We start from the raw sequence: 57,671 nt of genomic DNA on the forward strand, positions 1-57,671 counted from the left end.
TATACTCTGCATCGTACCGTTTAATTGTTTAGATAATAAACTAATTAATTGCGTACCAAAACCAGTACCATTAATATGGCTTTTTTGCAGCCTGCCAATACCATTATCTGATACTTTTAAAACCAGATTAGCATCTCCCTCCTTATCTAAAGCTACATTTATTTTTCCGGTTTTGTTTTCAGGAAAAGCATATTTTAAAGCATTTGTAAGCAATTCATTTACAATTAAACCTAACGGAATAGCAGTATCTACATCTAACTCTAATTTTTTCATTTTACAATAAAATTTTATCCTGTTTGATGCCCCAAAAGAGCCTAAAACATGCCTTCCTAACGACATGAAATATCCTCTCATTTCTATAGTTGATAAATTTTTTCCTTGATACAGTCGTTGATGAATTATACTCATAGATTGCACTCTATTTTGGCTCTCATTCATAACATTTACCATATCTGCATTTTGAATTTGAGCCGATTGTAAGGCTAATAAACTTGATACAATCTCTAAGTTATTTTTTACCCTATGATGAATTTCTTTTAATAAAAACTCTTTTTCTTGATTTTGCTGCTTTAACAAAAGATTTTTTTGTTTGTTATTTTGAAAGCTTTTAAACAAAATAACCAGCATAAAAAACAACAATACTGCAATTATAGTTATTAAGCTCTGTCTGGTTTTTTGTTGTTTTAATTTTACTTCTTGCTCTAAAATTGTAGATTCTTTTTGAGCAACATCAAACTCAGTTTGGAGTTTAGATATTCGCTGATCGGCTTCGGCTGTAAATATTTGATTTTTAAGCGAATCGTATTTTGCAAAAGCCTCGTAGGCTTCTTTGTAATTATGATTACCTGCATACGATTTACCGAGTGTTTGGTATGCCTGACTTAAATAAAATTCATCTCCAAAATTAACTGTTGCTATTTCTATGCACTTTGTAACGCTTTCTATTGCGCTTAAAAATTTTCCTTGTAAATATTGTAGTTTTCCAACAGATAGCCAAGAACGCATCAGCATAAACTCATTATCTAATAATTCTGCATATTTTATAGCTTCAATACCGGCTTTTTCTGCTTCTTGGTAGTTGTTTAATAATGCAAATAAATCAACTAATGAAATGTAAACATCACTTAAATTATTATAAAAACCATAACGTTCGCCAATGGCTTTAGCATGCTGATAATAGTTTAAAGCCTTTTCATAGTTATGTAATGATAAATAGTTGTTGCCTACTACGTATAAGGTAAAATCGTAATCTAAATCATTAATTCCCCTTTTCTCAAAAAGTTCTAAAGACTTTAAACCATATTCCAAGCCCTTATCAAACTTAGATTGCTTCCAAAACAAATTGCTCAAATCACTATAAGCTAGAGCTTGCGCTTTTAAATCGTTTGTTTCTTTGCCTAAACGCAAAGATTCTAAAGCATAATCTGCTGCCTTACCAAGTTCTCCTCGACGCTCAAAAACATATCCGAGTTGTGTATTTAAAAATGCTAAATCGCTATTGGTTACTTTAGTAGCTGCTTCTGTTAAAACTGAATATGCCTCTTCAGATTTTTCTTGTCTAAGTAAAATAGCCCCTTGCGTTATTTGAAATCTACCATGCCAAAGCGTATCGTTTTTCTGGGAAGATAACGCTAATCCTTCTTTTGTAAATGCTAAAGCTTTAGTAAGATTTCTGGTATGCCAGTAATAGGCTAAATCGTTTAGAATAGAAAAGGTAAGTGTATCAGAGTTTGTTTTAGTATAGGCTTCTTCAAGCTGCTTTAAATAAGATGCTCCAAAGTTATCTGTATCTACAAATACTTTTAGATATGGTTTTTCTCTATCAAAATCAATAAGCTGACCGTACGTACTACCATAAAATAAACAGAACCACGCAACAATAAGAATATTATAAACAAACGTTTTATGCATTCCTCAATTTAAATTAAACTAACAACTGAGGCACACTAAATATACAACATATTTAACCAATAACTTGCTGATAAATAAAACCTTACGTTCGGACAATTTATAAAGCTACTTATCCTAATTTGATTGCACAACTAACAGAAGCATGTTTCTTTTGCACAAAATACTTACATAAGCTATTCCCCTATATCCTATACCAGTTAATTTTTTTAAAAGATAAAATGAGGGGTATTACAATTTTTTTCTTAACTGTTTTAACTGTTTTTATATCGTGTAAAAAAGATTCGAAAACTGTTTTATCTGTTCCTATTTTACAAGCAAATCTTGATAATTATGTTGAATTATGTTGGAATAAGAAAAACGTTAAGAATGATTTGAAAACATTAGTATCTACCGACTTTAAGCGTAGTTTAAATGGTATTAACGTTGTGCAAAATGCGCAAGAAATGAAAGCTCATATAAACTTATACACAACGGCTTTCCCAGATTTAAAAGTGTCTATTATTAAATCTACTTTCCACAAACAAAAGGTTTTTGTGCTTTGGAGTTTTTCGGGCACCAATACCGGAAATTATGGTGAAATTCCTGCAACCGGAAAAAAAGTAACCGTATCTGGCTCATCTACAATCCAATTTAATGATAACGGATCTTTAAGCAGCGAGGTTACCTACTATAATGAATTAGACCTGTTACAACAATTAGGTTACGAACTCATACCCCCATCCTTAGAGTAAAATTTAAAACAATTAATAACTAAAACATGTAATTATGAAAACAATTAAAATCTCGCTTTTACTATTACTTTTTGTAATGGTATTACCACTTAATGGTATTGCACAAGAGAAAAATCGTGCCTATTTGGTGCATGAAGATCAAGTAAAACCATCTATGACCGATGAGTATGAGGCAATATCTAAAGAATTTATTGAAGCTTGCCAGAAACACGGAATTCAGAATGCAGATTGGTTTACTGCTCAAATAAATGATGGCACCTACTTAAGTATTACTCCTATTGAGAAAATGGCAGATATGGACAAAAGACCTTTTGCGCCTTTATTTGAAAAAATGGGAGAAGAAGCTGCATCAAATATCTTTAAACGCTTTAACAAATGTTACGACAAACATGGTGATTATGTGGTTATTTTAAATGCAGAGTTAACATATATGCCTGATGGTATAGATGTAAGAACAGAAGGTGAAAACTACAGAAAATGGCATTTTATGCATGTTACACCCAATAACATTCAAAACCTAAAAGGAAAACTAAAAGAGTTAAAAGCACTTTTTGAAAAGAAAGGCTCTAAAATGCACTACCGTATTTACCATAATGGTTTTGGTAATATGGGCGATTATTATTTAGCAGTGATATCGGCCAAAAATGCTGTAGACTATGCAGAGAAAGCTGCTGCCAACCAAAAATTGTTAGGAGATGAAGGTAAAAAACTCTTTGATGAGGTATTTAGCTTTGTAGACAGATATGAGGTTAAAGAAGGCGGTATGCGACCAGATTTAAGCTATACATACAACCCTAACTAGAATAAAAAAACATGAAAAAACTAATAATTATAACGCTATTAATAGTTGGGATTATTGCTTGTAAAAACGAGCAAAGATATACGCAACAATCTCCGGAAATAGAAACGATAAAAGCGCTCATTAAAGATTACAACAATAAAGACTATGAGGCTTTTGTAACCCATTATGCAGACACTGCAAAGCTGCAATTTAATACAGTTAAATTTGAAAGCCCGCAAGAAGCTGCAGATTATCATAAGAATGACGACAATGCTTTTTCTTCTCGAGGTATTTTAGACGAAAACCAAGAATATGAAATGGTAATTACAGACGATAATAAAACGTGGGTTAATTTTTGGGGAAGATGGAAAGGTGTCTTGGCAGCTAACAATAAAGAGCTTATTATTCCTGTTCATGTAACTGCACAATTTGTAGACGGTAAAATTGTTGAAGAATACGGATACTGGGACAATTCTCCTATTGTGTTAGGCTTACAAGAAATTGAAGCCCAACAAAAGGCCAAAGAAATGGAAATGGATGAGGAAGAAAAAGATACTAATTAGTTAAAAAACTAAACCACATTTTAAAATAAAGCACGGTACTATACATATCGTGCTTTTTTGTGCACTAAATTTTAAGAATAATTTATAATTTGATACCACTACAAAGTTTTTACTGAAAAAAATAAATAGTTATCTTTCAAAATATTTCAACACTTAGCACCGAGTGCATGTCTTTTGAGCATTTCACAAAAAAAATATTCATATCAGCTAAATTGCAAACAATTTACTGGTGTTGGGCGTGCACAAATGGTTACACCTCTTGGTTTTTGCAAGAAGCTCAATTTTACAGAAACAATACGGTGCTCCCTCCAGACGAATTAATTCAAGCAGGAGACACTTATTCTTGGAAGTGGCACAACTGGAACCCTAAAGAGTCTGGAACCGTTTTAGAGGCCAATGGTAAAGACAAAATTGTATTCTCTTTTGCCGGAGACTGCAAAGTAATGGTTACCCTTAAACCCAAAAACAATTCAGTTTTAGTTACATTAACCCAATTTGACATTCCGGTAGACGATAAAAGCAAATTAGAAATCTACACGGGCTGTAGCAATGGTTGGACATTTTGGCTCACCAATCTAAAAGCCTTTTTAGAACACAACATATTATTAAACGAAACTAAAATTAATTTAAGTAATGAGCCCTTAGCGGGGTTTCAATTTGTAAATATTTAATAAGTACACATCTTTTAAAAAATCATCATGAGGTTTATTTTATTTTTTACAACAGTATTTACAGCTTCTTTTTTTGTACAAGCTCAAGAAGAAAACAAAGACCCTTCTAAATGGACTCCAGAAGATATTATCTTCACAGAATCTGCACGAAGCATAAAAATTTCTTCAGACAATAATTTGTTATTATGGTCTAAACGCCACGCTATTAAAGAAAAAGACAAGTTTGTATCGCACTTATATTTAACTCGTTTAAACAATAAAGAAAATAACGAGTTTGTTACTACGCAACTCACTTATGGCAATGAAAGCAATCACAGTGCTGTATTTGCGCCTGATAATAAAAGTATTTATTTTCTATCATCTAGAGACAAAGGAAATAAACTATGGAAACTTAGTCTTTATGGAGGTGAAGCTAAAAAGGTAAAAGAATTTAAAAACGGTATTAGTAATCTTCAATTTAAAGACAAAAACACGCTTTTGTTTGTTTCTAATGATGGTAAAACTCTTTACGAGCAACAATTAGAAGATAAAAAAGATAATGTTAAAGTTATAGAAGATTCGGTACACTGGAAAGCATCTAGAGTGTATGCTTTTAACTTAAAAAACAAAACAACAACCAGAATAACAGATAACACTAAACCTATAACAACTTATGTAGTTTCTAAAGATGGTAATTGGTTATTTTACGGTATGCAACGAAGCACCAGTTATGCTTCTGATGCACAAAAAGACCCGTTTTACTACCTTAAAAATTTGGCTACCGGTAAAGAAATTCAAATCATAAAAGATTTAGAGTTTCCTGTAGGGAGCGTTCAATTTACCAATGACAATGCAGGTTTTTATTTTACCTCAGAATATGCTTCAGACCCCGAATGGAATGGTGCCGGTATTACTGAGCTGTACTACTACACAATAGCTTCTAACACTTATAAAAAAGTAAACTTACAATGGCCTCTTGGCATTGCAAGAGGCTACCATGTTGCTAACAATAATGTTGTAGTATCGTTAGCTAATAAAGCCAGATTAGCTGTTGGGTTTTATAAAAAAGATGGTAACTCTTGGCAAAAGCAATCTCTTAATTTAAACGAAAAAAAACACCATACCGTTCCATTAGCAGTATCAAATGATGGTACCAAGATTGTTTACCAATATGCAACAGCCTCTAAACTTCCAAAATTTTATGTTGCTTCTTTAAAAAATAATAAACTCACTAATGAAGAAGAGTTTATTAAACTAAACCAAAAGCTTCAAAAAAAATCAATTACCAAAAGTGAAGTTCTGGTTTGGAAAGGTTACAATGATGATGAATTAACCGGTATTTTATACTATCCGGAAAACTATGATCCTACAAAAAAGTATCCGTTAATGCTCTCTATTCATGGAGGTCCTGCCGGAGTAGATTTAGATTTTTGGAGCGAACGTTGGAGTACGTATCCTAACATTCTGGCTCAAAAAGGAATGTTTGTTCTTAAACCAAACTACCATGGCTCATCTAATCACGGACTTGCATTTGTTGAAAGCATAAAAGGGAATTATTATGAACCCGAGCTGGAAGACATAACTAAAGCTATCAATGTATTAGTTAAAGCCGGAAAAGTAGACGCTAACAAATTAGGAGTTATGGGGTGGTCTAACGGAGCCATTTTAACTACCATGTTAACTGTACGCTATCCAGATATGTTTAAAGTAGCGGCTCCCGGTGCAGGAGATGTAAATTGGACATCTGATTATGGCACCTGCAGATTTGGTGTAAGTTTTGACCAAAGTTATTTTGGTGGAGCACCTTGGGATGATGTTAACGGGAAATTTTATAACGAAAATTACATTATTAAATCACCTCTTTTTGAAATAGAAAAGATTAAAACACCAACTATAATTTTTCACGGAAGCGAAGACAGAGCTGTACCAAGAGATCAAGGATGGGAATATTATAGAGGATTACAGCAAGTTGGCAAAGCTCCGGTTAGGTTTCTTTGGTTTCCCGGACAACCACACGGGCTACAAAAAATTACACATCAGTTAAGAAAAATGAACGAAGAGATTAAATGGATTGAAACGTATTTATTAGAAAAAGACGTTACAGAAAATGTTGCTTTCAAGAAAAAAAGTCCACTTGCACAACTTTTAGAAGTAGATAAAGCAAAAAGTACGCAAGGCCTATTTGGTGTTATGGTTAACGGTAAGTTAATTCCTGAAACTGCTTTAACTAAAAAAGATTCTATTGCAATTGGAATTTTTGAGGTTACTAATGCGCAGTTTAAAGCTTTTAGCCCAAACCATACATTTATAGCAGGATTAGATAACTATCCGGTTACTGTTACTAAAGAGCAGGCTAAAAAGTATGTTAAATGGCTCAGTGATTTAACCGGAGAAACCTACAGGCTTCCAACAAAAGACGAAGCTAAAAAACTCCATAAAAAAGCACATAAAGTAGCTCCCAAAGAAATCACGCTTAATTATTGGGCAGGTTATGAAATTACTAAAGATGAAGTTACAATGCTTTTAGAAAAGGTTAAAGAGCTAAAAGCTACATTGTTTAAAAAGGTAGGCAAAAAAAATCCGGTTACAATTGGCGATGCAAAAGTTTACGATTTAGGAGGCAATGTTGCCGAATACTATTCTGATGGTATTTACGGGTATAGTGCTTATGACTTTGTAGATAAATTTAACGACACAATGATAAACAGTAAACATGTTGGTATTAGAGTAATAAAAGAGTGATTAAATAACACTACTATTCATTATACTATTCACAAAATGCTAAGCTTCTTGCTTGGCATTTTGTTTATCATACAAATTAGTAACCTCTCTTCTCTTTCCTGAAGAAAGTAAGGGTATTTCTGTTACATACTCTATTTTAATTTGAGCATCTTTACCTAAGTAACCTTTAAACTCTTTTAAAAGCGCCTCTTCTCTTTTAATGGCATTTTCGGTATTAAGTCTAATTATATATTCTTTTTTGCCGCTTTGTATTAATTGAAATTGCTTAAAATCTCCGTACTTACATAAATGATATGCCAAGTGTGACGATACAACTTGTCCTTGAGTATTATATATAGTGTCTAAAATTCTGCCTTCAATACGTTCTATGTACGGCATTCCATTTTTATCTTTATTTAACACTGCTACATCACCTATATCATACCTAATTATGGGCATGGCATAATTAAATAAATCTGTAATAACCACTCTACCCGGCTCTCCCAAAGGGGCCGGATTATCATTTGTCATATTTAAAACTTCTATGTAATAACTAGCCAGATTTATATAAAATTTATCGTCTTTCTTAAATTGTTGAGCCAACATACCATTTTCGTTATTTGAATACCTTGATACTGCCGGGCAATTAAAGTAGTATTCTAATTTTTGTTTTGTATCAGAATCTAATCGTTCAGCAATTGCTATTATTGATTTTACATTTGTTGGAATTGGGTTGCTACAATTTTTATCTAAGTACTTGCATAGAATCCTAAAAGACGACGAATATCCAATTAACCCCGATCTTCCTCTGAAGGATATTATTTGTTTTAACAATGCATTAATATCTGAATCTGATAGTTTATAAACACTATGCGGTTTTATATTTTTAAGCCATTTTGTTACTGAAAAAAGGCCATCTGTTTTGGGCCATATTTTAATGTAAAATAACCTGTCTCCTACTTTGTACCCAGCTTTTTGAGCCATGTAAAGCGTATCAGCATTATTCCTGTAAACTTTGTTTTTATCTTGATATACTTTAAACGGCGCCCCTGTTGAGCCACTTGTACTGGCTATATGTTTTTTTTTGTTGAGGTATTTATAAGAACAAAACAAACTAAAATTATCTCTAATTATGTTTTTGTTTACAATAGGAAAATCGGTTAGAGTATTTAAGCTACTATAGTCTTGGTAATAAGAGACGGTTTCTTTAGTATGGTTTATTATGGAATTTATATAACTATCTCTACGATTTATGGAAGTTGTATTGGTAAAATTATCATTAATTAAAACAATATCATTCAAATGCTTTTTAATTGGACTTCCTTTAAGCCAATCTGCTCCCCAAAAAAAAATACCCCGAAAATTAAACATATCTATAAAGTTTGTTTAGTGATAAATGGGGAACACTATTTAAAAAGCATATTAATCCATAAGCTTTACTAAATATAGAATTAATAGTATTATTTTGTGAAAAAATACTACAAAAAGGTTAAGTTAATCGACGTATAATAATCGCTATATGATTCTTAAAAGTTTTGCACCTCTTTTTTAGCTTCTTCAAACTCAGAAACAATCTCGTTTATAATTTCTGCTGCAGGTTTAATGTCATTTATAAGTCCGGCTATTTGTCCAATTTCTAATTCTCCCTCATCTAAATCACCTTCAAACATTCCTCGTTTAGCTCTTGCTCTACCTAACAATTCTTTTAACTCATCTACCGTTGGACCTTTTTTGTAAAGCTCTTGTATGTCGTAAAAAAACTTATTCTTTAACAACCTAACCGGCGCTAATTCTTTTAGTGTAAGTTGTGTATCACCTTCTTTTGCTTCAACAACTTTCTTTTTAAAATTAATATGAGATGAGGCTTCATCACTAGCTACAAATCTGCTACCTATCTGTACTCCGTCTGCTCCTAAAACCATAGCAGCCAACATTCCTCTTCCGGTTGCTATTCCTCCGGCAGCAATTAATGGTACATTAATATGCTGTTTTACCATTGGTATTAAGGTAAACGTAGTAGTTTCTTCTCTTCCGTTATGTCCTCCGGCCTCAAAGCCTTCTGCTACAATTGCATCTACACCGGCCTCTTGGGCTTTTAAAGCAAACTTAACGCTACTTACAACATGTACTACTGTAACACCACGCTCTTTTAACCAAGAGGTCCATGTTTTTGGGTTACCGGCAGAAGTAAATACAATTTTTACCCCTTCTTCTACAATAATATTCATAATCTCTTCTATATCAGGGTAAAGCATTGGCACATTTACACCAAAGGGTTTATTAGTTGCTTTTTTGCATTTTTGAATGTGTTCCCGTAATACTTCCGGGTACATAGAGCCAGCTCCTAACAAACCTAAAGCGCCGGCATTACTGGCAGCAGATGCTAAACGCCAGCCACTTGCCCAAATCATACCGGCCTGAATAATTGGGTATTTTATACCAAATAATTGTGTTATTTTATTTTCTTTCATAGTTGTCTTACGAAATTACTCCAGAACCTATTAACTCATCTTCTATATACCAAGCTACAAACTGACCTTCTGTTATAGCAGATTGTGGTTCTGCAAATGCAACATATAATTTATCTTTTATTTGATGTACTTCTGCATCTTGCAAGGGTTGTCTGTATCTAATTCTGGCTTTAACCTTTAAAGATTGTCCGTCATTTAGTTTTAAATCTGGTCTAACCCAATGTTGCTCATCTTTATTTACTAGTAAAGCACTTCTAAACAATCCAGGATGATTTTTACCTTGTCCGGCATAAATCACATTTTCTTCAACATCTGTATCTATAACAAATAAGGGTTCGGGAGTTCCTCCCACTGCCAAGCCCTTGCGTTGTCCTTTTGTAAAATAATGAGCTCCTTGATGTTTACCAACAGTTTTACCATCGGTTACTTTGTAAGTATATTTTTTTGATAAATATGCTAACTCTTCTTCTTTAGTATTAAATTCGGGTTTTTCTTGATTATACATTTCATGACTAGCAGGAATTTCTACAATAACTCCCTCTTTTGGTTGAAGCTTTTGCTGTAAAAATTCCGGAAGTCTTACCTTACCAATAAAACATAACCCTTGCGAATCTTTCTTATCGGCTGTTATTAAATTATTTACTGCCGCAATTTCCCTAACTTGAGGTTTTGTGTACTCTCCAATAGGAAACAAGGTTTTGGCAAGCTGGTCTTGTGAAAGCTGACAAAGAAAATAAGATTGGTCTTTGTTGCCATCTTTTCCGGCTAACAACCTATGCATAGTTTTACCATTCACAGTTATGGTATCTTTTCTGCAATAATGTCCTGTAGCAACAAAATCTGCACCCAAGTCTAATGCTAGTTTTAAAAAAACATCAAACTTAATTTCTCTGTTACATAATACATCCGGATTGGGCGTTCTTCCTTTTTCATACTCATTAAACATGTAATCTACAATACGTTCTTTGTATTGCTCGCTTAAATCAACCGTCTGAAAAGGAATTCCTAATTTATCAGCAACAATCATGGCATCATTACTATCTTCTAACCACGGACACTCATTAGATATGGTTACAGAATCATCATGCCAGTTTTTCATAAAAAGCCCTATCACATCATACCCTTGTTCTTTTAAAAGGTATGCTGCAACACTAGAATCTACTCCACCAGATAATCCTACTACAACTCTTTTCATAACTAAAAATATCTGCAAAAGTATAAAAAATAGTGCGGTTTAGTGTGTTCTTTGTTAGGTAGCATAAATCCTCAACCAAATCACTTTTTTGTTTATTTATTTCACATAAAAATAAAACAAAATATTATTTACAATCCATTATAGACCAATAATATATTATGTTAAATTATTATTAATATTCTATTTTTGTTTAACTTTTTTATATTTTTGTTAAACAATTTGAATAAACAAATTCTACTACTATGAAAAAATTGGTTTACACTCTAAAGTTAATCGTTTTAGTTTTTTCGATTACAGCATTTGTATCATGTTCTGATGATGACAACGATCCTAAACCCAATCAACCAACAACAATAGCTGAGTTGGCAGCAGCAAACCCAGATTTATCTGTTTTAGTTGAAGCATTACAACGTGTAAATTTAGATGTAACGTTAAGCTCTAACGCATCTACATTTACGGTTTTAGCACCAACCAATGCAGCATTTCAAGCTGCAGGTATTACAGATTTGAGTGTGTTTACCGATGAAGAGTTAACTAACATTCTTCTAAACCACGTTATCTCGGGTGAAGTTACTTCTACTGATTTGACTACCGGTTATGTAAACACTTTAGCTGTAGGCCCAAATGATAAAAATATATCCTTACGAGTTGTAGTGGATGGCACTATTACCTTTAATGGAGTTGCATCTCCTGTGCCTAATAGTTTTGACATACAGGCTTCGAACGGTGTTATACATGTTGTAGATGCCGTAATTACCCCTCCTACAGTTACTGATTTTGCTTTAACCAATAGCGATTTTAGCATTATAGTACAAGCCCTTAGCAGATTTGGGACTACCTACACCGATTTGCTATCGGGTACAGATAATGCACCTTTTACGGTTTTTGCTCCAACCAATACAGCCTTTGAAAACTTACTAAAAGGGTTAGGCTTTGATAGTTTAGACGATGTTCCGGATGCCACGTTAGAAGCAATTTTAACATACCATGTAGTGCTAGGAGCAAATGTACAATCTGGAGACTTAACCGATGCTTTAGAAGTTGCTACTGCTTCTAACAACCAAACTTTCGAAATAGATTTAGATCCTAGTACACCACAAATTATAGATGCCTCTCCGTTTCCTGCCAACATAGTAGCCACAGATGTTCAAGGAATTAATGGTGTCATCCATGTTATAGATAAAGTAATATTACCTGAAAGCATCGTAACTGCTTTGGGAGGTTTTAATATAACAGCCTATACTGTTTTTGATAGCAATTTTACCACTCTTGGTGCAGCTTTAGAAGCAGCTGGTTTATTTGAAACTGTTAGAGACACAGACAACCTAACCGTATTTGCTCCTACAAATGCAAGCTTTGAAGCATTTTTAAGCAATAATGGGTTCAACAGTTTAAACGACATCCCAAGCGATGTATTAACTCAAACACTACTCTATCATGTAATCGGAGCTAAAGCAATGGCTTCAGATTTATCTACCAATTATTACAAAACACTCGCCCAAGAACCTACTACACAAAATGAGTTAGATATGTACATTAAAGTAGACGGCAGTGTTGTAATAAATGGCGGTGCAGATAACGGTGGTGCAACAGTTTCTATTGCAGATGTAGAAGCTACAAACGGGGTTATTCATGTAGTAGATGCTGTTATAAACCTCCCAACAGTAGTTACTTTTGCAACATCAGATGCTACTTTTAGTATTCTTGTTGAAGCATTAACCAGAGAAAGCGATTTTACATATGTACAAACGTTAAGTACTCAAGCTGGAGCTTCTCCGGCTCCGTTTACCGTATTTGCTCCTACAAACGATGCTTTTGTAGACCTTCTTGCTGAATTAAGTGTCTCTAGTTTAGATGATATAGACAGTGCTACTTTAGCAAGTACTCTAGAACATCATGTAGTAGCAGGAGCAAATGTTTTATCGGCAGATTTAATGGATAATATGACCATTACAACTTTAGGCGGAGATATAACTGCTAATGTTACCGGCGGAGCAACTTTAACAGATTCTAATAACAGAGTAAGCAATATAATAGTGGTTGATGTGCAAGCCTACAACGGTGTTGTTCATGTAATAGATAAAGTAATCTTACCATAATTTACCACTAGGTAAGAGCCTATACTTTGTCCGAGTTTTAATTGGTTTTTGCACAAAGCCCCGACACGTGTCGGGGCTTTGTAATTTTACTTATATACTAAAGTTATTATCTTTTTTTCTTCTGAGCTTCTGCCTGCTCCATCATCTCTTGCATTTTTTTCTGAAACTTATTCACCTTTTTAGGTTTTTTCTTATTTTCTTGTATTTGAGCATGTATTTTATCTTCGTCTATAATATAGTTTTTAATAACTAGCATAATACCTATGGTAATTAGGTTAGAAACAAAGTAATACAAACTCAATCCACTGGCATAGTTATTAAAGAAAATAAGCATTAATAGTGGCGAGAAGTACATCATATACTTCATCATTTTACTCATATCCGGCATTCCTTCTTGAGCTGGTTGCTGTGCCGCCATTTGCTGCCCTGTAGTCATTCTCATGTAAAAGAATATCGCTACAGAAGCTAAAATCGGGAACAAGCTAACGTGATCTCCATAAAACGGAATGTTAAACGGTAGTTTGGCAATTGTATCATATGATGATAAATCTTCTGCCCATAAAAAGCTCTTCTGACGCAAATCAAAAGCCGAAGGGAAGAACATAAATAAAGCATAGAACACCGGAAGCTGTAATAGCGCCGGAATACAACCCGCCATAGGGTTTACGCCTGCTTTACCATACAACTTCATGGTTTCTTGCTGACGCTTCATTGGGTTGTCTTTAAACTTCTCGTTTATTTCGGTTATCTCAGGGCGTAATACTTTCATTTTTGCCTGAGATAAATACGATTTGTAGGTAATTGGAGAAAGAAGTAACCTAACCAAAATTGTCATGGCTATAATAGCTACTCCATATGGTAAAAAACTACTTAAAAAGCCAAACAACGGAATAAGGAAATAACGATTAATCCAACCAAAAATACCCCATCCTAACGGAACAATCTCATCAAGATTTCTGTCGTAAGCATTTAATATTTTATAATCTGAAGGTCCATGATACCAATCCATTGTATAATTAAGCTCGCCTGCAGATAATTCTAATGGTGCTACAGTTGCAAAATTCTTGGTGTAAACGGTATCAATTGTTTCGTCTTCAACTAAATTCTCTGAGACTAATTTTGTGGTTTTAAACGGTGTATTTGTTAACAATACAGACGAGAAAAAGTGCTGCTTATAAGCCACATAGGTTACGTCTTCTGCCTCTTCTTCGGATTTTGCAGATTGACCTAAATAATCGTCCTTTCCTCCATCATATTCATATACAATTTCTGTATACCTATTTTCATACTGAATACTTTTGGCTCTACGGTAAGCCTTCATATTCCAGTTTAATTGTGGTTTTACAGCGCTATTTAGTATGTTAGAAAGACCCTGAGATCTAACTGTAAAACCAATCATATAATCGTTTGGTTTTATCTCATATCGGTACTCTAAAAATTTATTATCTGAAGCCTTGAGCTTCATAGATAGAATAGTGTTTTCTCCATTTTTGGTAACACTTGGTTCAAAGTATAAATCTTGTGTATTTAATGTTCGGTTGTCTGTAGTTGTAAATGTAAGATTAAAATTGGCGTTACCGTCTTTAATTAAATATACCGGAAGCGAATCATAGGTTACAAAATTTTTCATTTTAGCTTCTACAATTTGCCCCCCTTTGTTGCTAACCTTTAAAGAGAGTAAATTATTCTCTATAGTGGTAACCTCATCTTTAGCAGAAGGCAAAGTAGCAGCATAAGCAAAAGCTCCTAATTGTTGTGCCAAACGGTTTATTTGTAATGAATCTTGCTGTACAACTTCTGGTTTTGTTACTGGTATTTGCTCTTGCTCTGTTATAGTGTCTTGAGCAACCTGCTCTGTTGTATTTGTAGTGTTGGTGTTGTCTGGCGTGGGTTGGTTTTGGTACATTACCCAAATTAAAATTAACCCAATAAGTACAAAACCAATAATAGAGTTTAAATCAAGTTTTTTATTCTCTTCCATGAATTTTAAATTTCAGTGCTAATACCTTTTGTAGTGTTTAAAATGAACGGGCAAAAATACACCCAAAAATGCAAATTACGCCAAAGTGGCATTAGATTTCTGCTTTTTATACTCATGAGCGGCCTTAACAAACGCAACAAATAGCGGATGCGGATTGGCTACAGTACTTTTATATTCCGGATGATATTGCACACCAACAAACCACGGATGTGATGGAATTTCTACAATCTCTACCAATCCGGTTTCCGGGTTAAACCCGGTTGCTATAAGCCCTGCTGCTTCTATTTGTTCTTTGTATTTGTTGTTAAATTCATAACGATGTCTATGACGCTCAAAAATTGTTGTGCTTTGGTACACATCTGCTACAATACTATCTTCTTTTAGCTTACACTCCCAAGCTCCTAAACGCATAGTTCCGCCCTTGTGCGTTATATTTTTTTGCTCTTCCATTAAATCTATCACCGGATACGGCGTGCTCTCGTTCATTTCTGTAGAGTTAGCCTCATGTAAGCCTAACACATTTCTGGCAAATTCTATAACTGCCATTTGCATTCCTAGACAAATACCTAAAAAAGGTATGTTGTTTTCTCGCACGTATTTAACGGCTTTTATTTTGCCTTCTATACCACGTTCTCCAAAACCGGGCGCCACTAAAATTCCATCCATTTTGGCAATAGTGTTATTTAAAACATCATCGGTTATATGCTCTGAATGAATGGTGGTTACCTCTACTTTAATTTCGTTTTCTGCTCCGGCATGAATAAAAGATTCTAAAATAGATTTATAAGAATCTTGTAGCTCTACATATTTTCCAACTAAGCCAATTTTAACAGTATCCTTAGGATTTTTATGTCTTTTTATAAATTCATTCCAACGTGATAAATCAGGAGTATTATTTGCAGGCAAGGCTAGTTTTTTTAAAGCTACGCTATCTAATCCTTCTTGTAGCATTAAATTTGGCACATCGTAAATAGTATCTGCATCTATAGATTGTATTACAGCTTCTCTTTTTACATTGCAAAACAATGCTAGTTTATCACGCAAATCATCAGATAATTCGTGTTCTGTTCTACACACTAAGATATCTGCTTTTATACCACTCTCCATGAGTGTTTTTACAGAGTGCTGGGTTGGTTTTGTTTTTAACTCTCCTGCTGCAGAAAGGTATGGTACAAGCGTTAAATGTACTACAATAGCGTTGTTATCTCCCAGTTCCCATAATAACTGCCTAACAGCTTCTATATATGGTAAACTTTCTATATCACCAACAGTCCCTCCAATTTCTGTTATAACTATATCGTATTCTCCGCTATTTCCTAAAATTTGAATACGTTCTTTTATCTCGTTAGTAATATGTGGTATTACTTGTACTGTTCTACCTAAAAATTCTCCTCTTCGTTCTTTTTCTATTACACTCTGATAAATTCTACCGGTTGTAACATTATTTGCTTGAGACGTTTTAATATTAAGAAAACGCTCATAATGACCTAAATCTAAATCGGTTTCTGCACCATCATCTGTTACGTAGCACTCACCATGCTCGTATGGGTTTAATGTTCCGGGATCTACATTTATATAGGGGTCCAGCTTTTGTATGGTAGTTTTATACCCTCGAGCCTGTAATAATTTTGCAAGTGAAGCTGCTATAATTCCTTTTCCTAAAGAAGATGTAACCCCTCCGGTTACAAAAATATATTTAGTAATAGCCATGAAAGATGCGTTGTGTTATTAACGCGCACAAAAATACAAATTGATAGCGGATTAATAAAAAATGAAGGTGTTAAAGCTAATATTTTTTTGGCTCCGGAAATTGTTTCTGTATTTTTCTAATTACAGGTTCTAAACCGTTAATTTTCAATTCGTAAGCAGCTTGAAGCATCATTCCCAACTTTCCCTCAGGAAAGCCTTTTTGTTTAAACCAAACAAAATAGGCATCTGGTAAGTCTATTAAATATTTGCCTTTGTATTTTCCGAAAGGCATTTTATAGTGTGCTAATGATACAAGAAACTCATTATTTTGCATAGTTTCTTGTTTGATGTAACATAGTCTCTACTTTCTTTTTCCAGATTAATTGTTGTTCTGTATTTCTTGAGAAGTTTGTTTCGGCATCATACTTTTTTTGCATTGTACGTAATTGCTTTAAAATAGCATTATAAATAGCTTCTACCTCTTGCTTAACATTTTTGTTAAATTCTGCATTGGCGAGTTCGGCTCTCATTTTGCGAGCATGAAGCTCAGTAATATCAAAATGAAGCTGTTCGTGAAGTAACATTTTATCTGAAGCCAATTCTTTTTTATACCACGATTTATTTGGATAAAAGTATGCTGTTGCATCGCAGTTTACTTGCATTTTACCATTTATTCGCTCTCCAGATAATCTGTACGAGATTCCACTGGCTGTCACAGCAGCAGCCTTGGTAGTAAAATCAGGATTAGCTTTGAAATATACCCAAGTGAGTTTAAAATTTTCACGCCAAGCTATAGCTTTATCATTATCAAGTTTATTAAAAAACAAACTAAATACTAAGAAAGCTATGCTTAAACCCGTTTTCATTCTCCCCAACTAAACGTTATGTTTTTCTCTATATCAGGATGCAAACTGTAATGAACCGGACAAGTATTGGCTGTATGCTCTAATATTTTTTGAGTTTTAGCATCTAGCACTTTCGGAAATTTCAATGCCACTTCAATTTTAGCTATACGCCTTGGGTTAGAACCCATATGCTTTACAACTTGAGCCGTTGCACCAGTAATATCTACCTCTAAATCTCTTGCTTTAATTCCCATAACCGTAAGCATACAACTAGCTAAAGCGGTTGCAACGGTATCTGTAGGAGAAAATGCCTCTCCTTTACCATTATTATCTATGGGAGCATCTGTAATAAAAGTGTTCCCTGATTTTATGTGTAAACACTCTGTTCTTAGATTTCCTATATATGTAACTTTGGCTGTCATTAGTTTGCAATATTTACTTCTTTAATTTCCATATCTTCATATTTTAAAATATGGCCAGAATTGTTATAATATCCTGAAAAGAATTTTTTGTTATAACTGAATTTATTTTCTACATATTCTGTTTCACCTACTTTTCTAACTACATCAAAAAAATTGGGTTTATAAGCTAAGCGCAGTAATACATCAAAAGTAATATCAAAGCCTCTTGTAGCATATCTGTTAGGTTCTGTTTTAAATCTTTTTTTATACTGTTTTACAAAAAGGTTGTCTTTTGGCGCAATCCCATCTGTTTGAGGAAAATGAAAATTTAAATTAGATAAGTAACTATTAGAAATACTTTCACTATCAAAAGCTTTTGTTTTGTTTGTAGTAAATAGCTTTATAGTATAGTCTTCTAATGAATTTACCGAATTTAAAACAGAGGTTACATTAGCAAGTAAAGACTCGCTTGCAATTTCTACAATAACCCAATTTTGGTTAGTGTTAGATAATAATGGCTCAATGTCTTCGGTTTTTATAAATAAATTTTCTGAAGGTGTTAGCACCTTAGCATCCGGAAACACATTTAAAATCTTGTTTTGAACATGTGCGTGTTCCGTATCTGTAATAACTATAAGGTTGCTACTATCTCTTACTTTTTTAATATATACTATCATTAAATCTCTAAGTGATTCTTCGGTAGGTACTGTTAAAAATACATTTTCCTGAAGGTTTATTTTACTGTTAGTAAGTGGCGATAAAACCGGAATGTTGAATGGTTTTAACTGCTGAGCCATTTCGTTAAAGGCATCCGGATAAATAGGTCCGATAACTGCATTAGTACCCGAAAAACTGTTTTGCTGAACTATATCTCTGATTTTCTGCCTGCTGGCTTCACTATCAAAAGTTTTTACATCTACAAAGAGCCCTAGTTTTTGAACAGAATCTAAAGCTATTAATGCCCCTGAATAAAAATCTGTTGCGTATTTTACCGCATTATCTTTTTTAAGTTTCTCTGCAACGCTTTCCGGAGTACTAAAATCTATTGTATTAACTCTAAACGGAAGAACAAATGCTATTTTAGAACGGTTGCCAACATTTATACTATCTAACAAGTTAAATTTCTCTACAACTACAGAGTTTTTAACATCTAATCCTAAGGCTTTTGCTTTTGGGATTTTTAAAACCATCCCTGCAATAAGTCCTTTTTCTTTCAGTTCCGGATTCCATTCCTGTAGCTCTTCTTTGGTAGCATTAAGTTTAAGTTTTAACCTAAAATACCCCTCTTTAGGTTTAACCTCATAAAACACATAGTTTTCTGCATTTATTAGTTTTTGTTGTACCTCTTTATTAGGTACTTTTAACACCATTCCGCTTTGTAAGCCTAATTCTCTTAACGAAGGGTTAAGTGCCATTAGCTCTTGCTCACTTACACCAAGTTCTTTAGTTAAACTAAACATGGTTTGTTTGGGTGGTACAACGTAATCTTTAAATGCTTTTACTGAAATAGAATCTAAGACTATTTTTTTAGCTTTTGGCACATATAATTGTTCTCCAATATCTATAATCTCTTGCATTTTTGGGTTTAATGCATGCAAGCTATCTACACTTATACCAAATTTATTAGCAATGCTCCACCTGGTTTCTTTAGGTTGTACAGTGTAGGTAGTGAAGTTAAGCGTATCTATTAGTGTTTCTGTTACAATAGGAGTTCTGTATTTTGGTATTTGTAATACCATTCTTCTTTTTAATCCTTCTGAATATAATCGTGGATTATATTTTTTTATCTCTTCTTCTGTAACTCCAAATTCTTTAGCAAGCCCAAACAATGTCTCTTTTCTTTTTACTTTATAGCGAATAAAACCGTAAGGTTTTCTGGGTTCTTGCGAAGTAGTTATGTTAGTTTGCTCTGATTTTTTTGAAGTGTTTTTAACAGCTATAACTAACATCATATTAGGCTGTAACCCTTTTTTTAAATCCGGGTTAAGCTTAAAAATATCGTAGGGAGTTACCTTATATTTTTTTGCAATACTCTCTACAGATTCGCCATCTAAAACTTTGTGCTTAATATGTTGCACCTGAAACGCAAATAATGCGTTACTTAAAAAAACAAATAGTAGTACAGTAAGTGCTCTTCTCATAGGTATTTTTTTATTCCCACTCAATAGTTGCCGGGGGTTTAGAACTAATGTCATATACTACTCTATTAACGCCTTTTACTCTATTTATTATTGCATTAGAAACTTTTTGTAAAAACTTATACGGTAAATGCACCCAGTCTGCCGTCATTCCGTCTGTGCTTTCTACTGCTCTTAGCGCAACACATTTTTCGTATGTGCGCTCATCTCCCATTACTCCTACACTCTCTACCGGTAACAAAATAGCGCCTGCTTGCCACACCTTGTCATACAATCCTTCTTGCTTTAAGGCATTTATAAAAATAGCATCTACCTCTTGTAAAATTGCTACTTTTTCTGGAGTTATATCTCCAAGTATTCTAATGGCCAATCCGGGCCCCGGAAACGGGTGTCTGCCCAACAGTTCTTTATCTATTCCTAACGATGCTCCTACTCTTCTAACCTCATCTTTAAATAACATTCTAAGTGGCTCTACTACTTTTAATTTCATAAAGTCCGGTAAACCACCCACATTATGGTGTGATTTTATAGTTACCGATGGACCGTTTACTGAAACTGATTCTATCACATCCGGATAAATGGTACCTTGCCCTAACCACTTAGCATCTTCTATTTTATTCGCTTCGTCATCAAAAACTTCAATAAAAACCCTTCCTATTGTTTTTCGTTTGGCTTCAGGATCACTAATACCTTTCAAAGCATTCAAAAAGCGTGCCGAAGCATCTACTCCTTTTACATTTAGCCCCATACCTTCGTACTGGGTAAGTACACTTTGAAACTCATTTTTTCTAAGTAGTCCATTGTTAACAAAAATACAATGCAATTGTTTTCCAATAGCTCTATGCAACAGTACAGCTGCCACGGTAGAGTCTACTCCTCCTGATAATCCCAAGACTACTTTATCATTACCAATTTGTTGTTTTAAATTGGCAACTGTCATATCTACGAAATTATCGGGTGTCCAGGTTTGCTTTACACCCGAAATTTTTACTAAAAAATTTTCTAATAGTTGTTTACCATCGGTAGAATGATACACTTCCGGATGAAATTGTATAGCATACGTATCTTCTGCTTCTATTCTATACGCTGCATTCTCTACATCGGCAGTGCTCGCCAATTTAATTGCATTATCGGGTAGTTGTTTTATGGTGTCACTATGGCTCATCCATACCTGACTTCCTTGCTGTATGCCCTCAAAAAAAGGTTCGTTGCTTTTAACAAAAGATAAATTAGCTCTACCATATTCTCGAGTATCTGAAGGCGCTACCAATCCGCCATTAAAATGTGCCAAGTATTGAGCACCATAGCAAATTGCCAGTAAAGGTTTTGTGCCTCTAATTTTTGATAAATCAGGATGAGGAGCATTTTCTGCTCTTACCGAAAATGGCGATCCCGATAAAATTACGGCCTTAAAATCTGATACATTGTTTGGTAAGTTGTTGTACGGATGAATTTCGCAGTAAATATTTAGCTCTCTAACACGACGAGCAATTAGTTGGGTGTACTGCGAGCCGAAGTCTAAAATTAATACGGTGTTTTGCATGCGCAAAAATAGTAAATTGAATATTTAGAGGTCTATTTTTATAGTGTTTAATTTTCGTTAAAAAAAATCGCCCGAGAAAACTCGGGCGAAATCATCATTGCTTTTTGTTGATGTTTGTAACCAACTTAACCTAACCTTTTGTATATATAACAACTAAACTTAAAAAAACCCTACCTTAAAATTTATTTTTTTACAACAAACTATCTAAAATAGCTTTAATGTCTTCTTCTGTAGTATGCGGATTAATAAAGCAAAAACGTAATACCATCTCAAAATCATCGCCTTTTTTCCATTTAGTTGGTGTTACTAAAGCAAATCCTTCGCTGTGGTTTTTATACGTCCAGTTTTTATAATCCTCTTCGGTCCATCCTTTTCTTCTAAATAATACACAAGACAAGCTAGGTTCTCTTACAAGTTCTGTTGCTTGGTGGTTATTAATCATTTCTCCGGCAATATTAGCCAGCTCTATACCTCTTTCTATTGCTTTTTTGTATTGATTGGTACCATGTGTAGCTAAAGAAAACCAAAGTGGCAACCCTCTAACCCTTCTGGTAAGCTGTATTTGGTATTCTGATGGATTAAACCCATATGCTCCCTCATCTTTAAAAATGTCTAAATACGAACCTTCTTGCGCATGTGCTTGTTTTGCCAGTTCAGGTTTTTTGTAAATAACAGCACCACAATCATAAGGAGAAAACAACCATTTATGCGGATCTATAGTAATGCTATCTGCTCGTTCTATTCCATTAAATAAATGTCTAACAGAATCGGCTGCTAAAGCGCCTCCTCCGTAAGCAGCATCTACATGAAACCAAAGATTTTCTTTCTCGCAAACATTGGCAATTCCTTCTAAATCATCTATAATACCGGCATTAGTTGTTCCGCCGGTAGCTACAACACCAAACAGTCTTTTACGTTCAGATTCTGTTAAACCATCTATACATTTTTGAAGCTCAGAGCCTAACAATTTATCTTCTGATGGAATAAGTAACATATCTACATCAATTACTTTGGCCATAGCCTTAACAGAGGAATGCGCTCCGATAGATGTAATTAATAATCCTTTTTGATTTCTGTGCGACTCGTCTTTAGCTCTCCAGTGCTCTCTGGCCGTTACCATTGCAGATAAATTAGCTGCTGTACCTCCGCTGGTAAATACTCCAAATGCTCCTTTGGGTAGCCCTGTAATACTCACCAGCCACTTCATAGCTTCATTTTCACAAAAAATACCTCCTGCTCCTTCCATCCAGTAAGCTCCATGTATACTTGAAGCAGATGTAACCAAATCAAACATTACTGCTGCACGTGTTGGTGATGCCGGTACAAATGCTAAATGTCTTGGATGATCTATAGGTACGGTAGCTTTAACTAAAATATCTTTAAAAAGCTGAAAAGCTTTTTCACCACCAATTCCTTCTGGAGTAACAGTTTCTCCAACTAATTTTAAGAGTTCTTCTTCTTTTTTTGGTCTGCCAAATTCAGGATTTCTATTGGTAATTCTATTAATAGCATACTTCATGACGTCTAGCGTCATCTCTACCAAATCTATATCTACGTTATGCATGATTATATTATAAGGATTGAAAACTGATGCTGCAAAGGTCTTAAATTTTGCAATAAAACATCTAGCAATTGCGCACCGTTTTCTATGTAAAATTCAGAAAAATTACAATTTCTTTCTTGTAATTTTTCTTCAGGGAAAAGTTCTTCGTGAATGTCAGTTAGCCTATTTACATGATCTTTTAACTTACGTTTTTGAGCCTTAAGAAGTCTTTTTTCTAATTTTTCCAGTCCTTTAGTTTGTTTAACTTCTTGTGCTTTAACCGCTCCTAAAAAAGAGGCATCTGTTTTTTTTGCTATTTCATAAAGCGCTTTAAATTGTTCTTGTAAGTACTTTTTTTGCTGAGAAAAATCTATTTCTATATCTGATATCTCTTTTACTTTATTATTTACTAAACTATTTCTATCTAAAAACAGTTGGTTAAAGTTCACTGAAAGTTTATGTAGCTTTTTTTCTTGCTTAGAATTAATTAATAATACAGAGTTTCTTAAAAGTAACATTGGAAATGTAACATTCTCTGCTTTAAACAGTTCTTTTAATTGCAGCCAATATGCTAATTCTCCGCCTCCTCCTATATAACACATATTTGGTAATATTACTTCTTGATATAAGGGTCTGAGCAGTACATTTGGCGAAAATCGTTCAGGATTTTCTTTAATTTCAGAAAGTAATTGCTCTTTTGTAAAGCTAATTTTAGTGTTTAATACTTCAAATTTATTATCTGCTTGAACAATTCGTTCGCGTACCCCTTTTTGTAAATAAAACAAGTTAATATCTCTGGGGTTTACCTGCACCTTGTATCCTAAATCAGAAAGATTTTCTGATGTACTTTTAACTGTTTTAAGTGCGCTTTTATTTTCTATTTCGGATATTAAATACGGTCCAAAAAGCTGTTTTAATACTCTACTATTAGCATCAATAATAACTAATCCCTCTTCTTTAAAAAGCTCGTTTGCCAAATATCTGGTAGCCTCTGCTAATGTTTCATGTTTTAAATAACTTTCTTTAAATAAGGTTACTAGTTTTTGTGCGTTTTCTGTATCTCCTAACTCTTGTTCTAAAACGTCACAAACCTCCTGTAACCCTTTAGTTTTTAACTCTCCTACTGCACCGGTAGCTTCTGTATTCCAACTAATTTTTTTGCCTTTGTATTTAAAGAAATTAATTTCATTAAAATCATGATCTTCTGTAGCCATCCAATAAACAGGTACAAAATTATAATCAGGATAAGCTTTCTTTAAGGTTTTGGTAAGGTTTATAGTACTTACAATTTTATATAGAAAATAAAGCGGACCGGTAAATAAATTTAACTGATGTCCGGTAGTTATTGTGAACGTGTTTTTTTGCTGCAACAGCAATATGTTGTTTTTGGTTTTTTTTGAAGCTAAAACTTTATCATACTGAGCTAAAAGCTCATGTACTAATACCTCTCTATTATTGTGATTAAAATTTGCTGATTTCTCTTGTAATTGAAGTTTAGCGTTTTCTATTGTTGGAAATCTGTTGTAAAACTTATCTAATTCGGGTTTTTGCTCTAAATAATCACAAATTAGCTCTGAAAAAAAACCGGTTTCTTTATACGGAACAGTATGTAAAGACATAGAAAACAAAATTAGAGATGGTAAATATAAAACTCTTTTAGTGGATATAATTCCTAAAAATAAGTTAACGCGCTTTTGGTTTCATATTTATTAGTAGTTTTATAGACACTAAAACTAAATTAACCATTATGAAGCATTTTTGCGCTTTAATAGCCTTTTTCATCTCGGCTGTTACAATTTCTCAGAATGTTAAATCACCAAAGGATTTTTTAGGTTACGAGTTAGGAACTCGCTTTACAAGACATCATCAGGTTGTAGATTATTTTAAGCATGTGGCACAAAATTCTAACATGGTCTCTCTGCAAGAGTATGGTAAAACCAATGAAGGCAGATTGCTACAAGTTGCCTATGTTTCTAGTCCGGAAAACTTAGCAAATCTTGAAAACATCAGAAAAAGTCATTTAGCTAATGCGGGTATAGAAACCAGCACTACAAATAACAACAAAGCAATTGTTTGGTTAAGCTACAATGTACACGGTAACGAAAGCTCAAGCACCGAAGCTGCCATGAATACAATTTATAAACTAATTACAGAAAAACAAGATTGGTTAAACAATGCTGTTGTTATTATAGATCCGTGTATAAATCCAGACGGTAGAGACCGCTACGTAAATTGGTATAATCAGGTAAAGAGTACTCCTTACATTAAGTTACAAAGCGCTAAAGAACATCATGAGCCCTGGCCCGGTGGAAGACCAAATCACTATCTGTTTGATTTAAACAGAGATTGGGCATGGGCTACACAAATAGAAACTCAGCAACGTTTAAAGATTTACAATAAATGGTTGCCTCATATACATGTAGATTTTCATGAGCAAGGTATAAATGAACCCTACTATTTTGCCCCTGCTGCAGAACCATACCACGAAGTAATTACTGGTTGGCAACGTGATTTTCAGGTGCAAATTGGTAAAAACCATGCAAAATATTTTGATGCCAACGGATGGTTATACTTTACACGAGAACGTTTTGATTTGCTTTATCCAAGCTACGGAGACACCTACCCTACTTTTACTGGAGCTATTGGTATGACCTACGAGCAAGCAGGACATGGTAGAGCCGGACTAGGTATTTTAACTGACGAAGGCGATGAGCTAACATTGATTGATAGAATTGCACACCATACCACCACAGGCTTATCAACTGTAGAGATTGCTGTAAACAATGCAGAAAGACTAAATAATGAGTATAAAAAATACTTTAACAACAAAAATTTCACTTACAAAAGTTATGTGCTGCAAGGGGATAAAGACAAACTTAACGACCTAAAAACACTTTTAGATAAACATGATATAAAATATGGGTATGCTACAAGAAAAAAAGTTTTTGGATACCATTACGCAAGAAACGGATTAGGAAGTATTAATGCAACAAACCAAGATTTGGTAGTAAGCACAAATCAACCAAAAGGCAAACTTATTAAAGCGCTTTTTGAACCCAACGCAAAACTAAGCGACTCTCTTACGTATGATATAACAGCTTGGAGCATACCTTACGCTTATGGGTTAAATACTGTTGCTGCAACTAATTATGTGCAAACCACAACTACTCAAGAACAAACAATAGTAAATAACACGCCATTTAAAGATGCTTTTGCGTATGTGAGCAAATGGGATAATTTAAAAGATGCTTCTTTTTTAAGTGAGCTATTACAAAAAGGTATTCGTGTTAGATTTACCGAAAAACCATTTACTACAAACGGAAAAACATATAAGCCCGGCACATTAATGATTATTAGAGGCGACAATAAATCTGTAGTTGATTTTGATGAAATTGTTGTACAAACTGCCAATAAATTAAACAGGCAATTAACCCCTATATCAACAGGTTTTGCAACAACAGGTGTAGATGCCGGATCTCCGGATGTAAAAGAAATTAAAAATCAACAGATTGCTGTTTTATCAGGTAAATATACCTCATCGTTAAGCTTTGGCGAGATATGGTATTTCTTTGAACAAGAGTTAAAATACCCTGTTACAGTTGTAGACACCGATTATTTTAACACCCAAATGTTAAACAAGTTTCATGTACTTATTTTACCCAACGGGTATTATTATAGCTTGTTTAATGAAAAACAGTTAGATGCTCTAAAATCATGGGTAAGAAGAGGCGGTAAAATAATAGCTGTTGGAAATGCTGTTGATGCTTTTGCTGATGCAGAAGGATTTGGTATTACCAGAAAAAAATCAGAAACAACAGAAGAAGATACTTCAAAACCAAATTTAACGCCTTATAAAGATAGAGAAAGAGAAGCTATCTCTAATTACATCACAGGAGCAATATTTAATGCAAAAGTAGATAATTCTCATCCGCTTGCATTTGGCTATCCTACTCAGTATCACACCTTAAAACTTAGCAGCCAAAAATATAATTTACTTAAAGATGGTTATAATGTTGTGTACCTTAATAATGCTAAAGTGGTTTCTGGTTTTGCCGGTAAAAAAGCTTTAGAAAACATGGAAAATACACTTGTTTTTGGCGAGCAGCCAATGGGCAATGGAAGCATAATTTATATGGTAGACAACCCTTTATTTAGAGCATTTTGGCAAAATGGAAAACTGTTTTTTGCTAATGCTGTTTTTATGAGTAATGTAAATTTATTTGAGCTTTAATATAAACGCCCTGTAGTGTAAGCTGCAGGGCGTTAAAAAAATGCTAATTGTAGGATATACAGCTATTTTTTTGTAATTTTTATTCAGAATATAATTATATCATGCAATGAAAAGCATTTTAAATAAACGTGATACTTTTTTTTCTTTAATTTTCGTTTTATCACTTACTTTATCTCTTTTTGGGCAAAACCAACAATTCAAAGAATTTAAAGGAGTAGTAAAAGATTCTGATACTAGAAAACCTTTAGTTTTTGCTGATTTAAGTATAGAAGGAACTAACATTAGTACTATTACCAATACAGAAGGAGAATTTTTATTAAAAGTTCCAGAAGCATATTTGTCTAATACATTACAGGTATCTTTTTTGGGTTACGAAACTAAAACAATGCCCATAACATCTTTAAAACAAGATGATAATACTATTTATTTAACTACAAAGGTTACACAGCTTTCTCAAGTAAACATAAATATGCCTAAAAGCGCATTAAAGCTTGTTCAAGAAATGTTAAAACGAAAAGGCAACAACTATTTTAGCAATAGTACTATAATGACTGCTTTTTACAGAGAAACCATTAAAAAACGAAGAAAAAATGCATCGCTTTCTGAAGCTGTTATAGAAATTTATAAAACTCCATACAACAATGCCAAAAACGACGTTGTTAAGTTAATTAAAGCGCGTAAAAACACTAATTATTCTCGATTAGATACTGTTGCTTTAAAGCTGCAAGGAGGCCCTTACAATACTGTTTACACAGACTTAATTAAATATCCTCGTTTTGTGTTTGATGAAAATAATTTATCTGAATATCATTTTAGTTTTGCTCCTACTACACAAATAAACAACAGGCTGGTATACGTTGTAAATTTTGAGCCTCAACCGTATGTGTCTGTTCCGCTCTATTATGGTAAACTTTTTATAGATGCAGAAACTTTTGCATTGGTAAGCGCTATTTATAATTTAAATGTAGAAAACAGAGAGCTTGCAAGCGAAATGTTTGTAAAACGAAAGCCCAAAAAAGTAAAGGTTTATCCAACAGAAGTTGCTTACAGAGCAGATTACAGAATTGCCAATGGCAAATGGTATTTTGGCTATAGCAATGTTAGGTTAACCTTTAAAATTAACTGGAAACACAAACTGTTTAATAGTGTTTACACACTTTCTAGTGAGATGGCTGTAACAGACTGGCAAACCAACACAACAGGACAAGCTCCTAAAGGAAAAGAGCGTTTAAAACCCTCGGTTATTTTGGCTGATGAAGCCTCAGGTTTTGCAGATCCTGAGTTTTGGGGAGAATATAATATAATTGAACCCGAAAAGTCTATAGAATCGGCTATTAAAAAAATAAGCAGACAATTAAAAAGAAGTCAATCTAAATAACATCTATTTTTTTACAGGCTCTCCGTACAAATCAAACTCTGTAGCATCTGTTATTGTAACATTGGTAAATTCGCCAATTTTAACATAGTGTTTTGTAGCATCTATAAGTACTTCGTTATCTACATCAGGCGAATCAAACTCAGTTCTACCAATAAAGTAATTACCTTCTTTTCTGTCTATCATACATTTAAACACCTTGCCTATTTTTTCTTGATTGAGTTCCCATGATATCTGACTCTGAATTTCCATTATTTCATTAGCTCTTTGTTGCTTCACGTCTTCAGGAACATCATCTTTTAACGTGTAGGCATGTGTGTTTTCTTCATGACTATATGTAAAACAACCAAGGCGCTCAAATCGCATCTCTTTTACCCAGTCTTTGAGCGTGTTAAAATCTTCTTCAGTTTCACCCGGATAACCAACAATAAGCGTAGTCCTGATTGCCATTCCGGGTACAGCCTCTCTGAACTGTTGTAAAAGTTTAGTGGTTTTGGCCTTGGTGGTACCTCTGCGCATACTTTTTAAAATTGAATCTGAAATATGCTGCAGAGGAATATCTAAATAGTTACAAATTTTAGGTTCATTACGCATCACTTCAAGAACATCCATAGGAAATCCTGTGGGAAATGCATAATGAAGTCTAATCCACTCTATGCCTTCTACTTTTACAAGCTGCCTAAGTAAATCTGCAAGTTTTCGTTCTTTATATAAATCTAAACCGTAATAGGTTAAATCTTGCGCTATTAAAATTAACTCTTTTACACCTTGGGCAGCAAGTTTTTTTGCCTCTTCAACCAAATGCTCTATAGGAGTACTTTTATGTTTGCCTCGCATTAACGGAATAGCACAAAAAGAGCAAGGCCTGTCGCAACCTTCTGCAATTTTTAAATAGGCATAATTTTTAGGAGTTGTTGTTAAGCGCTCTCCTATAAGTTCATGTTTGTAATCTGCTCCTAATGCTTTAAGTAAAATAGGAAGGTCTGATGTACCAAAGTATTGGTCTACATCCGGAATCTCTTTTTCTAAATCGGGTTTATAACGTTCACTCAAACATCCTGTAACAAAAACCTTATCAACTACACCCGCTTCTTTTTTTTGTACGTATTCTAAAATAGTATTAACACTTTCTTCTTTTGCATTATTAATAAATCCGCAAGTATTAATAACTACAATATTACCTTCTTCTTCGTGTACTACCTCTTTGTTATTTGCCTTTAGTTGCCCCATTAACACCTCACTATCATACAAGTTTTTAGAGCATCCTAAAGTAACTACATTTATCTTGTTCTTTTTTAAAGATTTAGTTCTCATTTTAACACATTAGGGCTGCAAAGATAGTACTTTATAACTTAGTTTTCTTTGCATTAATTGTATAAAACAGGTGGTTTTCTTGCTTTTGTAAGTTGTTCAAAAGCATACCCTAATTGCAACAATTTATCTTCTTTGAAAGGTTTTCCTATAAAAGTTAAATTAACCGGCTCTCCTGTGGTTTTAAAACCCATTGGTACGGTTAAGCACGGATACTTTGCTACTGCAGCAAGCCCCGCATGGTAATTATTTATAGTTAATACGGCGTCTAAACTGTGCTCTTGCATGGGTTTTGAAAAGAATCGTTTCCCTTTATTGTGTAATGAGTCTTTTATAATACCAAGCGTTTTAATTGAGGTGGTATCTGCTACAATTCCATCAAAAAGTTCTTGATTGTAAGGCATTCTATTTAATGAATCTTGAATATTAAACGCTATAACATCTTTTACAGATTTTACTTTTACACTTGTATCGGCATGATTTAATAAATAATTAGGTAAATCGTGCTTCATATCTATGTTCAAGAGCGTTAAAAAACCTTGTAAAGATTCTCTTTTAGGATTAATTATAACTATCTCTGCCCCTGCTTCTTTAATTTTATTAACATTCATAGCATACAATGAATCGGTAAGCAAGCTCTCTAAAACACCTAAACGTTTTCCTTTTAAAGTGCCTTGCAACGTAATATTAGTATAGTTTATAGAATTGGGAGCACTATTTGTGGCGCTATCTTCTGAGTCTTTACCAAGTAATGCCTGCAACAAAATTGCATTGTCTGTAACCGTTTTGGTCATAGGCCCGGGGGTATCTAATGTACTCGAAATAGGCACTATTCCTGTTCTACTAAGTAGCCCGATGGTTGGTTTAAGTCCTACAACTGAATTTTGCCCTGATGGCGATAAAATAGATCCCGCTGTTTCAGTACCAATAGCTGCAACAGCATAATTAGCAGCAACAGCTACACCACTACCTGAACTTGATCCTCCTGTTTCAAAAACCTTTCTTCCATAAGGATTAAGCGTTTGGCCACCCATAGCGCTATAGCCTACCGGACACCCACTACAAAAGTAATAGGCCCACTCACTTAAATTTACCTTTCCGAGAATTACAGCACCATTATCTTTAAGTTTTTTTACAATAAAAGCGTCTTCTGTGTTTTTATTATCTTTTAAAACATATGCCCCTGCTGTAGTAGGCATACCGGCTGTATTAATGTTGTCTTTTAGCAAAATAGGCATTCCGTAAAGCGAATTAAGAGTATTCTTAGGGCGGTTCTTGTCTAACTCACGTGCTTGCGCAACAGCATTAGGATTTAAAGCAATTATAGCATTTAGTGAAAGCTTGTTATTGCTCTCAAATTTTCGCATTCGGTATAAATAAAATAGGGTAAGTTTTTCGTAGGTTAACGTACCTTCTGTAACCATTTGTTGTAGCTCCGGAATAGATTTTTCTAAAACCAGTGGTTTTAACTTATTGTAATCTTCTTCAGAAAAGTAACGCAATTCTTTATTAGCAATTTCAAAAACTACATTCTTATCTAAAAAAGGAGATTGTATACGCTTAAAGCGCATTCTAGGTAATTTATGCTCTTGTTGTTGTTTTATTTCGGTCGATTCATCGTAGTTTGAAAAAACTACCGGAGGTTGTTCTTGCTTACAAGATAAGAGTAAAAAAAAGAAACAAAAAAAAGCAAATAGAGTTCTCATGAGTTAACTATTTGCTTTTAAAGATATAAAATTGTTTGCTGTTAATTATTTAAAAAACGAATCTACAAATTCATACTTATTAAACACTTGCAAATCATCTATACCTTCACCTACTCCAATATATTTTACCGGAATTTTAAACTGGTCTGATATTCCTATAACAACTCCGCCTTTTGCTGTACCATCTAATTTGGTAACAGCAAGTGAGGTAACCTCGGTTGCTTTGGTAAACTGTTTGGCTTGCTCGAAAGCGTTTTGACCGGTAGAGCCGTCTAACACTAACAATACATCGTGTGGTGCATCAGGCACAACTTTCTGCATAACGCGCTTAACTTTAGTGAGCTCGTTCATTAAGTTTACTTTATTGTGTAATCTTCCGGCAGTGTCTATTATAACAACATCGGCTTGTTGTGAGACGGCAGATTTTAAAGTATCAAAAGCTACCGATGCAGGATCACTTCCCATGTTTTGTTTTACTATAGGCACTTGTACTCTATCTGCCCATACCTGTAACTGATCTATAGCTGCAGCTCTAAAAGTATCTGCTGCTCCTAATACAACTTTTTTTCCTTGTTTTTTAAATTGATGCGCCAGCTTACCTATAGTAGTTGTTTTACCAACTCCGTTTACACCAACTACCATCATTACGTAAGGTTTTTTATTTTCAGGAACAACAAAATCTGTTTCTTCGCCTACATTTGTTTCAGATAAAAGAGCTGCAATTTCTTCTCTTAAAATGGTATTAAGCTCATCGGTTCCTAAATACTTATCGCGCGCAACACGTGCCTCTATGCGCTCTATTATTTTTAGTGTTGTATTTACACCTACATCACTCGTTACAAGAACCTCTTCTAAATTATCTAATACCTCATCGTCTACTTTAGATTTTCCGGCTACAGCTTTACCAAGTTTTGTAAAAAAGCTGTTTTTAGATTTTTCTAATCCTTTATCTAAAGTTTCTTTTTTCTCTGATGAAAATATTTTTTTAAAAAAACTCATAGGTTATCATTGTTTTGCGTTAGGGGTTGAGGCTTTGTTGAAGCTCTTTGCACAGAGTGCAAAAGCGACTGCCGAAAACCCGACCATTACAAAGTAATGGGAACGCCCAAATAGTTATTAAGGGCAAGCAAAAATACAGTAAATATGTGATTTTTAAACATAAAAAAAGCTACTTCTGTGTAGAAGTAGCTTTTAAGTATAGTGATGTTGTGAACTTATTTTTTACTTAGCCAATCGTTTACTAATTCTGGAGCCATAACAGACTCTACAAAGGTATACGCCCCTGTTTTAGGAGACTTTACCATTTTAATGGCTTTAGTTAATCTTTTTGAACTTGTTTGTAAAGTTGCTACCGTTTTCTTTGCCATGACTTAATGCTTTATTTTGATCGTTTCACCAAATAGTGAAAACAATTACTTAATTTCTTTATGAACTGTAACTTTCTTTAAGATAGGATTATACTTTTTAAGTTCTAATCTATCTGGTGTGTTCTTCTTGTTCTTAGTTGTAATATAACGTGATGTACCCGGCATCCCTGAATCTTTGTGCTCGGTACACTCTAAAATAACCTGAACTCTGTTACCTTTTTTTGCCATTTTCTTTGTTTTTTACCGGATTACTTAATCAATCCTTTTGCTCTTGCTTCTTTAATTACTGCAGTAATACCTTTTTTGTTGATAGTTTTTATTGCTGCAGCAGATACTTTTAGGGTTATCCAACGATCTTCTTCTGGAAGATAAAAACGCTTTTTAGTAAGATTGGCGTTGAATTTACGCTTAGTCTTATTCATGGCATGAGATACGTTGTTCCCTACCATTGCCTTCTTTCCCGTAAGTTCACAAACTCTTGACATTTCTATAATTGTTTTGTTGTTTAAAAACAGGGTGCAAATTAACGAATTTTTTATCGGACAGGCAAAAAACTTTTTTAGAAATTTAAAATTTCTTGTTGCAACATTTCTAATGCCTTATTTACAGCTTTGTTTACCACTTTTATACGGTGGTTTCCCATATTAAATTTTTGAGCATATACTTTTTGAGGTGTTGCTATACCAATAAATACTGTGCCTACTTCTGCCTCTGAGTCTCCTTTGGTAGGACCGGCATTCCCGGTTGTAGCAATTGCAAAATCTGTATTAAATAATTTTTTTGCGTTCTCTGCCATTGCTTTAGCTACCGGCTCACTAACAACAGAGTGTTCTTTAATTACAGTTTGGCTAACTTTTAATATATCAACCTTTGTTTGGGTTGCATAGGTTACAACACCTCCTTTAAAATATGCTGAAGCTCCCGGTACAGATGTAATTTTTTCTGCCAATAACCCTCCGGTGCAACTTTCTGCAACAGCTACCGTTTTGCCTTTATCTGCAAGCATTTTACCTATTATGGCTTCTATGGGATTATCATTTTCAAACCCATAAATTATATCGCCAATAAGTGGTTGTAGCTTTTTTATTTGATTGTTAACCTCTTCTTCTAGTTTTTCTTTATTATTTCCTTTTGCAGATAACCGTAATCTTACTTTCCCTAGATTGGGTAAATAGGCTAACTTTATATGTTCGGGCAGGTTGTTTTCCCAGTTTTCTATTTTCTGAGCAATTGCACTTTCTCCTAAACCGTATGTTAATATTGTTTTGTGCAGAATGTAGGGCCTTTTAAACCGTTTTTGAAGTCGTTTTAAAACCTCGTTCTCTACCAGGGCTTTCATCTCAAAAGGAACACCGGGTAAAAACACAAAAACAGTATCATTAAAATCTACCCACATTCCGGGAGCTGTCCCATAATAATTCATTAACACCTCTGCTTTAGAAGGTACTAAAGCTTGGTTTCTGTTTAAATCTGATATTGGGGTAGAAATATATTTTTTAAAAAGAGCTTCTACATTTGCTAAAACAGCTTTATTCAAAACCAATGTGTCGTTAAAATATTCGCAAATAGTGTGTTTAGTAACATCATCTTTTGTGGGCCCTAAACCACCGGTTACAATTACCAAATTTGCTCTGGATTGAGCTTCTGATAATGCTTGTAAAATATGCTCTCTTTGGTCTTGAATTGAAGTTATTTGTTGAACAGATATACCAATTTTATTAAGAGCTTTACCAAGGTAAGCCGAATTGGTGTCTACAATCTGTCCAATAAGAATTTCATCGCCAATGGTGATGATTTCTGCTTGCATTTACAACTTATAATTTTCTTTTAATTGAGCAATACATGCTGTAATTGACTCTTCTATTTTTGGGTATAATGATTTTATACGACTTAAATTTTTATCGTTTTTAGCCTCGGTTTCTATAGCTAAAATTTGAGCCGTAGTTTCATCCATACCCAGCAAATCTACATTTGGTTTAATCTTATGAGCATGTTGGTATATTGCATCATAAGCCTCAACCTCTATAGCTAATTTAAGATGTGATAAGTCTTGGGGTGTTTCTTCTACAAATACAGTAAGAATAGAGGTGATAAAATCTTGGTCACCTCCTGAAAGTTCGTTTAGTTTGTCTAAAGTGTATATCATTATTTTACAGTAACTGAAAACATTTTTTGGGTTTCTAAATATCCTTCAAGCACATCGTTTGGAGCTACTTTGCCTACTCCGGCTGGAGTTCCGGTAAAAATAACATCGCCGGTTTTTAGGGTAAAGTAGGTTGATATATACGAGATTAACTCGTCTATTTTCCAAAGCATAAGTGCTGTATTTCCGTTTTGTACAACTTTTTTGTTTTGGGTTAGTTGAAATGTAACGTTATTAATATCTTTTATATTGTCTTTACTTATCCAATCTCCAATTACAGCCGAGCCGTTAAATGCTTTTGCCTTTTCCCAGGGCAACCCTTTTTGTTTTAGTTTAGTTTGAAGGTCTCTTGCTGTAAAATCTATTCCTAAGCTTATTTGATTATAGTATTTATGTGCAAACTCCGGCGCTATGTATTTACCAACTCTGTTAATTTTAACTAAAACCTCTACTTCGTAATGAATATCATTTGAAAACTCAGGAATAAAAAATGATTCTCCTCCAGGCAAAATTGCAGAATCCGGTTTCATAAAAATTACCGGGCTTTCTGGTTTTTCGTTTTCTAACTCTTCTATATGTGCAGCATAATTTCTGCCAACACAGATTATTTTCATTGCTTGGTTTCGTTTGTGTTTAGTTTTCTAAGCTTTATATTGGTTAAAACTTTTTTGGTATATAACGGAAAATCTGCATTAAGGAGCCACCCAAAATATCCGGGTTCTTGTTCTAAAACGTCTTCTACCTTTTTGCCTTTGTGCTTACCAAATGAAAAAACTTCATCTCCTTTATCATTGTAAATAATAAACCCGGCAAAATCTACCGATTTTTTTCTTGACGTGAATTCTGCCAAGAAATTCATATCGTTCTCAAGCTCATTGTATTTTTCCAGCTGAGCTTTTAAAACCTCATAAGTTGCATTTGTATCTGCTTCTGCGCTGTGGGCATTATTTAAGTCTTTATCACAATAAAATTTGTAGGCTGCTTCTAAGGTTCGCTTTTCCATTTTATGAAAAACTGTTTGCACATCTATAGCCAACCTATTTTTCATATCAAAATCAACTTCGGCTCGAAGCATTTCTTCGGCTAACAACGGTATATCAAATCTATTAGAGTTATAGCCGGCCAAATCACTGTCTTTTATCATTGTGTGTACTTGCTTGGCTATTTCTTTAAAAGTTGGTTGGTTAGCAACTTTCTCATTGGTTATACCGTGCACTGCTGTAGCCTGAGGAGGAATGGGCATTTCTGGATTTACAAGCCATGTTTTGCTTTCTTTATTACCGTTAGGATGTATTTTTAAAACAGAAATTTCTACGATACGATCTTTGGCTACATCTGTACCAGTAGTTTCTAAATCAAAAAAGCAAATTGGTCTTGTTAATTTTAACTCCATTCAAAATATTTTTTACAAATATAAGTATCGGTTTAGGTTTATTTAGGGCATTTTAACGAATAATTATAATTAAAAAAAGCCGTTTAATCACGGCTTTTTTATAGGTTTCTTATTACCAATAAATTAGTTAGATTTCTCTGTTAATATCCCAAGCCTCTAAGTACTCTGCAACACGTTTTACAAACATTCCTCCAAGGGCTCCGTTTACTACTCTGTGATCGTAGCTGTGAGACAAGAACATTTTATGACGAACACCTATAAAGTCTCCTTCCGGAGTCTCTATTACAGAAGGCACTTTCCTGATAGCTCCTAAAGCCAAAATACCAACTTGAGGTTGATTTATTATTGGTGTTCCAAATACACTACCAAATGTTCCTACGTTAGTTACGGTGTAAGTCCCTCCTTGTATCTCGTCTGGTTTTAGTTGATTATTTCTAGCTCTATTTGCCAAATCATTAACTGCTTTAGCCATGCCAACTAAGTTTAGCTGATCGGCATTTTTAATTACCGGAACAATTAAATTGCCATCCGGTAAAGCAGCTGCCATACCAAGATTTATATTTTTCTTTTTTATAATGTTATCTCCGTCTACAGAGATATTCATCATCGGATAATCTTTTAAAGCTTTGGCTACAGCTTCCATAAAAATTGGAGTAAAGGTTAACTTCTCTCCCTCTCTCTTATAAAACGCATCTTTAACCTTATTTCTCCATTTTACAATGTTGGTTACATCTACTTCTACAAAACTTTGTACATGCGCAGAAGTATCTACACTTTCACGCATGTGATGCGCAATTAATTTGCCCATTCTAGACATAGGCACAACCTCGTCTGTAGCACTTATACTTACTTGCGCTGCTCTAGGTTGAGTTTTAGCTGCCGGTGCAGGAGCAGCTTTTGGTGTTTCTTGTACAGTAGTTGCAGTTTGTTTAGGCGCTTGTTTTCTCTGCTCTACATACGCTAAAATATCGTTTTTAGTAACGCGCCCATCTTTACCTGTACCTTGTATTTGCTCTAACTCTTGTAATGATATGCCTTCTTCTTTAGCTATATTTTTTACTAAAGGAGAATAAAAACGTTCAGACTCGCTAAAATCTGTTTGAGGTGCTGCTACTGTTTCTTTTGCTTGCGTAACGGCTTGCTCTACCTGAGCTACTACTTCTTCTTGAACCGGTGCTGAGCTGGCTACAGTTTCTGTTCCGTTGGATTGAACATCGGCTTCGGTCTCTATAATAGCAAGTGTTTCTCCTACTTTAACTACATCATCTACTTCAAAAAACTTTTCGACCAAAACACCCTCAACTTCACTGGGTACCTCAGAATCTACCTTATCTGTAGCTATTTCAAGTACCGCTTCGTCCATCTCTATAGTGTCTCCAACTTCTTTTAGCCATGACGTAATGGTGGCTTCTGCCACACTCTCTCCCATTTTCGGTAATTTCAATTCAAACTTTGCCATATTCTTAATTTGAAGGTGCTTTATTAGTTACAGTTTGCGAAATTAATTAAAAAAAAGCTATTTTATTGTCTTTTTTTTAAGCAAAAACAGTGTTTAAGAGTTTCTTAATGAGCTCTCAAAAGGAATTCTGTTAACAATACTTCTTCCTAAAGTTATCTCGTCTGCATATTCTAGTTCATCTCCTACCGATATTCCTCTTGCAATTGTAGAAACCTTTACATTATATTGCTCTATTTGCTTATAAATATAAAAGTTGGTTGTGTCTCCTTCCATGGTAGAACTTAATGCAAAAATCAGCTCTTTTATCTGACCTTGTTTTACCTTAGTTACCAGCGATGCTATTTGTAAATTTTGAGGCCCAACACCATCTATCGGGCTAATTTTACCTCCCAGAACATGGTATAAACCTTTAAATTGCGAGGTGTTTTCTATGGCCATTACATCTCTAACATCTTCTACAACACAAACCAAACTTTTGTCTCTTTGTGGGTTTGCGCAAATTTCACAAACCTCAACGTCTGATATGTTATGACAACTCTTACAATACTTAATTGTTTCTCTAAGCTTACTTAAAGCTTGCGTAAGTTGAGCGGTTTGTGATTGTGGTTGCTTTAATAAATGAAGTACCAAACGCAATGCTGTTCGTTTACCTATTCCTGGTAATTGCGCCATTTCATTAACAGCATTCTCTAACAATTTTGATGAAAACTCCATGCCACAAAAGTACAATATTTGTTAGTTAATAAAACAGCATTTTTTACAGTTAATATTTTTGTATTTTGGCATTAAATTTTACTGTATGACCGCTACTCAAATTCTGCTGTTAATAGCCATTTACTTTGGCGTACTTATTTTAATTTCTTACCTAACCGGAAAAAACGACAGTAACGATACCTTTTTTAAAGCTGGCAAACAATCTCCTTGGTATGTTGTTGCTTTCGGAATGATTGGTGCATCATTAAGTGGTGTTACTTTTATATCTGTACCCGGTTGGGTAGATGGATCACAATTTAGCTACATGCAAGTTGTGTTTGGTTATTTAATTGGATATTTTGTGGTAGCCTATGTTTTAATGCCTATTTATTACCAATTAAATGTTACCTCTATTTATGAATATTTAAAAGAACGTTTTGGGGTGGTTAGCCATAAAACCGGAGCATTTTTCTTCTTTATATCTAGAGTTTTAGGTGCTTCATTCAGGTTGTTTTTAGTTGCCATTGTTTTGCAGCAATTTGTTTTTGATGCTTGGGGCGTACCATTTGAAGTTACCGTTGTACTCTCTATTTTACTTATCTGGATTTATACTTTTAGAGGCGGTATTAAAACCATTGTGTGGACAGACACTTTGCAAACTCTTTTTATGGTTTTGGCTGTTTGCCTTTCTATTTATTTTATTACTGCAGAATTAGGCTGGACATTTGGTGATTTTCTTGCATCAGATGAGCTAAAAAAATACAGCAAAACTTTTTTTACCGATGATTTTTTTGCAAAAAACCATTTTGTCAAATCTTTTTTAGGCGGGATGTTTATAACCATTTGTATGACCGGGCTTGACCAAGATATGATGCAAAAAAATCTAACCTGCAAAAACCTTAAAGATGCTCAAAAAAACATGGTTTGGTTTAGCATTGTGTTAGTGGGTGTTACCTTTTTATTCTTACTCTTAGGTGCATTACTGTTTATTTATGCCTCTAAAAATAATATTGCTATACCATTAATGGATGGTGCTCCTAAAACCGATTTGCTTTTTCCAGAAATTGCATTAAATAGTGGGCTTAACATTACACTTGCCATTACTTTTATGTTAGGGTTAATTGCTGCTGCTTACAGTAGTGCAGATAGTGCATTAACCTCATTAACAACCTCTTTTTGTGTAGATTTTTTAAACATTAATGCTAAACCCGAAAACCGTCAAAAACGCATTAGAAAAATTACACACGTTGCAATGAGTATATTACTTATTGTTGTTATAATAATTTTTAAATATGTATTAAACCGAAATGTAATAGACAGCCTACTTACTGTTGCAACATACACATACGGACCGCTATTGGGCTTATTTGCTTTTGGGATTTTTACTAATTATAAAATTAAAGACAAGTATGTATGGTTAGTAGCGCTCTCTAGCGTTGTAATCGTTACAATATTGGGTAATATTCCACCCGAAAAACTAGGAGGTTATGTTATTGGCTACGAATTATTGCCGTTTAATGGTTTGCTTACTTTTTTAGGATTAATATTGATTCGTGCTAAGAAGAACTAAAGTACAAGCAACCTCAACAAAAACACCTTTCTCTTGCAGTATTTGGTAAAATTCCGGGTTTTCGGTTCCCGGATTAAAAATTACACGCTTTGGTTTTAATGAAAGTATGTAGCTGTAGTATTGTTTTTGAATTTGTGGTCTTACATATAAAGTAACCGTGTGAATATTGTTGTACGGAACGAGTCCTGTGTGTATGGTAATATCATTGATTTTTCCTGGTTTATTTCCGAAGGCAACAACCTCATGTCCGGCATCTGCTAATCTATTCGCTACCAGATTACTATACCTTTCTTTGTTAGTTGAAGCACCAAAAACCAATGTTTTCTTCATGTGTTAAAGAGTGTTAAATGTTGTTAAAAAAAGTAACAGAATAGCCCCCTGCTCGTCCATTGATTGTAAACCTGACACAAGGTACTATTAAATCATCAATCAAAAAAACAAACTAACTCATGAGAAAATTAATCACTTTATTTGTGCTTTTTGCTTGCATTTTAGTAACTGCACAACCAGCACCCAACGAACCTGCAAACAACCCAATTAAAATTGGAACTGTTAAAGGAAAAGTAATCGACAAAAAACTTCAGCAGCCCATTCCGTTTGCAACTATTGTTATAAAATCTAAAAAAGATGGCGCTACACTAACCGGAACCATAACAGACGACTCTGGTAACTTTACGGTAGAAGATGTTGAAACCGGAAACTTAATTTTTCAAGTACAATTTATTGGCTACAAAACGTACGCTCAAGATATTATTATCTCACGTTCTAACAGAGTAGTTAATGTTGGCACCATTGCTTTAGAAGAAGAAACTACTGCATTAGAAGGTGTAGAAGTAGTTGCAGAACGTTCTACAATTGAGCAAAAAGTAGATAGAAAGGTAATTAACGTTGGTAAAGATTTAACCACAACAGGTGCTACAGCATCAGAAATCATGAACAATATACCTTCTGTAAATGTAGATAGCCAAAGCGGAGAAATTAGTTTAAGAGGAAACCAAAACGTTCGAGTATTGGTAGATGGTAAACCTACAAACGTTCCGGCTGCTCAGTTATTAAAACAAATTCCGTCAACTTCTATAAAAAGTATTGAGCTCATAACCAACCCTTCTGCAAAATACAACCCGGAAGGTATGAGTGGTATTATAAATATTGTGCTTCATAAAAACACAAATATTGGGTTTAACGGTAATGTAAATTTAGGGCTTAATGTAGATATTAATGCCAGGTTTAACAGCTCTATAGATATGAATTACCGTCACGGAAAAATAAACGTTTACGGTAATTATGGTAACAATATTGGTAAGAATGATAACTGGGGATTTGTTAACAGAACAGATAACAACACACTTCAATTATTTGAGTTTGACAACAACAACAAATCTCATTTGTTTAAAGTAGGATTAGATTACTACATAGATGATAAAAACACTATTTCTTTTTACACCAATCAGAATATATACGATGGTAAAGGTTTTGGTACTACAGATATTATTTATAACGATGGTAACCAACCTAACTTCGGACAAGTTTTTAACAATGGTCTAGACAATATAACATCTACTTATAACCTTGCCTACAAACATGATTTTAACAAAGAAGGGCATAATATTAGTTTAGAAGCAGATTACAGTGATTTTTCTAGTGATGAATTTGCCAACTTTAATTTTACAGACAGTAGCGCCAATTATATAGACATTGTAGATAACAAAAGAAGCAATACTACCATTAATTTAGATTATGTTAACCCGTTAGACGAGAAAACTAAATTAGAACTGGGTGCTGAGTTGCGTTTGCGTAGAACCGATAACATGTACGATACAACCAGTGAGAATTTAAACGACTCAGAATACAGCTACGACAGAGATATTTACTCTCTTTACGCAACATTCGGAAAATCGTTCGAAAAGTGGTCGTACCAAATTGGAGCTCGTATAGAACAATATGAAGTTAAGGCTCATTTTGAGCAAGTTGGAGAACCTGATGCAGACTTTACAGATGAGCAGTTTAGCATTTATCCATCGGCATTTATTGTGTATAATCCGAGCGAAAAAAACACCTATCAACTAAGCTTTAGCCGTAGAGTAGATCGCCCGGGATTAGGTCAAATTAACCCAATAAGAGAGTGGAGTACACCATTAATTACATCGGTTGGTAATCCGGAATTGTTACAACAGTTTACCAACTCAATAGAAGTTAATTACACCAGAAGATTAAAGGCCGGAAGCATTACGGCAGGTGTGTTTTACCGTGATATTAAAGACGAAATTAACAGAGCATTATATGTAGACCCAGAAGATCCAACAGGAGATAGATTAATACTAACGTTTGATAATTTTGATGGGAATTCTGCTTACGGAGTTGAAGTTTCAAGTAACTACAGACCAACAAAATGGTGGAATTTTAATGCAAGTTTTGACTTGTATTCTCAAACTCAAAACGGGATTATAGATTTACAACCTGTAGAGGTAGATAACGTAACCTATAACTTTAGAATGAATAATAATTTTAAAGCCACTAAAAACCTTACGTTCTCTATTTTTGGTTTTTATAGAGGTCCTAACAAAGGATTACAATTTAACCCGGAAGAAATGTACTTTGTAAATGCAGGCGCTCGTTATTCTTTCTTAAACAGAAAAGCAACATTTAGTATAAACTTCAATGATATATTTAATACGATGCAATTTGCTTTTGAAGGTGTAAGACCATATCCGCAAAATGGTGCATTTAACTGGGAAAGCAATTCTGTTTATGTTGGGTTATCATACAGATTTGGTGGAGGTAAATACCGTGCCATGAGCAGAAAACGAAGAGATAATGACGAAAAATCCGGTGGAGGAGGAATTTTCTAAAACTTATTAATAGCTACACGATTTTCTTTTTATAGTTGATGGTTAGTGTTACGTGTAAGTTATTAATAAATAAGCCCGGCAAAAGCCGGGCTTAGCTTTTAAATAAAATAAATTACCATTTAATAATTGCGCTACCCCAAGTAAAACCACTACCAAAAGCAGCTAAAACAACTGTATCTCCTTCTTTTACTTTGCCTTCTTCCCAAGCTTCTGTTAATGCAATTGGTATAGAGGCTGCAGTGGTATTACCATACTTCATTATGTTGTTAAAAACTTGGTCGTCTCTTAGCCCGAATTTCTTTTGAATAAATTGCGATATTCTAAGGTTTGCCTGATGCGGAATCAGCATATCTATATCTTCTTTGCTTAAGTTGTTTGCGTGCAGCCCTTCCATAATAACTTCACTAAAACGTACTACAGCGTTTTTAAAAACAAACTGCCCATTCATGTACGGAAAATAGCTTTCATCATTTGGGTCATTGTCCTTTAAAATGTCATTAACCCAACGTTTACCCATTCCTGGAGCTATTAACGCAAGTTCTTCGGCATGCTCTCCTTGAGAGTGTAAATGTGTAGATAGAATACCTTTAGAGGTGTCTTCTTCTCTAGTTAATACAGCAGCACCGGCACCATCACCAAAAATCACCGATACTCCTCTACCTCTTGTTGTTTTATCTAAACCGTGTGAATGCAGCTCACTACCAATTACTAAAACATTCTTATACATTCCGGTTTTTATAAACTGGTCTGCAACCGATATCCCGTAAACAAAACCTGAGCATTGATTTCTAATATCTAAGGCTCCAACTGTTTTAATATCTAATGCCTTTTGCACTTGAACTCCGGGGCCGGGAAAGTAATAATCCGGGCTTAGCGTTGCAAATACAATAAAATCAATATCGCTTTTATCTATTCCTGCACGTTCTATTGCAATTTTTGCAGCCTTAACGCCCATTACAGATGTAGTATCTTCACTACCGGGCTTTACCCAACGACGCTCCTTAATTCCTGTACGTTCTTGAATCCACTCATCGCTGGTATCCATGAGTTTAGTTAAATCGTTGTTAGTTACAACATTATCCGGCACATAATACCCTAGTCCTATAATTTTTGAATTATACATAATATTGTGGGTTTAATTTTTATAAATTCTTAAAAAGCAAGGCTGCAAAATAAAAATATAGTAACAAAATATACGCAATCTTTTTATAAAAATCTGAATTGCCGTATTTTTAAGTACTCATACAGAGTTTAAAAAATTAAACACCTTTTTAATTAATTGTCATGAAAAAAATCACGCTTTTACTCCTTCTATTTATTTCATTTTCAGGAGCTTTCGCTCAAGAAAATATAACGTACCAAAATCCTCCAAAAGAAATTTTAGAGCTGGTTGAAGCTCCTTTAGCTCCAAGAGTTTTGCTAAATCAAACCAGTACTCACATGGTATTGCTTTACAGAGATGCTTACAAAACTATTGCAGAACTCTCTGAAGATGAAATGAGACTTGCCGGATTGCGTATAAATCCGAAAACTAATATTGGTAGCCGCACTACTTATTACAATAATATTAAGGTTAAAAAAGTAACCGATACAGAAGCAAAACAAGTTGTTGGATTACCCAATAACCCAAGGTTAGCAAATTTTGTATGGTCTCCAGACCAACTAAAAATGGCTTTTACACACACTACTGCTACCGGTGTAGAAGTATGGTATGTAAACATTAATGAAGCTAAAGCACATAAATTAACTGAACCGGTTGCCAACGCTAACCTTAGAGATGTAATTAACTGGTTTAAAGACAGCAATCATTTACTTGTAAAAGTTGTAGCATCTAATAGAGCCAATTTAATAGATACTAAAAGTGCTATCCCTACTGGTCCGACTATATCTACAAGTGATGGAAAAAAAGCTCAAAACAGAACTTACCAAGACTTACTGAAAAATAAAACAGATGAGCATAATTTTGAGCAGTTAGCACTTTCAGAATTAGTAAAAGTATCTTTAAATGGTACTCAAGAAAAATGGTTAGAAAGTAATATGTACACAAATATTAGCTTCTCTCCTAATGGTGAGTATGTAATGATTAGCATTGTTAAAAAACCATTTTCTTACTTGGTACCTTACAGACGTTTTCCATCAGAAACCATGGTATATTCTAAAGAAGGCGAAAAAATAAGCTCGTTAGTATCTGTTCCGTTACTGGAAGATTTACCAAAAGGTTTTATGGCTACCAGAACCGGAAAACGTAATTTTTCTTGGCGAAATGATTTGCCTGCCACTTTAGTTTATGTTGAAGCGCTTGATGGAGGAGATCCGGCAAACAAAGTTCCATATAGAGATCAAGTTTATCAGCTTTCTGCTCCTTTTTCTGGAGAGGGAACTCCTATTTTAAAGACCATAAATAGATTTTCAGGCATTTTATGGGGCACTAAAAATACTGCAATTGCATATGATTATTGGTGGAATACCAGAAACACAAAAACCTATTTATTTAATCCTGATAATCCTTCGCAAGAGCCTAAAATTATATCAGATAGAAACTATCAAGATGTATATAGTGATCCCGGCAATTTTGTAACAACATTAAATGAATTTGGAGCACCGGTACTTGCTGTACAAGGCAAACATGCCTTTTTAGTAGGCGATGGATATAGCAAGGAGGGACAGTTTCCGTTTGTAGATAAGCTAAACTTAACCACCCTATCTAAAAAAACTATTTATAAATCTAATCTTACAAATAAAAAAGAGACTTTAGTAGAATATAAACCAAAAGAAAATAAATTATTAGTTAGAATTGAATCTAAGAATGAATTCCCTAACTATTATTTTAGAAATCTTAAAAACAACAAACTACAACAACTTACTTCGTTTAAAAACCCGTTTACAAGCATTCAAAATGTACACAAAGAAGTAATCACATATAAACGAGAAGACGGGCTTGATTTAAGTGCTACTTTATATTTACCTGTTGGATATGATAAAAGCAAAAAAGAGAAAATGCCAATGATTTTATGGGCATATCCAAGAGAATATAAAGATAAATCGAGTGCTTCGCAAAACACACAAAACCCTAATGAATTTACATACCCTTTCTGGGGGTCTCCTATTTATTGGGTTACCAGAGGTTATGTTGTTTTAGATGATGCTGCTTTTCCTATAATTGGTGAAGGAGATAAAGAACCTAATGATACTTTTAGACCGCAACTGGTTGCAAATGCAAAAGCAGCAATAGATGCTGTAGATGCTCTGGGTTATATAGACAGAAACAGGGTTGCCGTTGGAGGACATAGCTATGGTGCATTTATGGTAGCAAACTTGCTTTCTCATTCAGATTTATTTGCTGCAGGAATTGCCCGAAGCGGTGCTTATAACCGTACGTTAACTCCTTTTGGTTTTCAGAGTGAGCAACGAAGTTATTGGGAAGCCCCAGACGTATATTACACCATGTCACCATTTATGCATGCAGATAAAATGAAAACGCCTCTTTTACTCATTCATGGTGAAGCAGATAATAATTCTGGCACATATCCTATGCAAAGTGAACGCTATTTTAATGCATTAAAAGGCCTTGGCGCTACTGCAAGATTAGTAATGCTACCAAAAGAGAGCCATGGTTACAGGGCAAAAGAAAGTATTTTACATATGCTTTGGGAACAAGACCAATGGTTAGAGAAATACGTAAAAAATAAACCACAAGAAAATCAAACTAAAAGTAAATAAAATAAAGCCTCCTCTTTGGAGGCTTTTTTAATGTGTCAGTTTGTCATTTTTTACTGTAATGGTATTTTTTTTGAAAGGTAGTTTATTAGTTTTTCAAAATTAAAAAAAGAGTACTATGACAACCGGTAATATTAATGTATCTGTAGAAAATATTTTTCCGCTAATTAAGAAGTTTTTATACAGCGATCACGAGATTTTTTTACGCGAATTAATTTCTAACGCAACCGATGCTACTTTAAAATTAAAACATCTGGCAAGTATAGGTGAAGCCAAAATAGAATTAGGCAACCCGATTATTGAAGTAAAAATAGATAAAGAAGGGAAAAAACTTCATATCATAGATCAAGGTATAGGAATGACCAAAGAAGAGGTTCAAAAATACATAAACGAAGTTGCCTTTTCTGGAGCCGAAGAATTCTTAGAAAAATATAAAGACTCTGCAAAAGATGCAGGTATTATTGGTCATTTCGGTCTAGGTTTCTACTCTGCTTTTATGGTTGCAGATAAGGTAGAAATTATTACAAAAAGTTATAAAGATGAACCTGCTGCGCACTGGACCTGCGACGGTTCTCCTAAATATACCTTAGAAGAAACCGATAAAAAAGAGCGTGGTACAGAAATTATTTTACATATAGCTAAAGACTCTGAGGAGTTTTTAGAAGAAAGCCGTATTAGAGAGCTCCTTTTAAAATATAACAAGTTTATGCCTGTGCCAATTAAATTTGGTACTCGTAAAGAAACTTTACCACTCCCTGAAGATGCAGATAAAGATACCAAACCAGAAACCAAAGAGGTAGATAATATTATAAACAATCCTAATCCGGCTTGGACAAAGCAGCCTTCAGAGTTAAAAGACGAAGATTATAAAAACTTTTATAGAGAGCTCTACCCAATGCAGTTTGAAGAGCCTCTGTTTCATATTCACCTAAATGTAGATTATCCGTTTAACTTAACCGGAATTTTATTCTTTCCTAAATTAACGAACGACATAAATATTCAAAAAGATAAAATTCAACTTTATCAAAATCAGGTATTTGTAACAGATAATGTAGAAGGAATCGTTCCTGAGTTCCTGACAATGCTTCGCGGTGTTATAGACTCTCCAGATATTCCATTAAATGTATCTCGATCTTACTTACAAGCAGACGGTGCAGTTAAAAAAATATCAAGCTATATAACAAGAAAAGTAGCCGATAAACTTAACTCACTCTTTAAAGAAAATAGAGAAGATTTTGAGAAAAAATGGAATGACATTAAGATTGTGATAGAGTACGGTATGATTACCGAAGATAAATTTTATGAAAAAGCTGAAAAATTTGCGCTCTATCCAACAGTAGATGACACTTACTATACATTTGAAGAGTTAGAGAATAAAATTAAAGACACCCAAACAGATAAAGACAACAAGCTTGTAATTCTGTATGCCAGCAATAAAGATGAGCAACACAGTTACATTGCAGAGGCTAAAGAGAAAGGATATGAAGTATTATTGTTAGACTCACCAATTATAGCACACTTAATTCAAAAAATAGAAAGTAAAAAAGACAATGTAAGTTTTGTTAGAGTTGATGCTGATGCTATTGATAACCTAATTAAAAAAGACGACGAAAAAATTTCTAAGCTTTCTGACGACGAAAAAAATAAATTAAAAGAGCTGGTAGAAGGCGTTGTTGCTAAAGACAAATACACCGTTCAACTAGAAGCAATGGACAGCACTGCTGCTCCGTTTAAAATTACCCAACCGGAATTTATGCGCAGAATGAAAGAGATGAGTGCTACCGGTGGTGGTATGTTTGGCATGAGTAATATGCCAGAAATGTATAACCTTGTGGTTAACACAAACCATGAGTTAATAGATAAAATTTTAAATACTAAAACTAAACCAAAACAAGAGCGTTTAATTAAGCAAAGTTTAGACTTGGCCAGACTTTCTCAAGGACTATTAAAAGGCGAAGAGCTAACTACCTTTATAAAGCGTAGTTTTGAAATGATAAAATAAAGATAACCACATAAAAATCAGTTAAAAACCGCCTCAAAAAATTTTGAGGCGGTTTTGTTTTACATATGCTTTTCATCTTTACATTTGCTTAAATTTAATTACTATTATGTACAAAGCAATAGCCTACCAAATTGCAGAATATTTAGATTTAAAAAACAGTAGAGAAACACTTCCGGGCACACTTATTTTTGGCAATAAAGATGAATTCTTTTACGAATTAGGAGAGCATCAATATTGCTACATTTTTAAATACGGAGTGGTTTGTTTTTTTAATATTCCAGAAAAGCAACAAGAAAACTTAATCTCACACTTACAACGCTTTACCAAACATCCATTACCTCAGAAATTGGCCGAAGAAATAGAGATTAATACAAATGCCGAAGCAAACAAAATATACTTTAATAAAGTTTCTCTTAAAAGTCTATCGCAACAACAAATACAATTAGTCATGTTAAATCTATCGCAATCTGTTGCGTTAGATTATTATGACGAAGCATCAGAACGAATTCTGGCAGATACACAGAAACATACTACAGAGTTAGAGCTTCACGGTAAACTTGATATTTCTGGAAAAAAGCTTAAAAAGTATATCGGAAAAACATTAAACATAAAAAATAAAATTGCAGAAAATCTCTATATTTTAGACTCTCCTCTTGTTACATGGGACAATGAAAGGTTAAGCAAATTAGATACTGCCTTAAAAGGTATGTTTGATATAACAGACCGTTATGAAACCATAAAAGAACGATTAGAAATAGTTAAAGAAAATTTAGATTTATTTAAAGACATGCTGCACCAAAGAGAAAGCAGTATTCTCGAACTTATAATTATTATTTTAATTTTAGTTGAAGTGTTCGATATGTTAATTGCAAAAGCGTTATAACAAAACACAGCTTTACATTTTTTTTAAGTTTTTCAGTAACTTTTTTAATGTATCTTTAAGCGTGTAAAAAACTTAAACCACATGAAAAAGTTACTGCTTTTTGTATTTATTGGCACCTTATTTTTATCCTGTAAAAAAGATTCAAAAAACTCAACAGAAAACAACTATCCTCCTATTGCTAATGTTTTTGAAGCTTATTACCAAGACGGTTTAAAGCTAAATCCTATTCAAGCAACATTTGCCGGAGATAATAGGTATAATGATACACTACCTAATTTTCTTTCAGAAGAATACAAACTAAAACTAAAAAACTATTTTAAAACCTATAAAGAAAAACTAAGTCATTATAATGATGATGAGCTAACCGAAACCGAAAAACTGTCTAAGGCAGTAATGCTATGGGACTGCGAAATTAATTTGCAGGAACTTGAGTTTGAAAACTACACTCCAATAGACCAAATGTGGTCATTAAACTTAATGATCGGACAGTTGGCTAGCGGAGCCAGCGCTCAACCTTTCAATACTGTTTTAGATTATTATAATTGGTTGTCTAGATTAGAAGATTATGTTGCTTGGCTGCACAGTGCTCACAGCAAAATGCAAGAGGGTATTAAAGCCGGAAATGTTTTACCAAAATCGCTTATAAAAAAAGTAATCCCACAACTAGCAAGCGTTGCAAATGCAAAGCTTGAAAACAACATATTTTACAGCCCAATAAAAAACTTCCCTGAAAATTTTTCTGAAGAAGATAAAATCAAGCTTGTTAATGAATATTCTAAAATTATATCAGAACAAATAGTTCCGGCATATAAAAAGCTTCATGATTTTATGAGCACCACGTATTTAAAAGCCGGTAGAGAAAGTAGTGGCATAAGTGCGGTTCCTAATGGCGAAACATACTACCAGCATCAAATAAAAAAATATACTACTACAAATATGACTGCAGACGAAATTCATGAACTTGGCTTACAAGAAGTTGCCAGAATATCGTCTGAAATGGAAAAAATTAAACTTAAAGTTGGTTTTACCGGAACTTTAAAAGAGTTTTTTGATTACGTTAGAAACAACAAGGCATTAATGCCATTTAAAGAACCTCAAGAGGTTATAGATAATTTTAATGACATTCATGAAAGAATGAAACCTCAAATAGAAAAGCTTTTTGATTTAAAACCTAAAACAGCTTTTGAGGTAAGAAGAACCGAAGCTTTTAGAGAAGCATCGGCAAGTGCAGAATATAATCCGGGCTCTCTAGATGGCACCAGACCGGGCATTTTTTATGTACCAATACCTGATGCAACAAAATACAACACGTATTCTGATGAGTCTTTGTTTTTACACGAAGCTATTCCGGGACATCATTATCAAATATCATTACAACAAGAAAACACCAGCTTACCAAGCTTTAGAAAAACATTGTGGTACAGTGCATACGGCGAGGGTTGGGCATTGTATGCAGAGTCGTTAGGTAAAGAACTTGGTTTATATAAAGATCCTTTTCAGTATTTTGGTATGTTAAGTGCAGAAATGCACCGAGCTATAAGATTAGTTGTAGATACCGGGATTCATGCAAAGGGATGGACCAGAGAGCAAGCCATAGAATATTCTCTTGAAAACGAAGCTGAAAGTGAAGCTAGTATAATCTCTGAAATTGAACGCTATATGGCCAATCCGGGGCAAGCCTTGTCTTATAAAATAGGTCAATTAAAAATTATAGAGCTCAGAAAAAAAGCAGAAAATGCTCTTGGCGAATCATTTAACATTAAAGAGTTTCACAATCAAGTATTAGAAACAGGTTGTGTTCCTCTGGCACTTTTAGAAGAAAAAATTAATAATTGGATTAAGGCTAATAAACCTAATTAATTATAAACAACTAATATTAAAGCCGGATACTTTCCGGCTTTTTAATTTTATAGACAATTAAAATAATGCTTTTTAAAAACGGAATAGAAATATCTGAAAATATGCCACAAGCATCTGTGTGGTATTACAAGCATTTTTTAGATAATAACTTAGCCAACACATATTACAATACATTATTAACTGCAATACCATGGCAGCAAGACACCATTACCGTTTTTGGGAAAACATATTTACAGCCTCGCCTTACAGCTTTATTTTGTACTACAAATAAAACATACTCGTATTCTAACATAATAATGCACCCAAACCCTTTTAATAAAGAACTTTTATTTTTAAAGCAAAAAGTAGAGGCACTATGTGGCATAACATTTAATAGCTGTTTAGCGAATTTTTACAGAGATGGTACAGATAGTAACGGTTGGCACTCCGACGATGAAAAAGAGTTAGGGATAAATCCCTTTATAGCCTCATTAAGTTTAGGAGCAGAAAGAGTTTTTAAGTTAAAACATAAGCATCAAAATTTAACCAAAAATTTAACACTTGGTCACGGTAGTTTATTAATTATGAAAGATGAAACACAACACTTTTGGAAGCATCAATTACCCAAAACTCAGAAAAAAATTGGCGGAAGAATTAACCTAACATTTAGAGTTTTAAAATAAAAAAACCGGACACCTCCGGTTTTTTCATACCTAATACCACTTTGGAGGTTATTACTGCCTTTAACTAAGTAGGTAAGCTTGGTTAATGTCCTCGTAAATAGCCTCGTTATATGTAACGCAAAACGTATGCCAAAAATTGTTTATTTAAACAATTCGTTGAGCACTTTTGCCAGTCTCACACCTCCTTTAAGTAACTGATTTTTAACAGTATCGAAATTATAATACATATAATCATATCGAAGTTTTTGTCCCGGCTGTACTTTACTGTAAATAGATATTGCTAGTTGGTGAGATTCGGTTAACCAATCTAGTATTGTACCTTCTTGTAGTTTTTTTATTTTTCTTTTTGGTAAGTTAGTTAAGTTATTTGCCAGCTCTGTATAGCTCATCTCGTAAAAATCTAGCATATTTTCATCCCAAACTCTATGTAAATTACTACCATTGCTAAACCACCTAACCTGAATATCATTACCTCCCTTATCTTCTTCTCTTCCGGCATGTAAAGGCTGGTGCAAATCACCAATAAAATGAATTAAAAGTTTTAGGTAAAACCTTTTATCTTCTTTAGAATGGTTTTCACTAACAATTACTTGTTTACAAAATTCTATAGCCTGTATAATATCTCCTTCCTTTTTGGGTGTGATATCGTTATACGTTTTCCCTTCAGGAATATTTACATAATGCCACGGATTAAACTTTCTGTATTTGCTGTCAGATTTTATTTCATCAGCAAAAGTAGAAGCCATTGCTAATGATTCTCCTTGTAAGAGCTCATCTATACTCTTTTGGGCTTTTCTGGTTAAATATTTTGAAGCTATTTCTCCCACTACCCTATGGCCGGTTTTACCCCAAAAAAATTCATTAGAAAAAGAGTTGTTTACCGATGCTAAAAAAACTATGCAAACTATTAAATACGATTTCATTCTTTAAAATTTTTCAAACAAAAATAAACAAGCTATTTAATATAAGTGTTTGTTTTTGTGAATTTTATATTATATCTTTATGATATCATTTTAATATCACTTTAAATCATGTTGTTATGAATAGAGAAAAAACTATTACCCCGTTAAATGGTTATGTAATGCTTTTTATAACCTTAGGATTATTTTTTGGAAGCATTAGCTTTTTTATAGCTACTAAAAACGGATATTTATTAATTGTCTTCTTTTTATCCCTCTTTCTTTTTCCGGGTTTTATGTTAGTAAATCCTAACAGCTCTCGAGTATTGTTGTTGTTTGGAAAGTATGTTGGTACTGTAAAAGAAAATGGTTTTTTCTGGGCAAATCCTTTCTACTACAAAAAGAAAATTTCATTAAGAGCTAGCAATTTTGATAGTGAGCGCTTAAAGGTGAACGATAAGCTTGGAAACCCAATTATGATTAGTACAATTCTTGTTTGGCGTGTAACAGACACATACAAAGCTGCCTTTGATGTTGATAATTATGAAAACTTTGTTAGAGTACAAACAGATGCTGCAGTTAGAAAACTGGCAAGTATGTACCCATATGACAACTTTGCAGATGATGGCCATGAAGAAGACATTACTTTACGCTCTAGCGTAAATGAGGTAAGTGAAGCATTAGAAAAAGAAATTCAAGAACGTTTAGCCATGGCTGGAATTGAAGTTTTAGAGGCCAGAATTGGATATTTAGCCTATGCGCAAGAAATTGCAAACGCCATGCTTAAAAGACAGCAAGCAACAGCAATTGTTGCTGCCAGACATAAAATAGTAGAGGGCGCTGTTAGTATGGTAGAAATGGCATTAGATGAGTTAAATAAAAAAGAATTACTAGAGTTAGACGAAGAACGTAAAGCAGCCATGGTTAGCAACTTAATGGTAATTCTTTGTGGTGATAAAGATGCTGCTCCTGTAGTAAATGCAGGCACTCTTAGTCATTAATATATTTTAAAACTATGAAAACACTCGCTTTACTAATAGCTGTATTTTCCTCTTTAGTTATAACCGCACAAACCGATTATAAAACAGAAGAAATCATTATTTGGAACGATAGTATTAAACTGCCCGGCACGCTATCATACAAAGAAAATAGCGAAAAGCAACCCCTTGTTATATTTGTGCAAGGCTCCGGAAATCCTGATAGGAATGGTAATCAACCTCAATTTAATGTTAATCCAAACTACATAAAACAATTAGCACACGAACTTAGTAGCAATGGTATTGCATTTTTTAGATATGATAAACGTAATGTTCCTAAAGAAAATCATCCTTTTATTTTAAAAAAATATCATTTTACAGATTTAATTGATGATGTAGTTACCATTTTAAATCATTTTGAGAATGACAGCAGGTTTAATAATGTTATTTTAATCGGGCACAGCCAAGGTTCTCTTGTAGCAATGTTAGCTATTAATAAGCAACAAAATAAAGTCTCTAAATTTATCTCCTTAGCCGGATTAGGGGAAAGCTCAGATAAAGCTATTACCAGACAACTGAGCGCTCAAAATAAAGAGCTTGGCGAAATTGCAGCTCAGCATTTACAAGAACTTTCAGAGACAGGGACCATAAAAGATGTTAATTTTTACTTGCTTTCTATATTTGCAAAACAAAACCTTCCCTTTTTAAAACAATACATTTCTTATAATCCGGTAGAAGAAATTAAAAAAATTACTATTCCAATTTTAATTATTAATGGAGATCAAGACACCCAAGTAACTGTAAATGATGCAACAAATCTTCATGAAGCTGCACATAATTCCAAATTGGTTATAATTAAAAATATGAATCATGTTCTAAAAGAAGTAACCTCAGCAGAACAAAACACACAATCTTACTTAACAGACTCTTTTCCGGTTTCTAAAGAGTTAATAAAAGCCATAACATCATTTGTAAAACAATAATATGCCTAAAAAGAAAGCCTTTGCATTACGTATAAATGAAGATATGCTTAAAGCCATAGAAAAATGGGCTGCAGATGAGTTTAGAAGCACTAATGGGCAAATAGAATGGATGCTCATGCAAAGCCTAAAGAATGCCAATAGAGCTCCAAAAAATAAATCAGATAAAGACAACTAAAACATTAAGTTTTTTTTAACGATTTAAATATTAATTTTATACGCTCATGCCAACCATCAACTCATGAGCAGACTTTTATGTATTGTTGCGAGCATTCTAACATCATTCTGCTTCGCTCAGCAAAAAAAACAATTTACCGTAAAATATAGTACAGAGCCCATAACTTTAGATGGCGCTTTAAACGAATCTGCTTGGCAAACTGCAGATAGTGCTAAAGATTTTTGGCAATACTTCCCTACCGATAGTGTTTTGGCTACCCAGCCAAGTGAAATTAAAATGCTTTATGACAATACAACGCTGTACATAGGAATAACTGTAAAAGCAGCAGGCAATAAATTTGTAACTCCTACCCTAAAACGAGACTTTCGGGCCGGTAACAGCGATAACATAACGTTAATGTTTGATACTTTTAATGATGGTGCTAATGCTTTTTTATTTGGTATAAACCCTTACGGAGTTAGACGCGAAGGCCTTGTCTCCGGTGGAGGATCAGATTTAAGAGGGTTTAACATTACCTGGGATGTTAAATGGAAAGCAGAAACCAAAATTTACGATGATTATTACGTAGCCGAAATGGCCATCCCCTTAACATCATTTAAATTTAAAGAAGGTGAAACCAAGTGGCGGTTTAATAGTTACCGATTTGACACACAATCTAACGAACAAAGTACTTGGATAAATATTCCACGAAACCAGTTTATATTTAATCTTGCCTTTATGGGTGATATGATTTTTGAAAAACCTCTCGGAAAATCAAAAACCCCAATGGCATTAATCCCTTATGTTAACACATTAATTGGTAAAGATTACGAAACTAACGAGACTACCTCTGATTTTAAATTTGGTGGAGATGCTAAAATATCTATCGGAAATAGTATGAATTTAGATATTACTGTAAACCCCGATTTTTCTCAGGTAGAGGTAGATGACCAAGTTACAAACCTTACTCGTTTTGAAGTTTCATTGCCCGAAAAAAGACAATTTTTTATAGATAATAGTGATTTGTTTTCTGATTTTGGAGACAATAGAGAAGCCAACCCTTTTTTCTCAAGAAGAATTGGTATTGCAAAAGATACAGCCGGAAATACCATAGAAAATAAAATTATAGCCGGTGTAAGACTTAGCGGTAAAATTGATGAAAACTGGCGACTTGGCTTTTTAAATATTCAAACAGAAAAAGATGAAGCCAATAACATTCCTAGCAACAACAATACTGTTTTAGCCATACAGCGCAAAGTATTCTCGAGGTCTAACATTGGTTTAATTTTTGTAAACAGACAGTCTTTTAGTGATGAAGATTATATTGCTCCAGAAGATAAGTATAATCGTGTAATAGGTGTAGATTATAATTTAGCATCTGCAGATAATACTTGGGTGGGTAGATTTTTTCTGCACAACTCATTTGCGCCTAATGAAAACAACAAAAATCAATCTGCCGGAATCTCACTAAACTACAACTCAAGAAACTATAAAATTGGTTTTGAGTCTAATTATATTGGTGCAAACTTCAGATCAGATTTAGGTTTTATTCGTCGTACAGATATTTTAAAAATTAACCCTGAAATAGAGCGAATTTTTTGGTCTGAAAGTAAAAGTGTTAATTACCACAGCATATCTTTTGAGCCTATTTTCTTTTGGCGACCTGAATTAGATTATAAAAACTCAGATTATTTATTCATTACAGCTTGGGAAACTCGTTTTAATGACCAATCAGAATTTAGAGCAGCACTTTTTAATAGGTTTACGTATTTAACAGACGAATTTGATCCTACCGGAACAGATGGTGTGCCATTACCTGCAAACCAAGGATATTATTACAATAGTGTATCATTACGTTACCAATCAGACCGTCGTAAAGCTTTTGCATATTCATTAAATCCATCTATTGGTAGATTTTATAACGGTAATAAATACTCTTTCGAAGCAAACATAGGAATTAGAGTTCAGCCTAAGTTTTTTGCTTCTGTAAACGTAAATTTTGATAGAATTGAGTTGCCAAATCCGCATCCTTCTGCTTCAATCTGGTTAATTGGCCCTAAACTAGATGTTACATTTAACAGATCTTTATTTTGGTCTACCTTTATACAATACAGCAATCAAAGAGATAACCTAGGTATAAACACGCGCTTACAATGGCGTTTTGCTCCGCTTTCC

General features: G+C 33.9%; 47 protein-coding genes (2 of these 47 cut by a window edge). 19 read left to right on the forward strand and 28 right to left on the reverse strand.

Annotation, left to right across the window (positions count from 1 at the left end; all coding sequences use genetic code 11):
• Positions 1-1,911: the 5' portion of a tetratricopeptide repeat-containing sensor histidine kinase gene (locus ACZ5CF_RS10710; RefSeq protein WP_464579396.1), read on the reverse strand. It extends 54 nt beyond the left edge of the window; the window shows 1,911 of its 1,965 coding nt (coding positions 1-1,911); it begins with the start codon at positions 1,909-1,911; its stop codon lies off the left edge, out of view.
• 218 nt (positions 1,912-2,129) lie between these two features.
• Between ACZ5CF_RS10710 and ACZ5CF_RS10715 the strand changes: the two genes are divergently transcribed.
• From ACZ5CF_RS10715 to ACZ5CF_RS10735, 5 genes are all read left to right on the forward strand, one after another.
• Positions 2,130-2,642, forward strand: coding sequence for an ester cyclase (locus ACZ5CF_RS10715; RefSeq protein ID WP_464579397.1), 513 nt, complete (start codon positions 2,130-2,132; stop codon positions 2,640-2,642).
• Between the two features lie 34 nt (positions 2,643-2,676).
• Entirely contained in the window at positions 2,677-3,444 is a 768-nt protein-coding gene (locus ACZ5CF_RS10720) for a hypothetical protein (protein ID WP_464579398.1), read from the forward strand.
• Between the two features lie 11 nt (positions 3,445-3,455).
• On the forward strand, positions 3,456-3,986 hold the full coding sequence (locus tag ACZ5CF_RS10725) for a nuclear transport factor 2 family protein (RefSeq protein ID WP_464579399.1): 531 nt from the start codon (positions 3,456-3,458) through the stop codon (positions 3,984-3,986).
• Positions 3,987-4,198: 212 nt separating this feature from the next.
• Positions 4,199-4,657, forward strand: coding sequence for an SRPBCC domain-containing protein (locus ACZ5CF_RS10730; RefSeq protein WP_464579400.1), 459 nt, complete (start codon positions 4,199-4,201; stop codon positions 4,655-4,657).
• A 27-nt stretch (positions 4,658-4,684) separates the two neighbouring features.
• Positions 4,685-7,378: a S9 family peptidase gene (locus ACZ5CF_RS10735; RefSeq protein WP_464579401.1), complete on the forward strand. Its 2,694-nt coding sequence runs from the start codon at positions 4,685-4,687 to the stop codon at positions 7,376-7,378.
• A 39-nt stretch (positions 7,379-7,417) separates the two neighbouring features.
• On the opposite strand, the gene ACZ5CF_RS10740 is transcribed toward ACZ5CF_RS10735, so the two are convergent.
• The 3 genes from ACZ5CF_RS10740 to mnmA form a co-directional block, all read right to left on the reverse strand.
• On the reverse strand, positions 7,418-8,728 hold the full coding sequence (locus tag ACZ5CF_RS10740; protein ID WP_464579402.1) for a phenylacetate--CoA ligase family protein: 1,311 nt from the start codon (positions 8,726-8,728) through the stop codon (positions 7,418-7,420).
• A gap of 155 nt (positions 8,729-8,883) precedes the next feature.
• Positions 8,884-9,828 carry an NAD(P)H-dependent flavin oxidoreductase gene (locus ACZ5CF_RS10745; protein ID WP_464579404.1) on the reverse strand — a complete coding sequence of 315 codons (945 nt, stop codon included), beginning with the start codon at positions 9,826-9,828 and terminating at the stop codon, positions 8,884-8,886.
• Positions 9,829-9,835: 7 nt separating this feature from the next.
• Complete coding sequence (gene mnmA, locus ACZ5CF_RS10750) at positions 9,836-11,023, reverse strand: tRNA 2-thiouridine(34) synthase MnmA (protein WP_464579406.1); 1,188 nt, start codon at positions 11,021-11,023, stop codon at positions 9,836-9,838.
• Positions 11,024-11,265: 242 nt separating this feature from the next.
• On the opposite strand from mnmA, the gene ACZ5CF_RS10755 reads away from it, so the two are divergent.
• A complete protein-coding gene (locus ACZ5CF_RS10755; RefSeq protein WP_464579407.1) occupies positions 11,266-13,122 on the forward strand; it encodes a fasciclin domain-containing protein in 1,857 nt (618 codons plus the stop codon).
• A 106-nt stretch (positions 13,123-13,228) separates the two neighbouring features.
• On the opposite strand, the gene yidC is transcribed toward ACZ5CF_RS10755, so the two are convergent.
• The 9 genes from yidC to bshC all read right to left on the reverse strand — a co-directional run bounded on the left by yidC (position 13,229) and on the right by bshC (position 24,881).
• Positions 13,229-15,103: a membrane protein insertase YidC gene (yidC, locus tag ACZ5CF_RS10760; RefSeq protein WP_464579408.1), complete on the reverse strand. Its 1,875-nt coding sequence runs from the start codon at positions 15,101-15,103 to the stop codon at positions 13,229-13,231.
• 75 nt (positions 15,104-15,178) lie between these two features.
• Positions 15,179-16,813: a CTP synthase gene (locus ACZ5CF_RS10765; RefSeq protein ID WP_464579409.1), complete on the reverse strand. Its 1,635-nt coding sequence runs from the start codon at positions 16,811-16,813 to the stop codon at positions 15,179-15,181.
• Between the two features lie 76 nt (positions 16,814-16,889).
• On the reverse strand, positions 16,890-17,126 hold the full coding sequence (locus ACZ5CF_RS10770; protein WP_464579410.1) for a DUF3820 family protein: 237 nt from the start codon (positions 17,124-17,126) through the stop codon (positions 16,890-16,892).
• Positions 17,116-17,658 carry a DUF922 domain-containing protein gene (locus ACZ5CF_RS10775; protein WP_464579411.1) on the reverse strand — a complete coding sequence of 181 codons (543 nt, stop codon included), beginning with the start codon at positions 17,656-17,658 and terminating at the stop codon, positions 17,116-17,118. The genes ACZ5CF_RS10770 and ACZ5CF_RS10775 overlap by 11 nt, the downstream gene beginning before the upstream one ends.
• Positions 17,655-18,059, reverse strand: coding sequence for an OsmC family protein (locus ACZ5CF_RS10780; protein WP_464579412.1), 405 nt, complete (start codon positions 18,057-18,059; stop codon positions 17,655-17,657). The genes ACZ5CF_RS10775 and ACZ5CF_RS10780 overlap by 4 nt, the downstream gene beginning before the upstream one ends.
• Positions 18,059-20,179, reverse strand: a complete 2,121-nt coding sequence (locus ACZ5CF_RS10785; RefSeq protein ID WP_464579413.1) for a LysM peptidoglycan-binding domain-containing protein — start codon at positions 20,177-20,179, stop codon at positions 18,059-18,061. Before ACZ5CF_RS10785 ends, ACZ5CF_RS10780 begins: the two co-directional genes overlap by 1 nt.
• A 10-nt stretch (positions 20,180-20,189) precedes the next feature.
• Positions 20,190-21,719, reverse strand: a complete 1,530-nt coding sequence (gene guaA, locus ACZ5CF_RS10790) for a glutamine-hydrolyzing GMP synthase (RefSeq protein WP_464579414.1) — start codon at positions 21,717-21,719, stop codon at positions 20,190-20,192.
• A 190-nt stretch (positions 21,720-21,909) separates the two neighbouring features.
• Positions 21,910-23,283, reverse strand: a complete 1,374-nt coding sequence (locus ACZ5CF_RS10795; RefSeq protein ID WP_464579415.1) for a pyridoxal phosphate-dependent decarboxylase family protein — start codon at positions 23,281-23,283, stop codon at positions 21,910-21,912.
• A gap of 2 nt (positions 23,284-23,285) precedes the next feature.
• Positions 23,286-24,881 (reverse strand): bacillithiol biosynthesis cysteine-adding enzyme BshC, encoded by a 1,596-nt coding sequence (bshC, locus tag ACZ5CF_RS10800; RefSeq protein ID WP_464579416.1) that lies wholly within the window; start codon positions 24,879-24,881, stop codon positions 23,286-23,288.
• A gap of 128 nt (positions 24,882-25,009) precedes the next feature.
• Between bshC and ACZ5CF_RS10805 the strand changes: the two genes are divergently transcribed.
• Both ACZ5CF_RS10805 and ACZ5CF_RS10810 read left to right on the forward strand, forming a co-directional pair.
• Positions 25,010-27,493, forward strand: a complete 2,484-nt coding sequence (locus ACZ5CF_RS10805) for a M14 family zinc carboxypeptidase (RefSeq protein ID WP_464579418.1) — start codon at positions 25,010-25,012, stop codon at positions 27,491-27,493.
• Between the two features lie 106 nt (positions 27,494-27,599).
• Positions 27,600-28,871, forward strand: a complete 1,272-nt coding sequence (locus tag ACZ5CF_RS10810) for a carboxypeptidase-like regulatory domain-containing protein (RefSeq protein ID WP_464579419.1) — start codon at positions 27,600-27,602, stop codon at positions 28,869-28,871.
• Between the two features lie 3 nt (positions 28,872-28,874).
• Here ACZ5CF_RS10810 and rimO read toward each other — a convergent pair whose 3' ends face one another.
• The 12 genes from rimO to recR form a co-directional block, all read right to left on the reverse strand.
• A complete protein-coding gene (gene rimO, locus ACZ5CF_RS10815; protein ID WP_464579420.1) occupies positions 28,875-30,182 on the reverse strand; it encodes a 30S ribosomal protein S12 methylthiotransferase RimO in 1,308 nt (435 codons plus the stop codon).
• A 53-nt stretch (positions 30,183-30,235) separates the two neighbouring features.
• Positions 30,236-31,885 carry an amidase family protein gene (locus ACZ5CF_RS10820; RefSeq protein WP_464579421.1) on the reverse strand — a complete coding sequence of 550 codons (1,650 nt, stop codon included), beginning with the start codon at positions 31,883-31,885 and terminating at the stop codon, positions 30,236-30,238.
• A 45-nt stretch (positions 31,886-31,930) separates the two neighbouring features.
• A complete protein-coding gene (ftsY, locus tag ACZ5CF_RS10825; RefSeq protein ID WP_464579422.1) occupies positions 31,931-32,884 on the reverse strand; it encodes a signal recognition particle-docking protein FtsY in 954 nt (317 codons plus the stop codon).
• Between the two features lie 215 nt (positions 32,885-33,099).
• Entirely contained in the window at positions 33,100-33,252 is a 153-nt protein-coding gene (locus ACZ5CF_RS10830; protein ID WP_464579424.1) for a DUF4295 domain-containing protein, read from the reverse strand.
• A gap of 45 nt (positions 33,253-33,297) precedes the next feature.
• Positions 33,298-33,480 (reverse strand): 50S ribosomal protein L33, encoded by a 183-nt coding sequence (rpmG, locus tag ACZ5CF_RS10835; RefSeq protein ID WP_464579425.1) that lies wholly within the window; start codon positions 33,478-33,480, stop codon positions 33,298-33,300.
• Positions 33,481-33,500: 20 nt separating this feature from the next.
• The gene (rpmB, locus tag ACZ5CF_RS10840) at positions 33,501-33,737 is read right to left on the reverse strand and encodes a 50S ribosomal protein L28 (protein WP_464579426.1); all 237 of its coding nucleotides are present in this window, start codon (positions 33,735-33,737) and stop codon (positions 33,501-33,503) included.
• Between the two features lie 74 nt (positions 33,738-33,811).
• Entirely contained in the window at positions 33,812-35,059 is a 1,248-nt protein-coding gene (locus ACZ5CF_RS10845) for a competence/damage-inducible protein A (protein WP_464579427.1), read from the reverse strand.
• A complete protein-coding gene (locus tag ACZ5CF_RS10850) occupies positions 35,060-35,398 on the reverse strand; it encodes an Hpt domain-containing protein (protein ID WP_464579429.1) in 339 nt (112 codons plus the stop codon).
• Positions 35,398-36,009: a fumarylacetoacetate hydrolase family protein gene (locus ACZ5CF_RS10855; RefSeq protein ID WP_464579430.1), complete on the reverse strand. Its 612-nt coding sequence runs from the start codon at positions 36,007-36,009 to the stop codon at positions 35,398-35,400. Before ACZ5CF_RS10855 ends, ACZ5CF_RS10850 begins: the two co-directional genes overlap by 1 nt.
• Complete coding sequence (locus ACZ5CF_RS10860; RefSeq protein ID WP_464579432.1) at positions 36,006-36,788, reverse strand: exonuclease domain-containing protein; 783 nt, start codon at positions 36,786-36,788, stop codon at positions 36,006-36,008. Before ACZ5CF_RS10860 ends, ACZ5CF_RS10855 begins: the two co-directional genes overlap by 4 nt.
• Positions 36,789-36,915: 127 nt before the next feature.
• Entirely contained in the window at positions 36,916-38,247 is a 1,332-nt protein-coding gene (locus tag ACZ5CF_RS10865) for a dihydrolipoamide acetyltransferase family protein (protein WP_464579433.1), read from the reverse strand.
• A 93-nt stretch (positions 38,248-38,340) separates the two neighbouring features.
• A complete protein-coding gene (gene recR, locus ACZ5CF_RS10870; protein WP_464579436.1) occupies positions 38,341-38,961 on the reverse strand; it encodes a recombination mediator RecR in 621 nt (206 codons plus the stop codon).
• Between the two features lie 85 nt (positions 38,962-39,046).
• On the opposite strand from recR, the gene ACZ5CF_RS10875 reads away from it, so the two are divergent.
• On the forward strand, positions 39,047-40,510 hold the full coding sequence (locus ACZ5CF_RS10875) for a sodium:solute symporter (protein ID WP_464579437.1): 1,464 nt from the start codon (positions 39,047-39,049) through the stop codon (positions 40,508-40,510).
• Here the strand turns inward: ACZ5CF_RS10875 and ACZ5CF_RS10880 are convergent.
• Positions 40,481-40,840, reverse strand: coding sequence for a CoA-binding protein (locus tag ACZ5CF_RS10880; RefSeq protein WP_464579438.1), 360 nt, complete (start codon positions 40,838-40,840; stop codon positions 40,481-40,483). The two genes, ACZ5CF_RS10875 and ACZ5CF_RS10880, sit on opposite strands and share 30 nt — an antisense overlap.
• 119 nt (positions 40,841-40,959) lie before the next feature.
• Here ACZ5CF_RS10880 and ACZ5CF_RS10885 point away from each other — a divergent pair, with 119 nt between their 5' ends.
• Positions 40,960-43,359, forward strand: coding sequence for a TonB-dependent receptor (locus ACZ5CF_RS10885; protein WP_464579439.1), 2,400 nt, complete (start codon positions 40,960-40,962; stop codon positions 43,357-43,359).
• Positions 43,360-43,471: 112 nt separating this feature from the next.
• Here the strand turns inward: ACZ5CF_RS10885 and ACZ5CF_RS10890 are convergent, their stop codons facing one another.
• Positions 43,472-44,482, reverse strand: a complete 1,011-nt coding sequence (locus ACZ5CF_RS10890) for a 3-oxoacyl-ACP synthase III family protein (RefSeq protein WP_464579440.1) — start codon at positions 44,480-44,482, stop codon at positions 43,472-43,474.
• Between the two features lie 161 nt (positions 44,483-44,643).
• Here ACZ5CF_RS10890 and ACZ5CF_RS10895 point away from each other — a divergent pair, with 161 nt between their 5' ends.
• The 5 genes from ACZ5CF_RS10895 to ACZ5CF_RS10915 all read left to right on the forward strand — a co-directional run bounded on the left by ACZ5CF_RS10895 (position 44,644) and on the right by ACZ5CF_RS10915 (position 52,483).
• Positions 44,644-47,079, forward strand: a complete 2,436-nt coding sequence (locus ACZ5CF_RS10895) for an alpha/beta hydrolase family protein (RefSeq protein ID WP_464579441.1) — start codon at positions 44,644-44,646, stop codon at positions 47,077-47,079.
• Between the two features lie 115 nt (positions 47,080-47,194).
• On the forward strand, positions 47,195-49,078 hold the full coding sequence (gene htpG / locus ACZ5CF_RS10900; protein WP_464579443.1) for a molecular chaperone HtpG: 1,884 nt from the start codon (positions 47,195-47,197) through the stop codon (positions 49,076-49,078).
• A 106-nt stretch (positions 49,079-49,184) separates the two neighbouring features.
• Positions 49,185-49,961, forward strand: a complete 777-nt coding sequence (locus tag ACZ5CF_RS10905) for an RMD1 family protein (protein ID WP_464579444.1) — start codon at positions 49,185-49,187, stop codon at positions 49,959-49,961.
• A gap of 81 nt (positions 49,962-50,042) precedes the next feature.
• Positions 50,043-51,821 (forward strand): DUF885 domain-containing protein, encoded by a 1,779-nt coding sequence (locus ACZ5CF_RS10910; RefSeq protein ID WP_464579445.1) that lies wholly within the window; start codon positions 50,043-50,045, stop codon positions 51,819-51,821.
• Positions 51,822-51,886: 65 nt separating this feature from the next.
• Complete coding sequence (locus ACZ5CF_RS10915) at positions 51,887-52,483, forward strand: alpha-ketoglutarate-dependent dioxygenase AlkB family protein (protein ID WP_464579446.1); 597 nt, start codon at positions 51,887-51,889, stop codon at positions 52,481-52,483.
• Positions 52,484-52,623: 140 nt separating this feature from the next.
• Here ACZ5CF_RS10915 and ACZ5CF_RS10920 read toward each other — a convergent pair whose 3' ends face one another.
• Complete coding sequence (locus ACZ5CF_RS10920; RefSeq protein ID WP_464579447.1) at positions 52,624-53,406, reverse strand: S1/P1 nuclease; 783 nt, start codon at positions 53,404-53,406, stop codon at positions 52,624-52,626.
• A gap of 116 nt (positions 53,407-53,522) precedes the next feature.
• Here ACZ5CF_RS10920 and ACZ5CF_RS10925 point away from each other — a divergent pair, with 116 nt between their 5' ends.
• The 4 genes from ACZ5CF_RS10925 to ACZ5CF_RS10940 all read left to right on the forward strand — a co-directional run.
• The gene (locus ACZ5CF_RS10925) at positions 53,523-54,383 is read left to right on the forward strand and encodes an SPFH domain-containing protein (RefSeq protein ID WP_464579448.1); all 861 of its coding nucleotides are present in this window, start codon (positions 53,523-53,525) and stop codon (positions 54,381-54,383) included.
• A gap of 14 nt (positions 54,384-54,397) precedes the next feature.
• A complete protein-coding gene (locus ACZ5CF_RS10930) occupies positions 54,398-55,342 on the forward strand; it encodes an alpha/beta hydrolase family protein (protein WP_464579449.1) in 945 nt (314 codons plus the stop codon).
• Position 55,343: 1 nt separating this feature from the next.
• A complete protein-coding gene (locus ACZ5CF_RS10935; protein ID WP_464579450.1) occupies positions 55,344-55,517 on the forward strand; it encodes a type II toxin-antitoxin system antitoxin in 174 nt (57 codons plus the stop codon).
• Positions 55,518-55,580: 63 nt separating this feature from the next.
• Positions 55,581-57,671, forward strand: partial view of a DUF5916 domain-containing protein gene (locus tag ACZ5CF_RS10940; protein ID WP_464579452.1) — the 5' portion only. It continues 99 nt past the right edge of the window; the window shows 2,091 of its 2,190 coding nt (coding positions 1-2,091); it begins with the start codon at positions 55,581-55,583; its stop codon lies beyond the right edge, outside the window.

Source organism: Lutaonella thermophila (assembly GCF_055387725.1).

Coding starts and splice junctions, on each gene's coding strand:
- ACZ5CF_RS10850 (WP_464579429.1), bottom strand. CDS start 35,398: ATGATATACACTTTAGACAAACTAAACGAACTTTCAGGAGGTGACCAA.
- bshC (WP_464579416.1), bottom strand. CDS start 24,881: ATGTCTTTACATACTGTTCCGTATAAAGAAACCGGTTTTTTTTCAGAG.
- ACZ5CF_RS10810 (WP_464579419.1), top strand. CDS start 27,600: ATGAAAAGCATTTTAAATAAACGTGATACTTTTTTTTCTTTAATTTTC.
- ACZ5CF_RS10765 (WP_464579409.1), bottom strand. CDS start 16,813: ATGGCTATTACTAAATATATTTTTGTAACCGGAGGGGTTACATCTTCT.
- mnmA (WP_464579406.1), bottom strand. CDS start 11,023: ATGAAAAGAGTTGTAGTAGGATTATCTGGTGGAGTAGATTCTAGTGTT.
- ACZ5CF_RS10860 (WP_464579432.1), bottom strand. CDS start 36,788: ATGGAGTTAAAATTAACAAGACCAATTTGCTTTTTTGATTTAGAAACT.
- ACZ5CF_RS10775 (WP_464579411.1), bottom strand. CDS start 17,658: ATGAAAACGGGTTTAAGCATAGCTTTCTTAGTATTTAGTTTGTTTTTT.
- ACZ5CF_RS10725 (WP_464579399.1), top strand. CDS start 3,456: ATGAAAAAACTAATAATTATAACGCTATTAATAGTTGGGATTATTGCT.
- ACZ5CF_RS10735 (WP_464579401.1), top strand. CDS start 4,685: ATGAGGTTTATTTTATTTTTTACAACAGTATTTACAGCTTCTTTTTTT.
- ACZ5CF_RS10830 (WP_464579424.1), bottom strand. CDS start 33,252: ATGGCAAAGAAAACGGTAGCAACTTTACAAACAAGTTCAAAAAGATTA.
- rpmG (WP_464579425.1), bottom strand. CDS start 33,480: ATGGCAAAAAAAGGTAACAGAGTTCAGGTTATTTTAGAGTGTACCGAG.
- ACZ5CF_RS10855 (WP_464579430.1), bottom strand. CDS start 36,009: ATGAAAATAATCTGTGTTGGCAGAAATTATGCTGCACATATAGAAGAG.
- ACZ5CF_RS10875 (WP_464579437.1), top strand. CDS start 39,047: ATGACCGCTACTCAAATTCTGCTGTTAATAGCCATTTACTTTGGCGTA.
- ACZ5CF_RS10905 (WP_464579444.1), top strand. CDS start 49,185: ATGTACAAAGCAATAGCCTACCAAATTGCAGAATATTTAGATTTAAAA.
- ACZ5CF_RS10890 (WP_464579440.1), bottom strand. CDS start 44,482: ATGTATAATTCAAAAATTATAGGACTAGGGTATTATGTGCCGGATAAT.
- ACZ5CF_RS10845 (WP_464579427.1), bottom strand. CDS start 35,059: ATGCAAGCAGAAATCATCACCATTGGCGATGAAATTCTTATTGGACAG.
- ftsY (WP_464579422.1), bottom strand. CDS start 32,884: ATGAGTTTTTTTAAAAAAATATTTTCATCAGAGAAAAAAGAAACTTTA.
- recR (WP_464579436.1), bottom strand. CDS start 38,961: ATGGAGTTTTCATCAAAATTGTTAGAGAATGCTGTTAATGAAATGGCG.
- ACZ5CF_RS10785 (WP_464579413.1), bottom strand. CDS start 20,179: ATGAGAAGAGCACTTACTGTACTACTATTTGTTTTTTTAAGTAACGCA.
- htpG (WP_464579443.1), top strand. CDS start 47,195: ATGACAACCGGTAATATTAATGTATCTGTAGAAAATATTTTTCCGCTA.
- ACZ5CF_RS10715 (WP_464579397.1), top strand. CDS start 2,130: ATGAGGGGTATTACAATTTTTTTCTTAACTGTTTTAACTGTTTTTATA.
- ACZ5CF_RS10880 (WP_464579438.1), bottom strand. CDS start 40,840: ATGAAGAAAACATTGGTTTTTGGTGCTTCAACTAACAAAGAAAGGTAT.
- ACZ5CF_RS10720 (WP_464579398.1), top strand. CDS start 2,677: ATGAAAACAATTAAAATCTCGCTTTTACTATTACTTTTTGTAATGGTA.
- ACZ5CF_RS10895 (WP_464579441.1), top strand. CDS start 44,644: ATGAAAAAAATCACGCTTTTACTCCTTCTATTTATTTCATTTTCAGGA.
- ACZ5CF_RS10885 (WP_464579439.1), top strand. CDS start 40,960: ATGAGAAAATTAATCACTTTATTTGTGCTTTTTGCTTGCATTTTAGTA.
- ACZ5CF_RS10865 (WP_464579433.1), bottom strand. CDS start 38,247: ATGGCAAAGTTTGAATTGAAATTACCGAAAATGGGAGAGAGTGTGGCA.
- ACZ5CF_RS10935 (WP_464579450.1), top strand. CDS start 55,344: ATGCCTAAAAAGAAAGCCTTTGCATTACGTATAAATGAAGATATGCTT.
- ACZ5CF_RS10930 (WP_464579449.1), top strand. CDS start 54,398: ATGAAAACACTCGCTTTACTAATAGCTGTATTTTCCTCTTTAGTTATA.
- ACZ5CF_RS10820 (WP_464579421.1), bottom strand. CDS start 31,885: ATGAGAACTCTATTTGCTTTTTTTTGTTTCTTTTTTTTACTCTTATCT.
- ACZ5CF_RS10745 (WP_464579404.1), bottom strand. CDS start 9,828: ATGAAAGAAAATAAAATAACACAATTATTTGGTATAAAATACCCAATT.
- yidC (WP_464579408.1), bottom strand. CDS start 15,103: ATGGAAGAGAATAAAAAACTTGATTTAAACTCTATTATTGGTTTTGTA.
- ACZ5CF_RS10770 (WP_464579410.1), bottom strand. CDS start 17,126: ATGCAAAATAATGAGTTTCTTGTATCATTAGCACACTATAAAATGCCT.
- guaA (WP_464579414.1), bottom strand. CDS start 21,719: ATGCAAAACACCGTATTAATTTTAGACTTCGGCTCGCAGTACACCCAA.
- ACZ5CF_RS10805 (WP_464579418.1), top strand. CDS start 25,010: ATGAAGCATTTTTGCGCTTTAATAGCCTTTTTCATCTCGGCTGTTACA.
- ACZ5CF_RS10755 (WP_464579407.1), top strand. CDS start 11,266: ATGAAAAAATTGGTTTACACTCTAAAGTTAATCGTTTTAGTTTTTTCG.
- ACZ5CF_RS10780 (WP_464579412.1), bottom strand. CDS start 18,059: ATGACAGCCAAAGTTACATATATAGGAAATCTAAGAACAGAGTGTTTA.
- ACZ5CF_RS10915 (WP_464579446.1), top strand. CDS start 51,887: ATGCTTTTTAAAAACGGAATAGAAATATCTGAAAATATGCCACAAGCA.
- ACZ5CF_RS10910 (WP_464579445.1), top strand. CDS start 50,043: ATGAAAAAGTTACTGCTTTTTGTATTTATTGGCACCTTATTTTTATCC.
- ACZ5CF_RS10740 (WP_464579402.1), bottom strand. CDS start 8,728: ATGTTTAATTTTCGGGGTATTTTTTTTTGGGGAGCAGATTGGCTTAAA.
- rpmB (WP_464579426.1), bottom strand. CDS start 33,737: ATGTCAAGAGTTTGTGAACTTACGGGAAAGAAGGCAATGGTAGGGAAC.
- rimO (WP_464579420.1), bottom strand. CDS start 30,182: ATGAGAACTAAATCTTTAAAAAAGAACAAGATAAATGTAGTTACTTTA.
- ACZ5CF_RS10925 (WP_464579448.1), top strand. CDS start 53,523: ATGAATAGAGAAAAAACTATTACCCCGTTAAATGGTTATGTAATGCTT.
- ACZ5CF_RS10920 (WP_464579447.1), bottom strand. CDS start 53,406: ATGAAATCGTATTTAATAGTTTGCATAGTTTTTTTAGCATCGGTAAAC.
- ACZ5CF_RS10795 (WP_464579415.1), bottom strand. CDS start 23,283: ATGCATAACGTAGATATAGATTTGGTAGAGATGACGCTAGACGTCATG.